This window comes from Halomonas sp. YLB-10, assembly GCF_003856855.1.
GTDB classification, from domain to species: domain Bacteria; phylum Pseudomonadota; class Gammaproteobacteria; order Pseudomonadales; family Halomonadaceae; genus Halomonas; species Halomonas litopenaei.
Window position 1 is genome coordinate 173,015 of sequence record NZ_RRCU01000006.1, and the last position, 55,855, is coordinate 228,869.

The window sequence follows — 55,855 nt, forward strand, 5'->3', positions numbered from 1 at the left end:
GGCTGCTCGCCGGGGAGGTCAGTAATGGATGTGGCCGAACTCGATGAGCTGTGGGTCTATCTGTCCGGCAATCCGCTGTTGTCGCTGCTGGTCACGCTGTTGGCGTTCGCCCTGGCGGTGCGCATCAACAAGTGGCTGGGCGGCACGCCGCTGCTTCACGCGGTGACCCTGAGTATTGCCCTGATCATCTCCTTCCTGCTGGTCACCGGGATCGACTACGCCACCTACTTCGAGGGCGCCCAGTTCATCCACTTTTTGCTGGGGCCAGCCACGGTGGCGCTGGCCATCCCGCTGTATGACCATCGCGAGCGGGTGCGTCAGCTACTGCTGCCGCTGTTGGTAGCTTGTGGCGCGGGTATCGTGACCGCGGTGGCCTCGACCCTTGGTATTGCCCTGTTGTTCGGGGCGGCGCCAGAAACCGTGCTGTCGTTGGCGCCGCGCTCGGTAACGTCGCCCATCGCCATGGGGGTGGCGGAGAAGATAGGCGGTATTCCGTCGCTGGCGGCGGGGCTTGTGTTGATTACCGGCTCCATCGGCTGTGCGCTGGGGCCGTTCATCTTTCGTCTACTCGGCATCAAGGACCCGGTGATCCAGGGCTTTACCATGGGACTCTCCGCCCACGGCTTTGGTACGGCCCAGGCGTTCGCCAAGCTGGGGGCCATGGCCGGCGCCTTCTCTGGTCTTGCCATGGGTCTGACGGGCTTGATCACCGCCTTTTTGCTGCCGCTGATTGTGGCGATATTCGGACTCTGACCTTCGTCTAATGCGCAACGCAAATTGTCTCCGGCTGAACTATGGTCAAGCGAAGGGATTGGGCCGGAGGTCAAGATGTGGAAGACCATCAAGTCGGTACTCGCCGCGTTTTTCGGCGTGCAACGCGAGTCCCGGCGTCAGGAAGACTTCACCACCGGCAAGGCGTCCAGCTTTATCGTCGTAGGCATCCTCATGGGGGTGCTGTTTGTCGTGATTCTGATCGTGATCGCCACCCTGGCGGCGGGTTGAGTGACCCGTTGGCAGGGTGGCGTCTTGCGTTGACGGCTCGGCCCGCTACACGCGGGGCAGTGACCAGGCTCTTCTATACTCGAGCCATTGGCGAGCGAACAAGATAACAACGAGCTCCAGGAGGCATCGATGCGCATGCGGCATGTGTGGATGACTGCGGGAACGCTGTTCGCAGGACTCGGAGGGCACCTCCAGGCGTCCGACTGGAACATGCCGGTCGGGGTGACGGACGTCAGTCGTGAGGTGTATTCGCTGCACATGACGATCTTCTGGATCTGCGTGATCATTGGCGTGGTAGTCTTCGGCGCCATGTTCTACTCGCTGTTCCGCTATCGTCACTCCCAGGGCGCAAAGGCCGCCAAGTTCCATGAGCACACCACCGTCGAGGTGATCTGGACGGCCCTGCCGTTGCTCATTCTGGTCGGCATGGCAGTGCCGGCTACCGCCACGCTCAAGAAGATGTACGACGCCTCCGACGCCGACCTGGATGTGATGGTGACCGGCCAGCAATGGCGCTGGCACTACAGCTACCTGGGTGAAGATGTCGACTTTACCTCCAACCTTGCGACCCCCCGCGAGCAGATCTCCGGCGAGAGCGAGAAGGGGGAAAACTATCTACTCGAAGTCGATGAACCACTGGTGCTGCCGGTGGGCAAGAAGGTACGCCTGCTGCTGACCGCCGACGACGTCATCCACTCATGGTGGGTGCCCGAACTGGCGGTCAAGCAGGACGCGGTGCCAGGCTTCGTCAACGAAAACTGGGTGCGCATCAACGAGCCCGGCATCTATCGCGGCCAGTGCGCGGAACTCTGCGGCAAGGATCACGGTTTCATGCCAGTGGTGGTCGAGGCGGTCGAGCAGGAGCAGTTCGATACCTGGTTGGCCGAGCGCAAGGCCGCTGCTGCCCAGGAGGCCCAGGGGGTGGATCGCGAGTGGTCCATGGACGAACTGATGGAGCGTGGCGAGCAGGTCTACGGCTCCATCTGCGCCTCCTGTCACCAGGCCGATGGTAGTGGCCTGCCGCCTGCCTTCCCGGCGCTGGCGGGCAACCAGGCATTGCTGGACGAGCCGGAGCGCCATCTGGATACCGTCGTCAATGGTGTCTCGGGTACCGCCATGCCGGCCTTCCGCACCACCCTGAATCCGGTGGAGATCGCCGCCGTCATCACCTACGAACGCAACGCCTGGGGTAATGAGACAGGCGAGGTGACCCAGCCGGCCGATATCGCCGACATGCTGTCCGAGTAGCCGGACGAACGGCTGTCGGGATCGCGATTGGAGCAGCCGTTCAGGTGCCGGGAAATGCAAGCACAAGAGATGAACGAGCAAGGGAATAGCGAACAAGGGATGGTCGACGAACGACCAGTCCGAGCAACCGGGGGCTCTCAGGAGTCACGTTGAACGCACCATCGACGCCCGCCAAGAGTCAGGCAGGCGGCCAACAGGGGAGATCTTCGCCATGGCGTCACTGCCTCCCAAGCATCGACTCGAGTCGTCGGCCTCCGAGGCCAGCTCGGCGGGACACGACGAGCATCACTATCGCCCAGGCGGTCTGATGCGCTGGGTACTGACCACCAATCACAAGGAGATCGGTACCCTTTATCTGATCTTCTCCTTGACCATGTTTCTGATCGGTGGGGTCTTCGCGCTGGTGGTGCGGGCCGAATTGTTCCAGCCCGGTCTTCAGCTGGTGCAGCCCGAGTTCTTCAACCAGATGACCACCATGCATGGCCTGATCATGGTGTTCGGCGCGGTGATGCCGGCTTTTGTCGGGCTGGCCAACTGGATGGTACCGCTGCAGATCGGGGCGCCGGACATGGCGCTGCCGAGGCTCAACAACTTCAGCTTCTGGCTGCTGCCGATCGCCTTTACCCTGATGTTAAGTACGCTGTTCATGCCGGGCGGGGCACCGAATTTCGGCTGGACCTTCTATGCGCCGCTGTCCACCACCTACGCGCCGCCGTCCACCACCTTCTTTATATTATCGCTGCACATCGCCGGTATCAGCTCGATCCTGGGGGCGATCAATATCATCGCCACCATCCTGAACCTGCGCGCACCGGGCATGCGCCTGATGGACATGACCCTGTTCGTCTGGACCTGGTTGATCACCGCCTTCCTGCTGATCGCGGTAATGCCGGTGCTGGCCGGGGTGGTCACCATGATGCTGATGGACATCAACTTCGGCACCAGCTTCTTCAATGCCGGCGGCGGTGGTGATCCGGTGCTGTTCCAGCATCTGTTCTGGTTCTTCGGGCATCCCGAGGTCTACATCATGATCCTGCCGGCCTTCGGCATCGTTTCGGTGATCATTCCGACGTTCGCCCGCAAGCGGCTGTTCGGCTATGCCTCCATGGTTTACGCCACCGCTTCCATCGCCATCCTGTCGTTTTTGGTGTGGGCACACCACATGTTCGTGGTGGGGTTACCGTTGGTGGCGGAGCTGTTCTTCATGTACAGCACCATGCTGATCGCAGTGCCGACCGGGGTGAAGGTGTTCAACTGGATCACCACCCTGTTCCGGGGTTCGATCAGCTTCGAGCCGGCGATGCTGTTCGCCATCGCCTTTGTGGTGCTGTTTACCATCGGTGGCTTCTCGGGGCTGATGTTGGCGATCTCGCCGGCGGACTTCCAGTACCACGACACCTACTTCGTGGTGGCGCACTTCCACTACGTGCTGGTGCCCGGCGCGGTGTTCTCGATCATGGCGGGGGTCTACTACTGGCTGCCCAAGTGGACCGGCCACTACCCGCACCTGCGGCTGTCCCAGTGGCACTTCTGGCTGTCGATGATCGGGGTCAATCTGACCTTCTTCCCGATGCATTTTTCCGGGCTTGCCGGCATGCCGCGAAGAATTCCCGACTACTCGTTGCAGTTTGCCGACTTCAACATGCTCTCCAGTATCGGTGCCTTCATGTTCGGCTTCTCGCAACTGTTGTTCGTGATCATCGTGATCATGTGCGTGCGGGGCGGCAAGAAGGCGCCGGCCAAGGCCTGGGATGGCGCCGAGGATCTTGAATGGACGGTGCCGAGCCCGGCGCCTCTGCATACCTTCGAGCACCCGCCTCAGTATCGGCCGGTGGAGCACTGAGTCGGGAGTGTCGCCATGACGGACGTCGTCGAGGATCGCAGTCCCCAGGTTCGACGAACCGTGGTGAAGACTCTGGTGGTGCTGGCGGGGATGTTTGGCTTCGCGTTTGCCCTGGTCCCGCTGTATGACGTCTTCTGCCAGGTGACGGGACTCAACGGCAAGACCTCGACCAGCGCACAGACGCTGGTGCACGAAGAGGTCGATACCGAACGCACGGTGACGATGCAGTTCGTGACCCGTAGCAGTGCGGGATTGCCGTGGAAGCTGGAGGCCCACAGTCGCCAGGTTCGGGTTCACCCAGGGCAGAGCACGGAGGTGTATTTCACCTTTCGCAATCTGGGTGACCAGGCGCTGGTGGCAAGGGCGGTGCCCAGCGTGACCCCGTCTCCGGCGTCGTTACATCTGCGCAAGCTGGCCTGTTTCTGTTTCGACAATCAACGGCTGGCGCCGGGGGAGAGCTTCGAGGCGCCACTGGTGTTTCAACTGACCCGCGATCTCCCCGAAGAGATCAAGACCGTGACCCTGGTGTACACGCTCTACCCGCAGGACCAGGGACCGGACGTGGCGGTGGCGACGGTGGCCGACGGCGCACCGGGCAGTGACAAGGGACGCCGACCGGCGTCTGGCGAAGATCCAGGAGGTGAAGCATGAGTGGTGGCAGCTACTACGTACCCGCGACCAGCAAGTGGCCGATCCTCGGTTCCCTGGCCATGGGCGTGATGATGGTCGGCGGGGGCACCTGGCTGGTGCACGGGGCGGCGGGGTCGCCGATCATGCTGGCGGGGCTGGTGGGCATCCTGGCGGTGATGGTGCTGTGGTTCAGGGATGTCATCAAGGAGTCCATGTCAGGGCTCTATGACGCCCAGATGGATCGGTCCTTCCGCTGGGGCATGGGTTGGTTCATCTTCTCGGAAGTGATGTTCTTCGGCGCCTTCTTCGGTGCGCTGTTCTATGTGCGGACTTTGGCGCTGCCATGGCTCGATGGTGAAGGTGCCAAGGGCGTGTCGGCATTGCTGTGGCCCGACTTCACCGCCAGTTGGCCGCTGGAGAACCCACCGGACAGCGCCATCTCGGGGCCGACCGAGACCCTGAGCCCTTGGCAGCTGCCGCTGGTCAACACCCTGCTGCTGGTGTCCTCGAGCATTACCCTGACGGTCGCCCACGAAGCGTTGAAGATGGGGGAGCGTCGCGCTACCCACAACTGGTTGTTCGGTACGGTGCTGCTGGGCACCTTCTTCATCATCATCCAGGGGGTCGAGTACTACGAAGCCTACCATCACCTGGGCCTGACTCTGGAGGCGGGCATCTACGGCTCGACCTTCTTCATGCTGACGGGCTTCCATGGCCTTCACGTCATCATCGGCACCATCATCCTGGCCAGCATCCTGATGCGTATCCGCAAGGGCCATTTCAGTGGCGACAACCACTTCGGTTTCGAGGCGGCGGCCTGGTACTGGCACTTTGTCGACGTGGTCTGGCTGGGGCTGTTCATCTTTGTCTACGTGTTCTGAGGCAGGCGGCGTGGGGGCCGCTCAGCCGATCGTACCGGTGGCGAAGCCATAGGCCAGCAACGCCAGCAGCAGGGCGGCCAGGGCTACCCGGATCTTTAGCGAGACCAGCAGGCGGCGTGAGTGGCTGTCGTCCTTGAGCAGGAAGCCGACCCCGGCCGCGAGACTGGCCAGCATGGCCACGAACACGATCAGAATCAGGATCTTGAGCAGCATGGTGAGAGTCCGTTCGAGTGAGGGGAAAAGGCGTGGTCCGGGTCGGCTGGTGGCCTGGTGCCTGCTGTGTGCAGCGCTGATGGCGCTGGGTATCGGCCTTGGACTATGGCAGTGGGAGCGCGCCGCCGGCAAGCGCGACTATCTTGCAAACCTTGCCGAGGCACCGACCTTGAACATGCCAGGGACATTGCCGCCGGACGGCAGCCGCCTGTCGCTCGAAGGCGTCTTTCAGGCCGACGAAACCCTCTACCTGGACAATCGGATGCTCGGCAATCGACTCGGGGTGGCGGTGCTCACGCCCTTTGTCGACGTCGAGGGACAGCGGTGGCTGGTGGAGCGCGGCTTTCTCGAGACAGGGGTGTCGCGCCAGGCGCCCCACGCAGCGACGCCGAAGGGGCTGGTGTCGCTGAGCGGTGACTGGCAGGCGGATGGCCGGCGTACGCCGCGGTTCGGTGACAACCTCGAAGGCACGCGACTGCAGCGCATCGAACTCGGAGCCTGGGACGAGGAGTTCAGCTTTGCCGGTTGGCTGCATCAGCGCCAGGGTCCCGGGCATCTGGAGGACTGGTGGACGCCTAACGTCATGCCACCAGAGCGACATCTGGCCTATGCACTGCAGTGGTGGGGGCTTTCGCTGGTGGCGCTGCTGGCGCTGCTGTTTGGAGGTCGACGACTCTATCGCGATCTTTGCGCGGCGGGCGTCACGAGCGCTGAAAGGTCAATTGTTGATATGTCCGCCAGGCAAGAACGCTAAGGCCGAGAGATGGCGAGACTGCGAAAGAAAACCGCGGAAGACAACAACGCCGCGAAAGACAGGAAAGGGTCGAAAGACAAGCGACATCGGCGAGGGCAAGAGGCTAGCGCGAGAGCACGACACTAGCGCGAGAACGACAGATACCCGATAGCCCAGCGGACACGACAGGACCGAACGTGTCGACGCAAGGAGTGGAGGTGCGAGGATGACGACGATGGGGTGGCAGCGGCTGAAGCTGGTCGCACTGATCGCGATCTTTGTGATGCCCATGGCGCTTGCCTGGGGCATGGTCGAGTTCCGTATCGGCATTCCCGACAACCGTACCGCCCACGGGGCGCTTGATGCCGATGTGCCGCCGCTGTCCCGGTGGCCGGCTCTTGAGCGCACAGACATTGCCAGTCGCGATCGTGGAGGGGAGGTCGCGGCGCATGCCTGGACCCTGGCCTACGATTGCGGCGATAGCTGCGCCGAAGACGCGGATCGCTGGTGGCGCCTGCACCGAGCGCTGGGCAAGGACGCCCATCGTCTGAGTCGGTTGCGCGTAGGCGGAGACGCTGCCGCCTTGCCTGGCGAGTCGCTGATGACCTGGACCGAGTCGCCGGAGTGGGCCAGTCAGGGGCAGGCGTGGCTGCTTGACCCCCAGGGGTGGGTGGCGGTCGCCTATCCTGCCGGGGTGGAGACCCGGGCGGTGATGGACGACATCGAGCATCTGTTCAAGCGCAACCCCGAGCCACCGCTTGCTGTCCTGGGCGAAGATCCCGGTGAGGCCGAGGCTACGCAAGGTGCCACCGAACTGGTCAGTCTGCACGACAGCAAAGGTGCCAGCGAAGACGCCCGCCAGGAGGTGCGCCATGAATGATCGACGCCTGGCGACGCTGCGGCTCTTGAGTCTGGTGGGGGCCCTGTTCACCGCTCTGGTCATCATGGCCGGTGCCTTCACCCGGTTGCTGGATGCGGGGCTGGGTTGTCCCGACTGGCCGGGGTGCTATGGGGCGCTGGTCGTGCCCGATGCAAGCAGCGCTCTGCTGCATAGTCCGGATGCACCGCTGGAGGCATCCAAGGCCTGGATGGAAATGATTCATCGCTACCTGGCCGGATGTCTCGGGGTCATGGTGATGGCCCTGCTGGTGCTGGCCTGGCCCAGGCGGCGCAAGCCTGGGTTTCCCTGGCGTCTGATGCTGATGCTGTTCGCCGCCTTGATGGTGCAGGGGGCCTTCGGTGCCTACACCGTGACCCTCAAGCTGTGGCCCCAGGTGGTAACCCTTCACCTGCTGGGTGGACTCACGGTGATGACGCTGTTCATCTGGCTGCATCTGCGCCTGCGTCGTGTCGCCAGGGGCGAGGCGGCGCTCGCTGCCCGACCACTGGGGGCGCTGATGGGGGTGGCCACCATGCTGCTGGTGCTGCAACTGGCGTTGGGAGGCTGGACCTCCAGCAACTACGCGGGCATCGCCTGTCAGGGGTTTCCCACCTGCAATAGCCAGTGGGTGCCCGACACCGACTGGGGTGAGGGCTTTCACCTTACCCAGACGGTGGGGCCCAACTATCTGCACGGGGCCCTGCACGCCGAAGCACGCACGACGATCCATCTGGCCCATCGGCTGGGAGCGCTGGTGTTGACGCTGGCGCTGGCACTGGTGGTGATCCGTCGCTGGCATCGCCGTGAGATGCGGCCCTGGCTGCTGACGCTGGCCGGGGCGACGGCTTTGCAGGTCGCCCTGGGTATCGCCAATGTGCTGCTGTGGCTGCCGCTGGGCCTGGCGCTTCTGCATACTGCCGGCGCGGTACTGCTGGTCTTCAGTTTTACCCTGGTGGCGTGGAAGCAGCGCCATTCAAGACAGGCGGTGAAGGGACGTCAACGTCAGACCAGAGGAGGGTGGCTCCATGCGTGAAGCACAGGCCATGGGGGCAGCGACCCATCCGCTATGGCGTGACTTGCTGACGTTGTGCAAATGGCGAGTGGTCATGGTGATGCTGGTATGCGCCCTGGTGGGGATGTTGCTGGCGATTCCCGGTGCGATATCGCCAGCTGCGCTTAACGCCATGGTGTGCGGGCTTATCGGGATTGCACTGGCCGCCGCCGGGGCGGCGGCGATCAACCACGTGGTGGATCGCAAGCTGGATGCGCGGATGCATCGCACCTCGCGGCGCCCGCTGGCGTCCGGTCGCTTGTCGACGCCACTGGCGCTGGCCTGGGCGCTGTCATTGTCCACCTCGGGGGTGGCGCTGCTGGCGCTGACCGTCAATCCGTTGACCGCTTGGCTTACGCTGTTGTCGCTGGTCGGTTATGCGTTGATCTACACGGTGTTTTTGAAACGGGCCACGCCGCAGAATATCGTCATCGGTGGTGTCGCCGGTGCCGCGCCGCCACTGCTGGGCTGGACCAGCGTGACCGGGACAGTGGGAGCCGAGCCGCTGCTGCTCATGTTGATCATCTTTGCCTGGACGCCGCCGCACTTCTGGGCGCTGGCGATCTACAAACGCGATGAATACGCCGAGGCAGGGGTGCCGATGCTGCCGGTGACCCATGGCCTCGCCTTTGCCAGACTGCAGGTCTGGCTGTATGGCTGGTTGACAGTGGCGGCCACCTTGCTGCCGTTCACCATCGGCATGAGTGGGTGGCTCTATCTGGTCAGCGTCTGTGTGCTCAATCTACGCTTCATGCAGTGGAATCTCAGGGTCTGGCGTGGACACGACGAACAGGCGCCCTTGCAGGCCTTCTGGTTTTCCATTCGCTATCTGCTTGGCGTCTTTCTGGCCTTGTTGCTGGATCACTATCTGAGTATCGCCTTGAGTCCTGCATAGCCCCTGCCGTCATTCAACGGTTCGGTGTCACGGGAGTGTCATCGGCAGGTGGCAACAATGCAGACGGCAGTCACCGGTCTTTCTCGCGATGGATGGTTCAGCCTCTCTGGTAGATGTGTAGAATGCCCCCTTTGACCATCGCACAGGGGGCTGCATGTCCACGACGCTCGCTTATGCCTTGCTCGGGCTTGGCATTGTCATCATTGCCGCGTTGGCGTGGTACGCCTGGTCGTTGAAGAATGAGGTGCGGCGCCGAGAGGGAGTGATTCGGGACGAGGAACGTCGTGCCAGGGAAAATGGCCTGGAAAACCTCGGTCTGGTTGCGTCGGCGCTATTGCAGCGTCAGGTCGATGTGACCGAAGGCTGCTGGCGGTTGAAAGTATTGTTCGAGATCATCGATCCGGCACTGCTTGAGCGGCGCGAGTTCAGAGTCTTTGCCGAGGTCTACGAACAGACCCGTCATCTGCACACACATCAGGCGCGTCAAGAGCTTACGCCCAAGGAGCGGTTCGCTGAAGACAAGCAGCGACTGGCCGTGGAAGAAGCGAATCGCGACGATGTGCTGGCTGCGGCACAGGCTGCGCTGGATTTTCAAGCCCGTTACCCCGACTCTCTCAATTGAGCGATCTCGAACACTGTTCGATGAAGTGAATGACGGGCGGGTATCGCCTGTGCTAGTTTGATTGTACAGAAGCGATACGTCATGATATCGCCTGCAAGGGATTGGTCGTGCAGCAATTGTCTTGCACGATGGGCCGTTGGCAGAAGACGTTGAGATATTGGCGACTAATAGACTGGCTAGGCGCTGTATTTCATGCTTTTCTTGCCTATGAGGAAGTAGGGTACCTATCCTGTTTCTCGATCGGCACAACATTGGACCCGCTGAAGAACAGGGTTACCCGTATTCAGCATTGAGTGTCAGATAGAAGAAGGAGTCTTACATGAAAAAATCAACGACTGGCTTGCTGCTCGGTTCTGCACTGGTTGTCGGCCTCTCCGGCTGCGCCAGCTCCGCCTCTCAGTCCTCCTCCGGCATGAGCGCATCTGACGCCAAGCCGTGGTACCAGCACCCGATGGTGTGTGGTATCGCTGGTGGTCTGATCGGCGGTGGTATCGGCTACGGCACCACCAGCGATGACGACGAGGAAACCGGCGCTGCTGTCGGCGCGACCGTCGGCACCGTGGCTGGCGCTCTGCTGTGTGCCGAGCCGAACAAGGAGCCGATGAACGCTCCGAAGGATTCCGACGGTGACGGCGTCTACGACGCCAACGACCAGTGCCCGGGTACTCCGGCCGGTGTCGCCGTGGACGCAGTGGGTTGCCCGCTGGATTCCGACAACGATGGCGTGCCGGACTTCCAGGACCAGTGCCCGGGTACTCCGGCTGGCGTCGAGGTCAACTCCCTCGGTTGCGAAAAGGACCTGGTCCTGCGTGACGTGAACTTCGAGTTCGACTCCGCCCTCCTGACCGCTCAGGCTGAGCAGGTTCTGGCTGGTGTTGCCGAGCGTCTGCGCGCCAACCCGAACGTCGGCGTGCGCATCGAAGGTCACACCGACAGCGTCGGTTCCGACAGCTACAACAAGCAGCTGTCTCAGGAGCGTGCCGCTTCCGTTGCTCGCTTCCTGGCGAGCCAGGGTGTTCAGCCGAACCGCATGCGTGCCATCGGTTACGGTGAAGAGCAGCCCATCGCGACCAACGACACCGATGCAGGTCGTGCGGAAAACCGTCGTGTGGAACTGGGTGAGTGGCAGTAAGTCTGCCCTGACCGAGTCCGTCTCGATCGCCTGATCGAGCACGATGACATCAGCGAGGCGCCTTCGGGCGCCTCGCTGCGTTTCGGGTGGTGGTGGCCAGGCTTGCCATTCCGCTCGCTAAAGGTGTCGCGACGCCCTCCACAGGGGTAGAGCATGGCGCCGGCGGCGCCATTTCTGATATTCTATGTCGCTGTTTCACCCCTCGAATCCATTTTGGCGACACGTGATCCCTGGTATGGATCACCACTGCGCACAAGGACAGCTTGCATGCCCATCGTGACACTGCCTGACGGCAGTCAGAGAACCTTCGATTCCCCCCTTAGCGTCATGGAACTGGCCGAGAGCATCGGCCCGGGACTTGCCAAGGCCTGCGTGGCCGGCAAGATCGACGGCGTATTGGTGGACGCCGCGGACCTGATCGAGACGGACGCCGAGGTGGCGATCCTGACCGCACGTGACGAGGAAGGCCTGGAGATCATCCGGCATTCCTGTGCCCACCTGATCGGGCACGCGGTCAAGCAGCTCTATCCCGAGGCCAAGATGGCCATCGGCCCGGTGATCACCGACGGCTTCTATTACGACATCGATTTCGGCCAGTCGATCACCCCGGAAGACCTCGAGACCATCGAGAAGCGCATGAAGCAGCTGATCGATGAAGAGTACGACGTGGTCCGCGAGTACGTCGATCGCGATGCCGCGATGCTGGAATTCCTGCATCGCGATGAGCCCTACAAGCAGGAAATCGTGCGCGGGATTCCCGAAGGCGACACTATTCGCCTCTACCGCCACAAGGAATATACCGACATGTGTCGTGGGCCCCACGTGCCCAACACGCGTCACCTCAAGGCGTTCAAGCTGACCAAGCTGGCCGGTGCCTACTGGCGCGGCAATGCCGACAACGCCATGCTGACCCGCATCTACGGCACCGCCTGGGGCGACAAGAAGCAGCTCAAGGCCTACCTGCACCGCCTCGAGGAGGCCGAGAAGCGCGATCACCGCAAGCTGGCGCGTCGTCTCGACCTCTTCCACATGCAGGAAGAGGCGCCGGGCATGGTGTTCTGGCACCCCAACGGCTGGACCCTGTGGCAGCGCGTCGAGCAGTACATGCGCGGCGTCTACAAGGAGGGCGGCTATCAGGAGATTCGCTGTCCCCAGATCATGGACGTGTCGTTGTGGAAGAAGTCCGGCCATTGGGATAACTACGCCGACGGCATGTTCTTCACCGAGTCCGAGAAGCGTGAGTACGCGCTCAAGCCGATGAACTGCCCGGGCCACGTCCAGGTGTTTAACTCCGGCCTGCGCAGCTACCGTGAACTGCCGGTGCGCTTCGGCGAATTCGGCGGCTGTCACCGTAATGAGCCGTCCGGCGCGCTGCACGGCATCATGCGAGTGCGCGCCTTTACCCAGGACGACGGCCACATCTTCTGTACCGAAGAACAGGTGCAGCCTGAGGTGACGAGCTTCCATCGCCAGGCACTCAAGGTCTACAGCGACTTTGGCTTCGAGGATATCGCGATCAAGATCGCCCTGCGCCCGGAAAAGCGCATCGGCGACGACGACACCTGGGATCGTGCCGAGAACGCCCTGCGTGGCGCGCTGGAGGCCTGTGGGGTCGAGTGGCAGGAGCTGCCGGGCGAGGGCGCCTTCTATGGTCCCAAGATCGAGTATCACATGAAGGACTGCCTGGGCCGCGAGTGGCAGGTCGGCACCATGCAGGTCGACTTCATGATGCCCACGCGGCTGGGTGCCCAGTACGTGACCGAAGAGGGCGAGCGCAAGCCGCCGGTCATGCTGCACCGTGCCATCGTCGGTTCCATGGAGCGCTTTATCGGCATCCTGATCGAGCACTACGCCGGCGCCATGCCGCTGTGGCTCGCGCCGGAGCAGGCGGTGGTGATGATCATCACCGATGCCCAGAAGGAATACGCCGAAGCCTTGACCTCACGACTGCAAAAAATCGGTCTTCGCGTCAAGTCGGACTTGAGGAACGAGAAGATCGGCTTTAAAATTCGCGAGCATACGTTGCAGAAGGTACCCTATCTCCTGGTGGTCGGAGATAAGGAAGTAGAGGCCGACTCGGTGGCTGTGCGTACGCGCAGCGGCGAAAATCTGGGCACCATGACCGTGGACGCCTTTATTGAACGAGTTCAGGCCGAGCGGTACTAACGGGTAGGCGGCATGGGCCGCCCCCTCGTGTGAGGCTCTAGGCACGCACCTTCCCAGCTCTCGCACCTTCCAAAGCTACAGTGGAGACGGAACCATCAAGAGAAGCAACCCCAGAGGACGCCCCCAGGACAAGCGTCCGCCAATGAACGAGCGCATCACCGAAGATCAGGTCCGCCTGATCGCCAGCGACGGCGAACAGCTTGGCATCGTGGATACCCGCGACGCCCTTGAGCGTGCCGAAGCGGAAGGGATGGACCTCGTACAGATTTCCAATGCCGATCCGATCGTCTGCAAGATCATGGATTACGGCAAGTTCGTCTTCGAGCAGAAGAAGCAGAAAGCTGCTCAGAAGAAGAAGCAGAAGCAAATCCAGGTCAAGGAAGTCAAATTCCGTCCTGGCACCGACGAGGGTGACTATCAGGTCAAGATGAAGAACCTGATTCGATTCCTCGAAGGTGGCGACAAGGGCAAGGTCACCCTGCGTTTCCGCGGGCGTGAAATGGCGCACCAGGACATCGGCCGCAAGCTGATGGAACGGATCGCAGCGGATCTCGAGGAAATCGGGACCGTGGAATCCTTCCCCAAGATGGAAGGGCGCCAGATGATCATGATCATTGCCCCCAAGAAGAAGTGATCCGACGGCCGGTTCAACGATTGGTCAGCCTGTGAAGGCTGGCCATTGGCCCCGGATTTTCTAAAGAAACTCGAGCGGAGTTATTCTCATGCCGAAGATCAAGAGCAACAGCGGCGCTGCCAAGCGCTTCAAGAAGACTGCCAACGGCTTCAAGCACAAGCAGTCCTTCCGTAGTCACATTCTGACCAAGAAGTCCACCAAGCGTAAGCGTCAGCTGCGCGGCATGCAGCAGATCCACGACGCCGACAAGGCACTCGTGCGTCGCATGCTGCCGTACGTATAAACCCTTGGTGAACCCCCTTTAACGTCAGGAGAGTGCTATGACTCGTGTCAAGCGTGGTGTCGTCGCCCGTCGTCGTCACAAGAAGATCATGAAGCAGGCCAAGGGCTACTACGGTGCCCGTTCGCGCGTCTTTCGCGTTGCCAAGCAGGCCGTCATCAAGGCCGGCCAGTACGCGTACCGCGACCGTCGCCAGCGCAAGCGTCAGTTCCGTGCCCTGTGGATCCAGCGTATCAACGCCGGTGCCCGTCAGCACGGTCTGTCCTACAGCCGCTTCGTCGGTGGTCTGAAGAAGGCCGGTATCGAAATCGACCGCAAGGTCCTGGCTGACCTGGCCGTTCACGAGAAGGCAGCCTTTGCTGCCATCGTCGAGAAGGCCAAGGCTGCCCAGTAAGCGCGTTCGAATGATGAGCGAGCTCTCCCCATGGGGAGACGAGCGTTCATGATCGCCCCAGGGGAAGAGCAGCCGCTCTTCCCCTGTTTTTTTGGCGACCCCTTTTTCATCGCGATCTCTCTACTATTGCGCGACCACTCCACCACTGAACGATCAACGATATCGGAGCTCAACGTATGGACCACCTTCCCGACCTGGTTCAACAAGCTCGCGACGCCATCCAGTCAGCCGACTCCATGGCCGCACTCGACGAGATTCGCGTCAAGTACCTGGGCAAGAAGGGCGAACTGACCGCGCTGCTCAAGGGGCTCGGCAAGCTGCCCGCCGAGGAGCGCCCGGCGGCCGGTGAGCGCATCAACCAGGCCAAGCAGGAGCTGGCCAAGGAACTCGATACCCGGCGCGAGGCCCTGGCCAAGGCCGAACTCGACGCCAAGCTTGCCGCAGAACGCCTGGACGTGACCTTGCCGGGTCGTGGACAGCCCACCGGTGGCCTGCATCCGGTGACACGCACCCTGGAGCGTATCGAAGGCCTGTTCCGTCGCATCGGCTACGAGGTGGCGGTGGGGCCAGAGCTCGAAGACGATCACCACAACTTTGAAGCCCTGAACATCCCGGCCCACCATCCGGCGCGGGGCATGGCCGACACCTTCTATTTCGACGCCACCCGGCTGTTGCGCACCCACACCTCGCCGGTCCAGGTGCGCACCATGAAGGCCGAGGAGCCGCCGATTCGCATCGTCTGCCCGGGTCGGGTGTACCGCAGTGACTCGGATCTGACCCATACCCCGATGTTCCATCAGGTCGAGGGCCTGCTGATCGAGGAAGACGTCAGTTTCGCCGACCTCAAGGGCACCATCGAAGACTTTCTGCATGCCTTCTTCGAGCGCGATGACCTGTCGGTACGTTTCCGTCCGTCCTACTTCCCCTTTACCGAGCCCTCCGCCGAGGTCGATATCGCCTGCGTGATGTGTGCCGGTGAAGGTTGCCGTGTGTGCTCCCACACCGGCTGGCTCGAGGTGATGGGCTGCGGCATGGTCCACCCGGAAGTCTTCCGTCACGGCGGCATCGATCCCGAGCGCTATACCGGTTTCGCCTTCGGTATGGGTGCCGAGCGCCTGGCCATGCTGCGCTATGGCGTCAACGATCTGCGCCTGTTCTTTGAAAACGATCTGCGCTTTCTTCGTCAGTTTCACTGAGCGCTGCGGGCCAAAGGGCCCGATAAAGAACATCGAATGCAGGAACAGGACGTCAAGGAGTCCTCATGAAAGTATCCGAACAGTGGCTGCGTGAGTGGGTATCTCCGCAGCTTTCCACCCAGGGGCTTGCCGACCAGATCACCATGGCGGGGCTCGAGGTGGACGCCGTCGAACCCGTGGCGGCGGCCTTCAGCGAGGTGGTAGTGGCCAAGGTGGTCGACAAGGCCCAGCACCCTGATGCCGACAAGCTCAACGTCTGTCAGGTCGACGACGGAAGCGGCGAGACCGTGCAGGTGGTATGTGGCGCCCCCAATGTGGCCGCCGGCCAGCATATCCCGTTCGCCCGGGTGGGCGCGGTATTGCCGGGTGACTTCAAGATCAAGAAGGCCAAGCTCAGGGGCGTCGAGTCCCGCGGCATGATCTGCTCCGCCTCGGAGCTGGGCCTGGAGGAGGGCACCTCCGAGGGTATCCTGGTGTTGCCCGAGGACGCTCCGGTGGGCACCGCCCTGCGCGACTACCTGGGCCTGGATGACCACACCATCGAGGTCGATCTGACGCCGAACCGCGGCGACTGTCTGAGCGTCCAGGGCCTGGCCCGCGAGGTTGGCGTGCTCAACCGTCTTGGCCTGGACGAGCCGCAGATCTCCGAGGTTGCGGCCAGCCATGACGAAACCTTCCCGGTCAGGGTCGAGGACGCAGAGCGCTGCCCGCGCTATATCGGCCGTCTGATCAAGGGCGTCGATATCAGCCGTCCCACGCCGATGTGGATGGTGGAGCGTCTGCGCCGCAGCGGCGTACGCGCCATCGATCCGGCGGTGGACGTGACCAACTACGTGATGCTGGAACTGGGTCAGCCGCTGCACGCCTTCGATCGTGCCAACCTCGAGGGTGCCGTGATCGTGCGTCTGGCACGCCAGGGCGAGGAGCTCGTGCTGCTCGATGGCCAGACCGTCAGTCTCGACCCGAGCACCCTGATCATCGCCGACGAGAAGGGACCGCTGGCCCTGGCCGGAGTGATGGGCGGCGAACACTCCGGTGTCGGCGAGGCCACCCGCGATATCTTCCTGGAAGGCGCCTTCTTCACCCCCTTGGCGGTGGCCGGACAAGCGCGCTCCTACGGGCTTCACACCGATGCCTCGCATCGCTTCGAGCGCGGCGTCGATCCCGAGCTGACGCGCCGTGCCATCGAGCGGGCGACCGAGCTTCTGATCGCCATCTGCGGCGGCGAAGCCGGGCCGCTCAATGAGCAGGCATCCGACGCTCACCTGCCGGCTCAGCGTGAGGTGACCCTGCGCACGGAGCGGCTGGCCAAGGCGCTGTCCAAGCGCCTGGACGACGCCGAGGTCGGCGAGATCCTCGAGCGCCTGGGCATGGCGGTGGAAAGCATCGACGCTGGCTTCCGGGTCAAGGTGCCGAGCTGGCGTTTCGACGTCACCATCGAGGAAGACCTGATCGAGGAAGTGGCGCGGATTCACGGCTATAACCGTTTGCCGGTGCGTCGACCCGCCGTGCGCCTGGCGCTCAAGGCGGACCACGAGGCCAGAAGCCCGTTGTCGCGTCTGCGCCGTCAGATGACCGCACGGGGCTATCAGGAAGCGATCACCTACAGTTTCGTCGCCCCGGAGCTGCAGCGTGTGCTGCTGCCCGAAGCGGTGTCGCCGGTGCTGGCCAACCCGATTTCTGCGGATCTGTCGGTGATGCGGGCGAGCCTGTTCCCGGGCCTGGTCAGGGCGCTTGAGCACAATCTCAATCGCCAGCAGACCCGCGTGCGCCTGTTCGAGAGCGGCCTCGTTTTCCGCGGTGAGCTCGATGAACTGGAGCAGGTGCCGATGCTCGGCGCCATCGTCTGCGGCTCGCGCCTTCCCGAAGGCTGGGCCGGCGGTCGCGACAAGGTCGACTTCTTCGATCTCAAGGGTGACCTCGAGAGTCTGTTCGAAGTGACCGGCAGCGCCGACGCCTGGCGTTTCGAGCCGGGCGAGCACCCGTCACTGCATCCCGGACAGTGCGCGCGCATCCTCCATCGCGGCGAAGAAGCCGGCTGGATCGGCACCCTGCACCCGGCGGTCAAGGCCAAGCTCGGTCTCAAGACCGACGCCGTGCTGTTCGAGGTGCGCCTCGACGCGCTCAGCCAGGGCAGCATCCCTGCCTTTGCGCCGCTGTCGCGGTATCCCGAGGTGCGTCGCGACCTGGCCTTTGTGGTGGATGAAGACCAGCCGGTGCAGGCGCTGCTCGACCGCGTGCGTGCCGAAGCCGGTGAATGGCTCACCGAACTGGGGCTTTTCGACGTCTATCAGGGCAAAGGCGTAGCCGAAGGTCGTAAGAGTGTGGCCTTGGGCTTGACCTGGCAGCATCCTTCGCGCACGCTAAATGACGAAGAAATCAATCAGTTGGTCGATGCCATCGTGGCAACGGCTCGGCAGGGACTCGATGCCGAGCTGCGTGCCTGACGCTTTCCCCTGACGGGCGCGGACGGTTGGCGTGACCATCACCATGAGGATAAGAACATGGGAGCGTTGACCAAGGCAGAACTGGCCGAGCATCTGCATACCGAGCTCGGCCTGTCCAAGCGGGAGGCGAAGACCATGGTGGAAGCCTTCTTCGAGGAAATTCGCGCCTGTCTGCGGGAAAACGAGCAGGTCAAGCTGTCGGGATTCGGCAATTTCGATCTGCGCGACAAGCGTGAAAGGCCTGGGCGAAACCCCAAGACGGGAGAAGAGATTCCGATCTCGGCTCGGCGTGTGGTGACCTTCCGGCCCGGGCAGAAATTGAAAAGCCAGGTGGGGCATCCCGAGGAAGCCTAGAGGTGTGAAGCCTTGGCTTTGCTGGCCTCGCCCGATCGCCAAGCGTTGCTCCACGACGGTGTCGTCTTGCATCGTCTTGAAAGGTCCCGGCCCGTAAAGGCGTCACCTTGAAGAAGTGCCGTAACCGAAGGTCGTGACGCAAAGTGTCATCGTAAAAAGCGCCGCCCCAAAAGGGCGGCGCTTTTTTTGTGACGGGACTGGAGTGGAGCCTTGCAGCAGAGCCTTTGCAGCTGTGGCTGATATCAAGGTCATAGGCGCGCCGGGCGTCAGCCTTCCTCGGTGCTCTGGCGATCGAGATTCGTCTGTCGGGCTTCTTCCTCCCTTTCCTGAGCCTCCTGGGCCAGTGTCTTGCGCGGCAACAGCAGGTTCAACAGGAAGGCGCTGATCGCGGCGATCACGATGGGTGCACCTGTGACCACGTCCTTGACCGTTTCCGGGAACTGTTCGATCGCCGACGGCACCGAGGTGATGCCCAGGCTAAGGGCGAGAGACAGCCCGACGATGGTCATGTTGCGGGCGGTCATCTCGTCCTTGATCAGCAGTTGGATGCCGGTCACCGTGATCATCCCGAACACGGTGATGGTGGCGCCACCGATGACCGGATAGGGGATGGTCGTCATCAGCGCGCCGAACTTGGGGCTGAGGCCGGCCAGCAGCACGATGACACCCGCCAGCATGAAGACGCTTCGACTGATGACCTTGGTGATCGCCACGATGCCGACGTTCTGGCTGTAGGTGGAGGTCGGCAGGGCACCGAAGAAGGTGCTCAGGGTGGTCGTCAGGCCATTGCCGAGCAGGCCGCCGGTGAGTTCCTTTGTCGCCAGTTCCCGGTTCATCCCCGCCACGCTGGTCGCGGAGAGATCGCCAATCGTCTGGACCGAATTGATCACGCAGATCACCACCATGGAAATGATGGCCGCGGAGTGAAACTCCATCTCGAACGGCATCAACTCCGGCACCGCCAGCCATGGGGCGTTGTTCACCGGGGAAAAGTCGATCATGCCCAGCGGTATGGCGACCAGATAGCCCACCAGCATGCCGATGATGATGGCCGACAGCTTGACCACGCCGCGCCCGAACTGGGACGCCACCAGGACGGTGACCAGCGTCAGAACGCCCAGGCCCCAGTTGACGAGATCACCGAAGCCTTCGGCGTTGACGTTGCCACTGCCAGCCATGTAGCGGATGGCGATGTCATAGAGCGATAGTCCGATCACCAGCACCACGGTGCCCGCCACCACCGGGGGAAAGAGGTGGCGGATGAACTGGATGAAGTAGCCCACCACCATCATGGTGATGCCACCGATCAATTGGGCGCCCAGGATGCCCTCGATGCCGTACTGGGCGCCGACGGCGATCAGCGTTGGCACATAGGCGAAGCCGACACCGAAGATGGCCGGCAGGCGGGCGCCGAACTTCCAGGCGCCGTAGAGGTGGAAGAGGGTGCACACGCCGGAGGCAAGCACCGCTACCTGAATCAGCTGGAGCTTTTCCGCCGGGGTGGCGCCGACCACGCCGGCGACGATAAGCGGCGGCGTGATGACACCGGCGATCATCGCCAGCACGTGTTGAAGCGAGATGGGCAGCGCCCGGGCTATGCCGGGCCGGCCGTGGAAGTCGAACAGCGTCGTGGGGGGTGTCTGCATGATCCTGGCCATTGTGGTTGTTGTCAGGGCGTCTGTAGTCGCTGAATACACTATGCAACGTTAGTGTATCCAATGTAGGACGACGAACTGTATACAACAATGGTTCGATACCTGATATCGGCGGTACGAACAAAACGGCAGAATCGGTAAGACAACGACGACATGGACAATGGCGATATCGACCTGGAGGCCGAGGCTCTGGTGGAATAGTCGACGAGTGCAAGTGTCGCCAGGAGCGGTGCTAGACCCCCTTGCCTTCCAGATACCAGGTAATGACGACCTTTGCCACGTAGCCCAGCATGCCGGCGCCAAGCACGATGAACAGCATCAGGGTGCCGAAGCGGCCAGCCTTCGACTGCTTCGCCAGGTCCCAGATGATAAAGCACATGAACAGGATCAGGCCGCCGATCATGATGGGGGTGATCCAGGCCTCGAAGGTCTCGCGCATGGGGCTCTCGCTTGTGTGGTGGCGGTGGGCGGGGGAGTGTGAACTGGCCTGCCATGGTATCCGGTCCAGACACGGCTTGCAGCGCCCGAGGGATGCGCAGGCGCCAGCCTACGTGCTAGAATCCGACCAAAATTCTCAGGTAATTCCATCACATGCCTACTCTCAAGATACTGGTTGGCACCATGTACGGTGGTGCTCTCGACGTAGCCGAACAGGTCAAGCCGTTATTCGAGGACGCGGGCTACGAGGTTTCGGTGCTCGAAAACCCGACCCTGGCCGACGTCACCGACGACGCACCCGATCTGGCGCTGTTCTGCGTGTCTACCACCGGCAGCGGCGACTTTCCGGGAAATTTCGTCAGCTTCGTGCGCGAGTTGCAGGACAAGAGCCCCGGCCTTGGGCAACTTCGCTATGGCCTGATCGCCCTGGGCGACAGCTCCTACGGAGAAACCTTCTGCGGCGCCGGGCGCCGCCTGGACCAGCTGCTCGAGGAACAGGGCGCAACACGCCTCGACGACCGGCTCGAGATCGACGCCATGGAGACCTTCATGGCCGATGACGAGGCGCTGCCCTGGGTCGAGGGCTGGATTGCCCGTCAGAACCTGAAGGTGGCCTGATGGCCAGGGCGATCGCGAGCCCAGCTCGCCTGAGCCTGATGGTCGGCCTGATGCTGGTGCTGGCGCTGACCTTGCCGCGGTACCAGATGGCCGGTCTCGATACCCGCGAGACGCTGGGCTATATCGTGCTCGGTGTACTGGCCCTGGCCAGCCTGTTTCAGTGGCGGTTGCTCGATGGCGCGGGACGCTCGCGCTTTCTACGCATGCTGTTCACCCTGTTGGGCTGCATGGTCGTAGGCCTGGTGGTAATGGCGATCTACAGCACCCTGGTCGATGGCATGGCGCTTGGCCTGGCGGTGCTTTCCCAGGGCGCGACCGCGGGGCTGTTGCTGCACGCCGTGGTGCTGGTGTTCTCGAAGCGGGATTGATTAAAGGTCTCAATGCACATCGCCCCGAGCCTTGCGGCTCGGGGCGATGTGTTTTTATGGTGCTGCGGGTACGGATGAGGCCGATCAGGCGACAGCGCCGCCCAGGGTATAGCAGGGAACATAGTCACCCGCGAGTTTCATGCGACCCTGGGCGACGAAGGACGTCAGCAGGGCGTCGAGCTTCTCCATCAGGTCGGCGTCGGCGTGCAGGCGGAAGGGGCCGTGGGCCTCGATGGCGCGAATGCCCTGTTCCTTGACGTTGCCGGCGACGATGCCGGAAAAGGCGCGGCGCAGATTGGCGGCCAGTTCGTGCTTGGGCAGTTCACGGTTCAGCGCCAGCGACGCCATGGCTTCGTGGGTCGGCACGAAGGGCTCCTGGAAGTTACGCGCGATGGTCAGGCGCCAGTTGTAGTAGAAGGCATCCTGGCGGGCGCGCCGATACTCGGTGACCTTGTCGATGTTGGCGCGCATGGTGCGGGCCACCTCGGTCGGGTCATCGATGATGATCTGATAGAGCTCGCGCACCGATTCGCCGAGGGTGTAGACCAGGAATTCGTCGATTCGCTGGAAGTACGCGGCGGCGCTGGCGGGGCCGGTGAACACCACCGGGAACTCCATGTCGGCGTTGTCCGGGTGCAGCAGGATGCCGAGCAGGTAGAGGATTTCCTCGGCGGTGCCGACCCCGCCGGGGAAGACGATGATACCGTGGCCCAGGCGCACGAAGGCTTCCAGGCGCTTCTCGATATCCGGCATCACCACCAGTTCGTTGACGATGGGATTCGGCGCCTCGGCGGCGATGATGCCGGGCTCCGACACCCCCAGGTAACGGCCGGGGTAGCGGCGCTGCTTGGCGTGGGCGACGTTGGCGCCCTTCATCGGTCCCTTCATGGCGCCAGGGCCGCAGCCGGTGCAGATGTCGAGATCGCGAAGCCCCAGGTGGTAGCCCACGTCCTTGGTGTACTCGTACTCCTCACGGGAGATCGAGTGGCCACCCCAGCACACCACGAGGCTGGGATCCCGGCTAGGCTTGAGCGTGCCGGCCTTGCGCAGGATATGGAACACCGCGTTGGTGGTGCCCTCGCCGGTGGCCAGGTCGAAGCGCGACTGGTTCTGGATCTCATTGTAGACGTAGACGATGTCGCGCAACACGCTGGAGATATGCTCGCGGATGCCGCGAATCATGCGGCCGTCGACGAAGGCCTCGGCGGGGGCATCGGTCAGCTTCAGACGTACCCCGCGGTCCTGCTGCAATAGCTCGATATCGAAGTTGGGGTAGGTCTCCAGCAGGGCCAGGCCGTCATCCATGGGGTTGCCGGAATTGAGCACCGCCAGCGTACAGCGGCGCAGCATCTCGTGCAGGCCGGTCTGGGAGCTGTCGCGCAGACGATTGACCTCGTGCTGGGACAGAATCTCGAGGCTGCCCTCGGGGGAGATCGTGGTGGAAATGGTCTCGGGCATAAAAGGCTTCCTTGTCTGGGCGGGTGTCAGGGCGCAGGGGCCTTGGCACACGCCTGATTGAAGAGGGCGCGCACGGCGCTCTGATCCGCGTCGCTCATGCCGTCCTGGGCAAAGGCGCCGTCCAGCCATTCATGGAAGACGGCGTCGAAATCGTCACTGGTGACTTCGCTCGGGTCGTAGTCCAGCTGGTCCACCACCAGGGGGATCTGGGGAATCAGATAGCCCAGCGGAAACAGCTCCTCGGCGCTGGCGTCACGCTCCATGTCGATCAGGGCATCATGGATGGCGTCGGCACGGGCGGCGATGGGGTCATGCATGGTGGTGAACTCTTGGTCGAAGGTGGTGTGAAATGAACGCTCGATCATGGCTCGATGCTACCACGGCCGGGCGTCAGGGCGCACCGCTGCGGGCTTCGTGCTGAAGTGGTAGACTATGCCGACCCAAGGAAAGGGCCTCGTGCACTGCGTGGGCACTTCCTCAATTGGCCTTGGTTTGCAGCAGCCATGACCTGGCTTGTCGCTGGCCTGCAAACCGGACGGATCACCCTGGCGTCACTCCATGTTCAATGCCCTGTACTTCCGCACCTTCATCACCCTGGTAGAGACCGGCAGCTTCACCCGTACCGCTCAGCGTCTCGAGATGACCCAGCCGGGGGTGAGCCAGCACGTGCGCAAGCTCGAGCGTTATCTGGACAAGACCCTGCTGGAGCGCCAGGGGCGCCGCTTCCGGCTGACCGAGGCCGGTCGCCGAGCTTACGACTACGCGGTAAAGCTGTTTTCCGAGCACGAACAGTTTCGTCACTCTCTGGACGACGAGAGTCTCGACAGCGGCGAGTGTCGGTTGGCGTCACCCGGCAGCATCGGGCTCATGCTCTATCCGTTTATCCTGGGCCAGCAGCAGCGGCATCCAGGGCTGACCGTATCCTATTGCTTCGCCTTCCATCAGGAGATCCTGGCCGACGTGCTGGCCGGTCGGCACGATCTCGGCATCGTCACCGAGGTCACCCGTCACCCGGATCTCGAGTGTGAGGCGTGGCACGACGAACCCTTGAGCCTGGTAGTGCCGGCGGACTTTACCGGCACCAGCCTCAATGACCTGCTGGGGCTCGGCTTCATTAGCTATACCGATGGTCTGGACAAGGCTGGTAGCCTGCTGCGAGCCAATTTTCCCGACGACTTCAGCTCCATGAGCCACTTCCCGCGCCAGGGCTTCACCAACGAGGTGGGCATGGTGCTCGACGCCGTGGCCCGTGGCCTCGGCTTCAGCGTGGTCTCGCGCCTGGTGCTCGAGACCTCGCCCTGGCAACGTCAGGTGCGCGAGATGACCCTGACCCACCCCATGGACGAGACGCTCTACCTCGTCAGTCGACGCGGGGCGCGGGTCCCCAGTCGCTACCACCACCTGCTCGAGGCCTTTCGCGAGCAGCGTCACCTGGAGCGCTTCGGCCACCCTGAGGGTCGCCAGGCCGAGGGCTGAGGCGTCAGTCCTTCCTCCTTGTATCAACCGCCAGTTTTCCGTCAGTGCCCTGTGACGCAAGCGCCGGGGCGCTGAGCGCCAAGCCTTTTCTCTTGTGACCTTTCAGTCTGGGAGTGCCGTGATCCGCGCTGGGCAAGTTGCCCGCCGACGCCCGACAGGCGTCTGACGTGCACTAGCTCGCTGCGTTCCGATCCGGATGCCGACAACAACAAGAGGAAATCACCATGGCTAGTCCCCCCATCACTGAACACCGCCCGAGCGAGGCGCAGGAAGACGCTGACCGGATGTCCCGCTCCAGCCTGATGATGGCCTGGTGGGCCGTGCTCAGCGCCATCTTCTATCTGGTCGTGGCGGCGGCCATGGCAAGAAGCTATGGCACCGCCAATGCGCTGATCGGGATCGTCATGAGCATCCTGGTCTACAGCGCCATCAACGCGGTACTGAGCCGTTTCGCCCAGCGCACTGGTCTCACCGTTGCCGAGTTTTCCCGTACGCTTTTCGGTCGCCTGGGAGCCCTGGTGGCGACCCTGATCTACTTTGCCACGGCGCTTTACTACGCCGTCTTCGAAGGCTACGTGATGGCCCTGGCGCTGAGCCACCAGAGTGGCTGGCCGATGGCGCTGACCACCCTGGTCGTGGTGATCGTCGGCATCGCCCTGATCGGCGCCGGCGTCCAGCGCTTCCTGGACCGTTTCAACGCCTGGCTGTTGCCGGTCTATCTGCTGGGCATGCTGGCGGCAGTGTGGCTGGCCATCGATGGATACGGCTATCCCGAGGGCTGGCTGACCCGGGTGCCTGAAGGTGGCGCCCCGGCCTTCGGCTGGTGGCACACCTTCACCTACTACATGGGTATCTGGGTGCTGATGATGTTTACCTTCGACTACGCCCGTTTCGGCAAGGACCGCGATCGTCGCTTCCACGCTCGCATCACCTTCGGCCTGCCGTTCTACGCGCTGGCCTTTGGCTTCAGCGCCGTGGTGGGCATCCTGCTGGACGCCACCCTGCCCACCGCAGGGCTCTCCGAGGCGGCCATCGTCATGGGCCTGCTGGAGCTGATGGGGCTGGCGGGTCTTGTGCTTGTGTGGGTGACCCAGAGCCGCATCAATACCGCCAATTACTTTTTGGCGACCTCCAACCTCGCCAGCCTGCTGGGACAGTGGCGCCCTGGAAAGGCGTGCTATGGACTGGCCATGGCACTGGTGGCGGCCCTGGCCTGGGCGCTGATGTCGGCCGATGTGTTCGGCTATCTGCTCACGGCCTTGGCCTATCAAGGCATCTTTGTGGTCGCCTGGGTCGGGGTCGCGCTGAGTCATATCCTGTCCCGCGCCGCTCGTGAAACTGCACCCGCGAGTGTCGAGGAAGACGAGTCGGTCTACCGGTTGGCGGGGCTCGGCGCCTGGGCCGGCGCCTGCCTGGTCGGGGTGGTGCTGATGCACCAGCCGACCCTCGCCAGCTTCTCGGCACCGGCCACCTTCCTGCTGGCCTTCACCCTGTCACGCATGCTGCCAGGCGGTTCCATCAACGTCGCTGGATTGTCGCCGTCCCGGGATTGACCTGCACAAGGGCCCCCGGTGGCCAGGCGACGAGGGTCCGCGCCCGGAGTTTCCCTCCGCAGGCGCGGACCCTGTGCATTTGCCGCCAGCCCACCCTCCAGTGCACTCAGCGTCAACTCCTGTCTCCTTCAACGCCAATCCCTGGATGGCTGTCGGCGAGAAGATGACGATGAGGAGCGGCGCACCGCTTCGACTCCAACAACCACAAGAGCGCGGAGTGACCATGACAACTGTGGATCCCATTACCCTGGCGGTCGTTCGGGGAGCGCTGGAGACGGCGCAGCGCGAGATGACCCTGACGCTGGAAAAGACTGGACGATCCAGCGTCTTCAATCTGGCCCATGACTATTCCAACGCCCTGTTCGATGCCATGCCCGAAATGATCCTGCAGGGCCAGGACATCCCGATACACCTGGGCTCACTGATTCCCGCGATGAAGGCGGTGGCCGGCTTCTACGGCGAGGACATCGCGCCCGGGGACGTCGTCTACCATAACGACCCGGCCTACAAGGGCAGTCATATCATCGACTGCTGCATGTACAAGCCGGTGTTCTTCGAGGGCGAGCTGGTGTTCTGGACGGTGTGCAAGGGCCACTTGACGGATATCGGTGGCCCGGTCCCGGCGGGCTACAACCCCGACGCCAAGGAAATCTATGCCGAGGGCCTGAGGATTCCCCCGGTCAAGTTGTGGGAAAAGGGGCGCCGTCGCGAAGACGTGATCAACCTGCTGTTGACCAATATGCGTGCCCGTGAACATCAGGAAGGCGACCTCAATGCTCAGTACGGAGCCTGCGGCGTCGGCGAGCGTCACCTGCTGCGTCTGCTCGAGCGCTACGGTATCGACACCGTCAAGGCGGCGATCGCAGAGCTCAAGGCGATGGCGGACCGCCAGATGCGCAGTTTGATCGCCGAGGTGGCCGACGGCGAGTACAGCGGCACCGCCGTGCTGGAGGATTCCGGCCATGGCCTGGGGGATCTCGAGATCACCGCCCATGTGAAGATTCAGGGCGACGAGGTGGCCATTCGTATCGACAGCCCCCCTCAGGTGCCTTACTTCATCAATTCCTACGAGGGCAACTCGATGTCCGGCGTGCTGCTGGGGCTGATGATGTTTGCCCAGCTGCCGCCACCCTACAACGAGGGGCTCTATCGTTGCCTGAGCGTCGATATGGGCCCGCCCGGGACCCTGTGCAACGCCAGCGAGCCGGCACCCCACGCCAACTGCACCACCACGCCCATGGAGACCTTGACCGATGCGGTACGCCTGGCCTTCGAGCAGGCGGCGCCCGAGCGGGTCAGCGCGTCCTGGGGACACGCCAGCGGCATCAATATCGCCGGTTTCGACCCACGTCATGGCAACGAGCAGTACGTGACCATGGTGCTGGCGTCGATCATCTCCGGCGCCGGTGCCACCCGGACCATGGACGGCTGGCACTCACGGGGTCCGCTGTGTTGCTTCGGTGCGCTGATGTCCGGTGACATCGAGCTGCTCGAGACCTCCTATCCGATCCTGATCCATCGCTATGGTCTGGTGACCGACAGTTGCGGTGCGGGAGAGCGGCGCGGCGGTTCCGGGACCTGGCTGGAAATCGAGCCGCTGGACCACGCCATGACGGCGGTAGCCTTCGGCGAGGGACGACAGTACGCCACTGCTGGCGCAGGCGGTGCGCGCAATGCCCTGGTCGAGCCCAAGCTCGGGCGGCTGGTGCATCGCCACGCAGACGGCAGCGAGACGGTCTATGACCTTAATGCGCTGTTGACCATCGAACCCGGCGAGCGGGTCATCAACGTCAATCCTGGTGGCGGTGGCTTCGGTGATCCCTGGACGCGACCGCCGCAGGAGGTTGCCGGCGACGTCCGTGATGGTCTGGTGTCCCGTGAGGGCGCCCGCCAGGACTACAGGGTAGTGGTCGATGACCAGCTGCACCTGGATGAGTCCGCCACCCGTCAACTGCGCCAGACACGCTAGGAGATTCCCATGACCGCAATCTATCGACTCGGCATCGACGCCGGCGGCACCTTTACCGACTTCATCCTGGCAGAGCGGGGCAAGGGCGTCAGCCTGTTCAAGAGCCCCTCCACCCCTGAGGACGGCACCCAGGCGATCCGCGCAGGCCTTGCCCAGATCGCCGATGCGCTGGGACGCCCCGCCAGTGAGGTGGTGGCCAATGCCGATCTCTGCATCAACGGCACCACGGTGGCGCTCAACGCCCTGATCGAGCGTCAGGGCGCCAAGGTTGGCCTGCTGTGCACCGAGGGCCATGAAGACAGCCTGGAAATCCGCCTCGGCCACAAGGAAGACGGCTATCGCTATGATCCGGAGTATCCCCCGGCGCATATGCTGGTGCCGCGCTATCTTCGCCGGCCGATCGGCGGCCGCATGCTGGCCGACGGCAGCGAGCGTCAGCCGCTGGACGAGGAGGCGATTCGTGACGCCGTGGCGCTGTTCAAGCGTGAAGGGGTGGACGCGGTGGCGATCTCGTTTATGTGGTCGGTGGCTAACACAGACCACGAGCAGCGCGCCCTGGCCATCGTGCGAGAGCTGATGCCCGACACCTTCGTCTGCTGCGGCAGTGAGGTCTATCCCCAGGTGCGCGAGTACACCCGTACCTCGACCACCGTGGTCAACGCCTATCTGAGCCCGGTGATGCAGCGCTATGTCTCGCGCATCGACGCCCTGTTCGAGGAACTGGGGGCTCGCCAGCCGGTACAGTATTTCCAGTCCAACGGCGGACTGGCGCTGGGCAAGGTGATGCGCGAGAAGGCCGTGGCGGCGATCAACTCGGGCCCGGCCTCGGCGCCCCAGGCCGGGCTGTACATGGCCGGGCCGCTGGGTGTCGACAACGTCATCACCGTGGACATGGGCGGCACCTCCTTCGACATCACCCTGACCCGGGGTGGCCAGACCAACTACAGCAAGGATGTGGACTTCCTGCGCCAGCGCATCGGGGTGCCGATGATCCAGGTCGAGACCCTGGGGGCCGGCGGTGGCTCCATCGCCCACCTCAACGAGCAGGGCATGCTGCAGGTGGGGCCGCGCAGCGCCGGCGCCTCGCCGGGGCCGGTGTGCTACGGCAAGGGCGGGCGCGAACCCACCGTCACCGACGCCAATCTGGTGCTTGGGTACCTCGATCCCGAAGCGGTGCTCGGCGGTACCGTGCGCCTCGACCGCGAGGCGGCGGTGGCGGCGATCCACGAAAGGATCGCCGAGCCGCTGGGCATCAGCGTCGAGCGTGCGGCCTTCGCATTTGCACCCTGGTCAACCTGAACATGGTCAATGGCATTCGCCGGGTATCGGTGGAGCAGGGTTATGATCCCCGTGACTTCACCCTGATCGGCGCCGGTGGCGCAGCCGGCATGCATCTGGTGCGCCTGGCCGAGGAGATCGGCGTGCGCCAGGTGCTGGTACCCAAGGTGGCCTCAGGACTCTGCGCCTTCGGCCAGATCATTTCCAATGTTCAGCATGAGCGGCTGACCTCCCTGGTGCTGCCGTTGGATGACGACCCGGAGCACCGCGTGCGGGTCAACCGGCGCCTTGCCGAGTTGCGCGATGAAGGCGTGGCCGAGCTCAAGCGGGACGGTTTCGAGGATAACGCCATTGCCTGCCGTTATCGCTTCGAGATCCGCTATCGCGGCCAGATCCACGAGTGTACGGTCGAGAGCGAGCGCGGAGAGTTCGATGAGGCCGGCTGGTGCGAGCTGCGCGACGCCTTCCACGCTCGCCATGAGGCGCTCTATTCCTACTGCGAGCCGGACAGCGAGGTGGAGCTGGTCAACCTGGAGTGCTCGGTGATCGGTGAGGTGGAACCGCCGACCATGCCGACCCTGGAGGCCCGAGGGGGGGAGCTCGAGGCGGCGCTGCTGGGTCGCCGTGATATGCTGTTCGACGGTGAAGGCGAACCCGTGCCCACGCCGGTCTACGACGGCGAGGCACTGGACCCCCGGCATGAGGTGACAGGGCCAGCGGTCATCCAGGAGGCCACCACCAATATCGTGCTGCCACCCGGCTGGAAGGCGACCCTGTCGAGCACTGCAAGCTATGTGCTCAGCCCGATCGACGGCTGAGGCGACGGTTTCCCGGGATCGGCAGGATCGATCTCGGGTTCTGCGCCACGAGACAGCCACACCAGACCGCAACAACAATAACGAGAGGCACGAGTGCCGAGGAGGTTGGCATGAGTGACATGGTCACGACACAGGATACCAGGGCGCGCTGGTCGCGCTGGATCTCCGATACCTACTTTCCCCTGAGCCTGAGCTACCGCGACGAAAACGCGCCGTTTCGCGGCGATCTCAAGGTGTGGAAGACCGACGATCAGGACTTCTCGCTGTCACGCCTGACTTCCGACGGGCTAGTGTATTCCCGCGACCAGGCGCAGATCGCCGCCGATCCCGAGAGTTCTTTCCTGGTGACCATCCCCCAACGTGCCGAGGTGTTCTTCGAGCAGGGCGGACGTTCGCTGCGTTGCGAGCCGGGGCAGTTTCTGGTCGAGCGGGGGGGATCTTCCCTATCGCTTCGGCTACGAGCAGGCCAATGCCATGTGGGTGTTCAAGGTGCCGGATGCATCGATGAAGCATCGGGTGCGCGGTGTCGAGCGCTACGCTCAGCACTGCTTCGAGGCGAACACTGGCATGGGGCGGGCCTTCGTCGAGTTTCTGGCGATCTGTGCCAGTCGCTTCGATGAGTGTTCCCGCGATGAGCGTCAGCGCCTGTTCGAGCAGGCGCTATCGATGCTGTCGCTGGTGCTGGAGAAGGATGACCGGGTGTTGGTCAGCGACCAGTCCCAGTTGAAAAGCGCCCACCTGATGCGGATCGAGCGATTTATCTCTGCCCGCCTTGGCGACCCGGAACTGGGGCCGTCAATGGTGGCGGAGGGATGTGGCATTTCGCTGCGCTATCTGCACAAGTTGCTGTCCGAGACCGGCCACTCGGTCAACGACTGGATTCGCATGCAGCGGCTCGAGGCCGCGCGTCGGGACCTGTGCGATCTGGCGGAAGGGGTGAGCATCGGTGAGATCGCCTACCGCTGGGGGTTCAGCGACCAGGCGCAGTTCTGCCGTGCCTTTCGACGCCGTTTCGACTGCTCGGCCAGCGAGATGCGACATCGTCATCGGGATGGCCAGGGGGCCGGCTGAAGCCCGCCTTCGACAAGCTCCGAAACAAGGAGATACAGCAAACGCAACGACGCGGCCCAAGGGCCGCGTCGTTGTTTGTCACCGCAGGAGCGTTGTGGGCGCTCAGTCGCGGTATTCGTCGATGCTCGGGCAGGAGCAGATCAGCTGGCGATCGCCCAGCACGTTGTCGACCCGGTTGACCGCCGGCCAGTACTTGGCACCCTTGACCGCCTCGGAGGGGAAGGCGCCGATCTCGCGGGAGTAGCCCCGGTTCCAGTCCGCGTCCATCAGGTCGGCCATGGTGTGCGGGGCCTTCACCAGAGGGTTGTCCTCCAGGCTCCACTCGCCGCTCTCGACCCGGGCGATCTCCTCGCGGATGCCGATCATGGCGTCACAGAAGCGGTCCAGCTCATAGAGTGACTCCGACTCGGTGGGCTCGATCATCAGGGTGCCGGCCACCGGGAAGGACATGGTGGGGGCGTGGAAGCCGTAGTCCATCAGGCGCTTGGCGATGTCTTCCTCGCTGATGCCGGAAGCCGCCTTGAGCGGACGGATGTCGATGATGCACTCGTGGGCCACGGTGCCGTTCTGGCCCTTGTAGAGCACCGGATAGTGCGCTTCCAGGCGAGTGGCGATGTAGTTGGCGCCGAGGATGGCAAGCTCGGTGGCCTCGCGCAGGCCGCGTGCTCCCATCATCTTGATGTAGGCCCAGGAGATCGGCAGGATCGAGGCCGAGCCGAAGGCCGCCGCGGACACCGCGCCGGAGTCCTCTTCGACACCGTCGATCGGGGTCACGCTGTGGTTGGCCACGTGGGGCGCCAGGTGCGCCTTGACACCGATCGGGCCCATGCCGGGGCCACCACCGCCGTGGGGGATACAGAAGGTCTTGTGCAGGTTGAGGTGGCTGACGTCGCCGCCGAAGTCACCCGGACGTGCCACGCCGACCTGAGCATTCATGTTGGCGCCGTCGATATACACCTGGCCACCGTTGGCGTGGACGATGTCGCAGGCCTCGCGCACGCCTTCCTCGAACACCCCGTGGGTGGACGGGTAGGTGAGCATGATCGCGGACAGCGCCTGTGAGTGCTGCTCGGCCTTGGCCTTGAGGTCGGCCAGGTCGATGTTGCCATCCTCGTCGCACTCCACCACCACCACGCGCATGCTGCACATGGCAGCAGAGGCCGGGTTGGTACCGTGGGCGGAGCTGGGAATCAGGCAGACGTCACGGTGGCCCTCGCCCTGGGCCGCCTGGTAGCGACGGATCGCCAGCAGACCGGCGTATTCGCCCTGGGCGCCGGAGTTGGGCTGCATCGAGATGTGGTCGTAGCCGGTGATCTCCACCAGGAAGGCCGCCAGTTCGTCGATCATCTGGCGATAGCCGGCGACCTGATCCTTCGGCGCGAAGGGATGGATGCGGGCGAACTCCGGCCAGGTGATCGGCATCATCTCGGTAGTGGCGTTGAGCTTCATGGTGCAGGAGCCCAGTGGAATCATCGCGTGGGCCAGCGACAGGTCCTTGTTCTCCAGGCGCTTGAGGTAGCGCAGCATCTCGGTTTCGCTGCGATAGCGCTGGAAGGTCGGGTGCTCAAGGAAGTCGCTCTCGCGTCGGCAGGCGGCGGGAATGCCGCTGGCCTGGGACTCGAGGATGCCGTCGTCGAGTTCGCGCACGCCAAGGCCGTGCTCCTCGCCCAGCAGCACGTCGAACAGCGCGTCCAGATCGTGGGCGGTGGTGGTCTCGTCGAGGCTGACACCCACGTCGCCGTTGTCGAAGTAGCGCAGGTTGATCTCGTGGGTCATGGCTCGACCGTGGATCTTGCCGCGATCGACCCCGGTCAGACGCAGGGTGTCGAAGTAGCTGTCGTTGGCCAGGCTGACGCCTCTCTGGGCCAGGCCGGTGGCCAGGATGGTGGTCAGCCGATGGATGCGCCCGGCGATGGTGCGCAGGCCCTCGGCGCCGTGATACACCGCGTAGAAGCCGGCGATGTTGGCCAGCAGCGCCTGGGCGGTGCAGATGTTGGAGGTGGCCTTCTCGCGACGGATGTGCTGCTCGCGGGTCTGCATGGCCATGCGCAGGGCGGTGTTGCCGCGGGCATCCTTCGACACCCCGATGATACGGCCGGGGATCGAGCGCTTGAGCTTGTCGGTGGTGGCGAAGAAGGCAGCGTGGGGGCCACCGAAGCCCATCGGCACGCCGAAACGCTGGCTCGAGCCGACCACGATATCGGCGCCCATGGCGCCGGGCTCCTTGAGCAGTACCAGGGCCATCAGGTCGGTGGCAACGCAGGTCATCACGCCACGCTTCTTGGCCTCGGCGATCAGCGGTGCCAGGTCGTGGACGCGGCCGTCATTGCCGGGGTACTGCAGCAGTGCGCCGAAGACGTCATGGCTTGCGAGTTCTTCCGCCGGGGCGATGACGATCTCGTAGCCGAACCAGGAGGCGCGGGTCTTGAGTACGTCCAGGGTCTGGGGGAATACATCGTCGGCAACGAAGAAGGCATTGGTCTTGGCCTTCTTGTTGGAGCGTCGGCACAGCGCCATGGCCTCGGCGGCGGCGGTGGCTTCATCCAGCAGCGAGGCGTTGGCCAATTCCATCCCGGTCAGGTCCATCACCATCTGCTGGAAGTTCAGCAGGCCTTCCAGGCGGCCCTGGGAGATCTCGGGCTGATAGGGGGTGTAGGCGGTGTACCAGCCCGGGTTTTCCAGCACGTTGCGCTGAATGACCGCCGGCAGGTGGGTGTCGTAGTAGCCCTGGCCAATGTAGCTGCGGGCGACCTTGTTCTGGCGGGCCAGACGATACAGGTAGTCCAGCGCCTCGGCTTCGGCCTTGGGGGGATCCAGATCGAGCTCACGGCCCAGGCGGATGTTGGCGGGCACCGTCTTGTCGATCAAGGACTCCACGCCTTCGACACCCAGGGCCGACAGCATCTTGGCCCTGTCGTCCCCATCGGGACCATTGTGACGACGGAGAAAGGCATCGTGATCGGCCAGTTCGGCCAGGCGACGTGTATCGAAAGCCATGGAACACCTTGAGTGTGACGGACCCCGAAGATCCGGATGAATAACGGGTTGCCTCGCGTGGTGGCGGGCGCGTTGGCCGGGGCCACATGGCCCCGGCGAGGGGAGGGAGTGGCTCCCCCTTGTGGCGCGGGTCGCAGAGGCCCGGCTCAGCCTTCGGCGTCGACCACCGCCTGATAGGCGTCGGCGTCGAGCAGGTCGTCGAGGGCGCTCTGGTCGTCGAGGCGCACCTTCATGATCCAGCCATCCTCGTAAGGCGCTTCGTTGACGGTCTCCGGAGCGTCCTCGAGGGACTCGTTGACCTCGACGATCTCGCCGTCCACCGGCGCATAGAGGTCAGAGGCGGCCTTGACCGACTCGATAACGCCGAATTCGTCGCCCTTGGCGAGGCTGGTGCCGACCTCGGGCAGGTCGACGAAGACCACGTCACCCAGGGCTTCCTGAGCGTGATCGGTGATGCCGATGGTGACGGTTCCGTCGCCGTTGTCCTGAATCCATTCGTGGCTGTCGACATAGCGCAGGTTGGCGGGGATTGAGCTCATCTCGATTTCCTATACGAAAAAGGTTTTCCGGTTTCGCGCATGCTAACGCCATTCTCGGCGTTTGGCGAGTCCATGATGAGAGAAAAACGGGGTGGTCGCCGCACTCTCAAGACATAGGGTGGAACGACTCGCGGTTGGCGTCCAGTCCACGCCCGTGGCTGAAGCCACGGTGAGGTGAAGGGGATGGGCGGATGGCACGTGATGGACGCGTTGGTGGCGAGACCCGGCATGATTCGACGTTGGCGACTATGCTACAGACGTCGAAGAGGCGCGGGGGCCTTCAGCGACCAAAGGGGGATTTGCCAAGACCAACCGCCTTGGCTAAGGTGGCAAAAGTTTCCAATAGGAAACACGGTTGACGTTCATGCAAACAACGGCTGGCGAAGCGGCGTTAGCGTGGACAAGCGTTGCTGGTGCCCTTGCGACAATATCCGCTATCGTAGGCGGGTCCGTGCTGTCGATTCGTCTGATATGCCTGTTATTCCGATAACAATTCACGGTAAACAGGCTTTCTGCTGGTCGACAGCGCATAACAACAAGTGCCGAGTCAAAAGGGAGACTTCCGTGGAAGCACTCAACAATATCTTCTCCGCCATCAATGGGGTGGTGTGGGGACCGATCATGCTGATCCTGTTGCTGGGGGTGGGTATCTACCTCCAGTTGGGTCTCAAGCTCATGCCCATCCGCAAGCTGGGGATGGGGTTCAAGCTGATGTGGGGCGGGCGTGACAGCAAGTCCGAAAGCAAGGATGAAGGCGAGATCTCGCCGTTCAACGCCTTGATGACGGCGCTGTCGGCGACCATTGGTACCGGTAACATCGCCGGTGTGGCCACGGCGATTGCCCTGGGTGGCCCCGGTGCGGTGTTCTGGATGTGGATCACCGCCCTGGTGGGCATGGCCACCAAGTTTGCCGAGGCAGTGCTGGCGGTGCGCTATCGCGAGACCGATGACACCGGTTTCCATATCGGTGGGCCGATGTACTACATCAAGAACGGACTCGGCCGCAAGTGGCTGTGGCTGGGCGGTGCCTTCGCCTTCTTCGGCGCCGTGGCCGCCTTCGGTATCGGTAACACCGTGCAGTCCAACTCGGTGGCCGACGCCCTCGAGTCGAGCTTCGGCATCGAGCCCTGGATTACCGGTGTGGTGATCATGGTGCTGGCCGGTGCGGTGATCCTCGGCGGCATCAAGCGCATCGCCAAGGTGGCCGGCAAGCTGGTGCCGATCATGGGTATCGCCTACATCATCGCCGGTGTCAGTGCCCTGGCGGTCAACGCCGACCAGATCGGTGGCGCCCTGAGCAACATCTTCTACTACGCCTTCAATCCCCACGCCGCCATGGGTGGTTTCGCCGGCGCAGCGGTGATGGCGGCCATCCGTTTCGGTGTCGCTCGGGGTATCTTCTCCAACGAGGCCGGCCTTGGCAGCGCGCCGATCGCCCACGCCGCGGCCCAGACCAAGAACCCGGTTCGCCAGGGGCTGATCGCCATGCTCGGTACCTTCATCGATACCATCATGGTGTGCACCATCACCGCCCTGGTGATCCTGACCGCGCCGATCTGGGAGACCGGTGAGGCCGGCGCCTCGCTGACCGCGCTGTCGTTCGACAATGCCCTGCCCAATGGCTGGGGTGAGGCCATCGTGTCGATCGCCCTGGCGATCTTCGCCTTCACCACCATCCTTGGCTGGTCCTTCTATGGCGAGAAGTGCTTCCAGTTCCTGTTCGGTACCCGCTCCATCATGATCTACCGGGTACTGTTCGTGCTGGCCATTCCGGTGGGTGCGCTGGCCCAGCTTGGCTTCATCTGGCTGATGGCCGACACCTTCAACGCCATGATGGCGATTCCCAACCTGATCGCCCTGGCGCTGCTGTCGCCGGTGGTGTTCAAGCTGACCAAGGACTACTTCGACGGCAAGGACATCCTGCCGGGCGAGGCCCTTGATCACGACAAGTCCTGAGCCTGAGCCGACCACGGGAGGTGCCCTCAGGGGCACCTCCTGTCGTTGCAAGGGTTCTTTCACGAACCACGAGACGAAACGCCATGAGTGAACTCAAGACGACACCGCTGAATGCCCTGCATCGAGAGCTGGGGGCCAAGATGGTCCCGTTCGCGGGCTATGACATGCCCGTTCAGTATCCGCTGGGGGTCAAGAAAGAGCACGAGCACACCCGCGCGGCCTGCGGCCTGTTCGACGTCTCGCACATGGCGCAGATCCTGATTCGTGGCGAGAACGCGCTGGCCGCGCTGGAGACCCTGGTGCCGGCGGATCTGGTCGGCCTGCCCGAAGGCATGCAGCGCTATGGCCTGTTTACCAGCGAAGACGGCGGGATCCTCGATGACCTGATGACGGTCAACGCCGGTGACCACCTTTACCTGGTGGTCAACGCGGCCTGTCGTGATCAGGACATCGCCCATCTGCGTCGCGGGCTGCCCGACCACGAAGTCGAGGTAGTCGATCGCGGCCTGCTGGCGCTGCAGGGGCCGAAGACCGCCGATGTCATGGCGCGCCTGTGTCCGGCAGCCTGCGAGATGGTGTTCATGCAGCATGGTCGCTTCGACATCGACGGTATCCCGGTGTGGATCAGCCGCAGCGGCTATACCGGCGAGGATGGCTTCGAGATCTCGGTGCCGGCGGATCAGACCGACGCCCTGGCGCGCAAGCTGCTGGCCGAGGAAGAGGTCGAGGCCATCGGCCTGGGGGCGCGTGATTCCCTGCGCCTGGAGGCCGGGCTCTGTCTCTACGGCCACGATATCGATACCACCACCACGCCGGTGGAGGCGGGGCTGATCTGGGCCATTGGCAAGCCACGTCGTCGTGGCGGCGAGCGCGCCGGTGGATTCCCGGGGGCTGATCTGGTGCTGCACCAGGTCGAAGTCAAGGACCACCAGCGCAAGCGCGTCGGCCTGCTGGGCGAGGGGCGTGCTCCGGTGCGCGAAGGTGCCGAGCTCTACAGCGAGGACGATCGTCTGCTCGGGCAGGTGACCTCCGGTGGCTTTGGCCCCAGCGTCGGCAAGCCGGTGGCCATGGGCTACGTCAGCCTCGATCACGCCGAGATCGGCACCACCGTGTACGCCGAGGTGCGTGGCAAGCGTTTGCCGATGACGGTGACGCGCATGCCGGTCATCACACCGGGTTACTATCGCGGCTGACAACGCGGCTGACAACGCGGCTGACAACGCGGCTGACATCTCGATAGATAACGCGTTATACCGTTATCTTGTGTGGCGGAAAGTGCCATCGGATGAACGATCAACGGCGCCCACAGGGCGCCGTTTTTATGTCCTGGAGAAAGAGACGGCTCGGGTCTGGCGCCGGCATTGCAGGTCAGACGACAAGTCGACGAAAGGTCAGGTTGATTCGCTCACCCGGAATCTTGCGTGGCAGCAGGGCGTGTTCGAGCTGTTCCTGGCAGCCGGGCCCCATCCATAGCAGGCTGCCGCTTTCGAGCCAGACGTTGAAGGCCGCGGACGAGCGGTCCTTCCAGCGAAAGCGCATGGGACGGGTCGCCCCCAGGCTGATGGAGGCGATGGTAGGGCAATCGCCAAGTTCCGCTTCGTTATCGCAGTGCCAGCCCATGCGGTCCTCGCCGTTGCGATAGCGGTTGATCAGTACGCTATTGAAGGCGCTGGTCGGTGTGCTCTTTTCGACGGCCGAAAACCGTTCGAGCAGGCCATTGAGACGATCACGCAGGGCCGCCACCGACGGATGCCAGGGGCAGGGCGCGAAGTCCCTGCCGGAGTAGCGATAGGCGTGATCGCCCATCCATACCTGCTGGCGGGGAATGGGATGACTGCGCCCGTAAAGGGTCAGTTCGGGCTGCTGCCAGTCGAGTTCCTGGCGCAGCCTATCCTGCAGGTCGCTTGCATCGGGCTCGCTTATGAGCCCGGGCAGGTAGTAAAGCGGTGGGGTCTCGACCAGGGTTTGGGATGGCGCTTCGTGTAGCAATTTGAACAGCGCTTTGGGGTCATGTGGTGGCATTCAAGCAGGATGCCAGTGAAGGCTGGCTGGCGCCACCGATCAGGAGCGGTGGCGCTTTTTCTGGAGATGCGGGCGAGATGCGGGCGAGCGGCAGTGATGCCCCCGAGGCGGCGTCAGTGGGACGCCGCGATCAGCAGAGTGGTCGAGGAAAGCCCGAGGCTAGCCAGGGCCATGCCATAGCCAAGCGCCGCGCCGGCAAGGACGTCACTGTAGTAGTGCAGTCCCAGGCCCACCCGCGAGATGGCGATCAAGCCCGCCAGGGGCAGCAGCCAGGGCAGCAATGCGGGGCTGTGTACTGCGACCAGGGTGCAGAACATCACCGCGTGCATGGTGTGGCCGCTGGGGAAGCTGTAGCGGTCCCTGGCCGGTTCGTTGCACTGGATGCTGCCGCCAAAGGTGATGAAGGGCCGTTCTCGACACAGACGGGTCTTCAGCAGCTTGTACACCGCGATCGCCACCACGGCGGTGACGGTGTATTCGAGCATCAGGCGCAGACCGATATCGCGGCCGTGGATCGCCGGCAACGCCACGATCAGCGCCACCCAGATCGGCCAGTCGCCCAGCTTGCTGGAGATCTTCAAGGTGGATAGCCAGGGGCGGTGAATGCTGAGGCCGGCGGTGCGCTGGCACAGTTGCCACTCGAGCATATCCAGGCGGTCGAACATCTGCGGGATTTTAGTGGGCATGTCACATCTCCCTGGCGGTAAGTCGTCTTCTAGCGTCTTTTGTCGTCATGTGTCGTCATGTGTCGTGCTAGGGCCCGCTTCCTGTGGCCTCCACGCCGCCGCTCGGGCCGGCGGCGGGGTGTTCAACGAGCGATCTAGGCCTTGGCGGGGTCCGACAGGCCGGTTCCCGACGTCAGGGCTTGGTGATGGGCGTCGAGGAAGGTCTGGGCGATGGATGGCCAGCGGTAGGCCAGGGCGCGTTCCCGGGCGGCGCGGCCCAGGCGGGCGTAGCGTGCCTGCTGCTGGCATAGCGCTGTCGCCTGCTGACGGAATTCGGCGTTGTCACCGGCGGCGACGCTGACCCCATCCTTGTCGGTGGTGATCAACTCGGCGCCGGCCGCGTGGCGGAAGGCTACGACCGCCAGGCCGCTGGCCATGGCTTCGAGAATGACGTTGCCCCAGGTCTCCGACAGCGAGGGAAAGACGAAGATGTCGGCGCTGGCGTAGTGGATTTGCATCTCGGCGGAATCGATGAAGCCGGTAAAGATGGCGTCCGGCAGGGCCTTTTCCAGCGATGCCCGCCCGGGGCCGTCGCCCACCACCACCAGGCGCATGTCGGGGCGCGCCTCGAGCATGTCGAGAAAGGTGTCGCGCAACAGCTCCAGGTTCTTCTCTGGCGCCAGTCGGCCCACGTAGAGCGCCACCGGCTGGTGCTGGCCGACACCCCAGCTGTCGCGCAGTTGCTGACTACGCTTGGCGGGGGTGAAACGATCGCCTTCGATGCCGCGTGCCATGACGCTGACGCGCTCGAAGCCTCTTTGCGCAAGCTCCCGGGCTTGCTGATGGGTCGGTACCAGGGTCGCCGCACAGCGATTGTGAAAATGACGCAGGCGATTGCGTACCAGTGGCGCCAGCCACGGCAGACCATAGTCCTGGCAGTAGTGATCGAAGTTGGTGTGCCAGCCGCTGACCACGGGAATGTCCAGCTTTTCTGCCGCGCGCAGCGCTGACCAGCCCAAGGGGCCTTCGGTCGCTACATAGATGGCGTCGGGACGATTGTCGCGCCATAGCCTGCGCAAACGACTGGCGGAGGCCCAGCCGATACGCACTTCCTTGTAGCGCGGCATCGACATGCCGCGTACACGAAGTTCGTGGGCCATCCCGGTGGCGGGTTCGGTGGAGCCGTCGACGGGGGCCGGCCGGACCAGCTGCAGCGTCACGCCAAGAGCACGCAGTTCCTGGCTGATGCGCCCCAGCGTATGGGCGACCCCATTGATATCAGGAGACCAGGTTTCGCTGACCAGACAGATGCGCATGGAATTCCTCGTACCGGTCGGGCCCCGTATGGCCCGCTCCCGAGACAGAGTGATGCTCCAGCATGACATCTCTAGGTCAGCGATATGAACAGGCTGTTACGGTGTCGATGGGGCCGGGCGACGGACAAGCGCATTGCGCTTGCGTCGACTCGGCCCGCAGCGCTCAGCGAAGGATGGTGTCCGGGTCGATGGGCTTGCCGCCATGGCGCATGTCGAACAGCAGATCGTGGCGGCCGGTCGAGGCATGCTTGCCGACCACGCATAGTGGGGTGCCGCGGCTGACCTGTTCTCCCTGCTTGACCAGCAGGTCGTCACATAGCGCGTAGACACTCTGCAGGTTATCGGCGTGGTGCACGATCACCACCTGGCCCAGTTGCCGCATGCCGTCGGCGAACCGCACCTGGCCATCGGCAACGGCCTTGGCCCGGGCGCCCTCGTCGGTGGCCAGCAGCATCGGCTGCAGGCTGCCGCGGCTGTCCTTGCCGTAACGGCGCACCACCCGATAGTCGTCCAGCGGCCAGGGCCAGCCACGAGCGTTTGAGGCGACCGGACCGGGATCCGGCAACGAAGCGGAGCGAGAGGGGCTGGACGTGCCTGAGCTGCTGGACGTGCCTGAGCTGCTGGCGACCGATCGGCTGGCCAGCGGCACCTGGATCACCTGGCCGACCTTGAGGTCGGTGGCGCGGACGCCAGGATTGGCACTCTGGATGCGCTGAGCGGTGGTGCCGAAGCGCCTGGCAACGGCGCTATAGGTGTCGCCGGGGCGGATCTGATAGCGATAGGGGCCGCCGGACGGCGCCCGCTCCTGATGAGAGGGCACCAGCAGGCGCTGACCCACGGCCAGGTGGCGGGCGTCGACACCCGGATTGAAGCGCTGCAGCCGCAATAGCGGTACGCCGGCGCGGCGGGCGATGGAGCCGAGGGTGTCGCCGCGCTGCACGCTGATCCAGTCGCCGGCAATGCTGCTGCCGGCGACGCTGGCGCTGCGTTGCGATGACGTCGGGGATGCCCCCTGACCGGCGCAGCCGGCCAGCAGCAGGGCGATCACCAGCGGTGCGAGTCGAGTGAGGCGTCCTTGTTCTGCCACAGGGCGTTGAGCCATGAGTGGAAGCGTTCCTTGTAGTGCGGGTCGTCGTGATAGCGCCCCTCCAGCATCCACGGCGCCACGTCGAGGCGGCGTGCATCAAGGCGAATGGCCTTCTCCTGGCCGCACAGGAAGCGCCAGAAGCTGGGTTGGCTCGACTGGTAGTCGATGGTGAGGTCGATGATGGCGTCGAGACGATCGCCGAGCAGGTTCAGTACCTGGGCGATGCCGCCGGCCTTGGGGCGCAACAGATGGCGAAAGGGGCTTTGCCTGGCCTCGCGCTTGGCCGGGGTGAAACGGGTCCCTTCGACAAAGTTGATGATGGCAATGGGAACGTCGCGGGCACGCTTGCACATGCGCTCGGTGGCCTTGCGATCGCGTTCGGCCAGGCGTGGGTTGGCGGCCAGGCGCTCCTTGCTGTAGCGGCGCATGAAGGGAAACTCCAGTGCCCACCAGGCCATCCCTACTACCGGGATCCAGATAAGCTGCTGCTTGAGAAAGAAGCGTGGCATCGGGATCTTGCGATGAAACGCCATCATCAGCAGGAAGATGTCGGTCCAGCTCCGATGGTTGGACAGCACCAGGTACCAGGCGTCCGGGCTCAGCCCCTCGGGCACCGACATGCGAAGGTCGGGCTTGATCCAGTGACGCATCCACCACAGGTTGAAACCGATCCAGTTGAGGGCGATGGCGTTGAGCCCGGCCAGCACGCGCCGCTGCCAGCGTCGCCCGGGGGTGACCACCTTGAGCAGGGTCAGGATCACCAACGGGATGGTCCAGAATAGCGTGTTGCCAACCAGCAGCAGAACGCTGATCAGGCCCTTGAGGGTCGACATTCCTTGGATAACCTCGCAACAGCAGATAGAGCGGGTGTCGCCTGGCCGTGACAGTGGGCGAGGCAGGCCCGCCAATCCTAATGGATCCGGTGCCGGCTGCCCAGTGCGAGGGTCCACGGCCATGTCAGCGTCATGCTTCTGAGAGGGTCGGTGTCTCGATATTGTCGACCAGTACCTGGAGCATGGCGCGGGCGGCCACCGACAGCTCGTGGGGGTTCCAGGTGACCACCCCCACGGCGCGCTCGATGACGGGATCCTTGAGTGGGCGGCAGACCGCGCCGGCCTCCTGCATCTGACGCAGGCACAGCGAGGGCACGGCGCTGACGCCCAGGCCATTGGCCACCATGCGTCCGACGCTGGCGAGCTGATGGGTCTCGAAGGCTACCTTGAGGGCCCCGTGTCGGGCACCGAGCTGCTGCTCCAGCAGGCGGCGTACCATGGAAGGCCGCTGCAGCGCCACGAAGTCCCAGCTCATCAGGCTTTCCCAGTCGAGGCTTGAATGCTGTACCAGAGGCGAGCGTGGGGGCAGCACGGCCACGAAGCGGTCGTGAAACAGCGGAGTGAAGTGCAGGCTGCCGGTGGCCTCCGGCTCGAAGGCGATGCCCATCTCCACCTGGCGCTGGCGCACCATGTCGATCACCTGCTCGTTGACCACGTCATGTACGGTGACGTTGATACGCGGGTGCTGGCGGTGAAACACCCCCAGCGCCGGGGCCAGCAGATTGCCGGCAAAGGCCGGCATGGCGGCCAGGGAGAGCCGTCCAAGTTGCAGGGTGAAGCGTTGGCGCAGGGCGTCCTCGGTGTTGTCCCATTCCACCAGCAAGCGTTTGGCCAGCGGCACCAGGGACTCACCTTCGGGGGTCAGGCGGACGCTTCGGGTCGTGCGGATCAGCAGTCTACCGCCTAGGCTGTCCTCGAGACCCTTGATCGCCAGGCTCAGCGCCGGCTGGGAGAGGTGGAGCTGTTCACAGGCCTGGGTGAAGCTCAGGGTTCTGGCCACCGCCAGAAAGGCACGCAGTTGCTTGACGGTCACGACATGCTACCAAGGTCAAATTTATTTAAAGATATAAATAATCAATAAAGAAAACAAACTTAACAAATATATGGGGGCGAGCAACACTGCCTTCAGTGCTACCTTGAGGCAGGGCGGGGCACCGGAACGGTGCCGGTTCGCCACCTCTCCTTTCACTTTCATCGACAGACGAGGCGCCCCACATGGCCGGATTCGACAAGCGCGTGTATTCCTATGAAGAGGCGATGGACGGCATCGAGAGCGGTATGACGGTGCTGGCCGGAGGCTTCGGTCTCTGCGGCATTCCGGAGAACCTGATCGCCGAGATCAAGCGTCGCGGGGTCAAGGACCTCACGGTGGTCTCCAACAACTGTGGCGTCGATGGCTTTGGCCTCGGGGTGCTGCTGGAGGATCGTCAGATCAGCAAGATCCTGGCCTCCTACGTGGGCGAGAACGCCCTGTTCGAGCGTCAGATGCTCGACGGTGAGATCGATGTGCAGCTGACCCCGCAGGGGACCCTGGCCGAAAAGATGCGCGCCGGCGGTGCCGGTATTCCCGCCTTCTACACGGCAACCGGCTATGGGACCCCCATCGGTGAGGGCAAGGAAGTGCGCGAATTCAACGGTCGCCACTATATCCTCGAAGAGGCCATCGTCGGTGACTTCGCCATCGTCAAGGGCTGGAAGGCCGATCGCTACGGCAATGTGGTCTATCGCAAGACCGCCCAGAACTTCAATCCCATGGTCGCCACCGCCGGCAAGATCACGGTGGTCGAGGTCGAAGAGATCGTCGAGCCGGGCGAGCTGGATCCGGCCGAGATCCACACGCCCGGTATCTACGTCGACCGCCTGATCCAGGGCACCTTCGAGAAGCGTATCGAGAAGCGCACCGTACACCAGGGCTGATCAGGCGCATCGCCCTGACGCAACGACTTCTCCAAAGAACAGCAAAGAGGCATCAAGATGGCACTCACTCGTGAACAGATGGCGCAGCGTGTCGCGCGCGAACTCGAAGACGGCTTCTACGTGAACCTGGGCATCGGCATTCCGACCCTGGTGGCAAACTATATTCCGGAAGGCATGGACGTGATGCTGCAGTCCGAGAACGGTCTGCTCGGCATGGGGCGTTACCCCACCGAGGAAGAGGTCGATCCGGACATGATCAACGCAGGCAAGCAGACCGTCACCGCGCGTCCGGGGTCGGCGATCTTTTCCTCGGCGGAGTCCTTCGCGATGATTCGCGGTGGTCACGTCGACCTGACGGTGCTGGGCGCCTTCGAGGTCGACCAGAACGGCAACATCGCTTCCTGGATGATCCCGGGCAAGCTGATCAAGGGCATGGGCGGAGCCATGGACCTGGTGGCGGGTGCCGAAAACATCATCTGCACCATGACCCACGCCTCCAAGGACGGCACTTCCAAGCTGCTGGAGTCCTGCAGCCTGCCGCTGACCGGTGCCGGCTGCATCAATCGTGTGCTGACCGATCTGGCCTATCTGGAGATCGATAACGGCGCCTTTATCCTCAAGGAGCGGGCACCGGGCGTCAGTGTCGAGGAGATCAAGGAAAAGACCGCCGGCAAGCTGATCGTGCCGGATGACGTCCCGGAAATGGTCTTCGACTGACCAAAACGCCCTTTGACCAGCGTCACCCTTGCCGAGCCAGCATGTTCTGCTGGCTGATACCTTGAGCGAGAACAAGGTTTTGGCACCCTCGCAGCGGCCCGGCTTACGCCGGGCCGCTGGCGTTTGCGAGACCCTGTCGCGGTTGCCGAATTTATGACCATCTTGAGTCCGGTGCCGCAGTGATCGGGCTTTTGGACGGTTCAAACGCCTTGATGCACAGCTTTATCCACAGAATCTGTGGATGAACCTCGTGGGAGGGATGGAGACTCGAGCCCTGGCAGGTACAATGCGGCGCCCAGGTCACTGGTCGAGACGGGCTCTCGGCCGGCCATTCGCCATCGCCACGGAGGTCTGTGTTGCGCGCACTCCCTGCCACTCTCCCGGTTCTGTTCCTGTGTGAGATCAGCTTCCTGCTGGGTCACGGTCTGATCATGACCCTGCTCGGGGTCCGCATGTCGCTGGAGGGCTTCCCCTCCCAGATGGCGGGGCTTCTGATGTCGAGCTTCTCGCTGGGGTTCGTGGCCGGAAGCTACTGGCTCGAGAAGCGCATTCGCAGCGTCGGCCATATTCGCGTGTTCGCCGCCTGTGCGGCGTCGCTGGCGGTTACCGCCATGCTTCATGGACTGTGGATCAATCCCTGGGCCTGGCTGGTCTGGCGGCTGATCGGGGGTGGTGCCACGGCGGGCCTGTTGATGGTCATGGAGTCCTGGGTGTCGGGGGAGTCCAGCAACGATAATCGCGGTCGCGTTCTGGGCTGGTACATGGTGATTTCGACCACCTCGCTGGCCGGCGGCCAGTGGATGCTCAATCTGGCCGACCCGGGCGGCCCGGTACTGTTCTCGGTGGTGGGGATGCTGTTTGCGCTGTCGCTGGTCCCGTTGTCGATTCATCGTATCCAGGGGCCCAGTCGTCACCACGACGTGACGCCGCGCAAGATTCGTCTGTCGACCCTGTATCGGCGGGCGCCGGTGGGCCTGGTCGGTGCCTTTACCGGCGGCCTGATGGTGCAGGCGTTCTTCGCCATGACTCCGTACTACGGTCAGGAGATCGGCCTGACCACTGCCCAGACCGCCAAGTTCATGGCGGTTACCACCCTGGTGGCGCTGGTCGCCCAGTGGGGGCTGGGACGGGTTTCGGATCGACTCGACCGGCGTCGCGTCATTCTGTGGATGGCGATCGTAATGACCGTCACCGGTGCTCTGATCTCGGCGGCGGCCGGTGCCAGCTTCTGGCTGCTGCTGGCGATCGCCTGCGGCCACACTGCCATGCTGCACACCCTGTATTCGCTCAGTCTGGCCCATACCAATGACTGGCTCGAACCCGAGGAGGTGGTCGCTGCCAATGCCAAGCTGATGATCTGGTACGGCATCGGCTCGGTCATCGGGCCTTTCAGTGCCTCGCTGGTGATGCAGGCGGCGGGTCCCGACGGGCTATGGCTGTTTCTCGGCATGGCGGCCTTTGCCCTGGCCATGTTCGTGATGGTCAGGCTCCACGGTGAGCGGGGCAAGTCGGTCGAGCAGGAGCCCTTCGTCGCTCAGCCGGTGATGGAGACTCCGCACTTCGCCGAGATCGATCCCCGCTACGAGCCCCAGCAGCTTGAGCTGGACCTGGAGGGTGAAGAAGAGCACACAGCCGACGCCGTCGGCTGACGCCCGGCGTCAGGTGATTTCGCAGCGGCTGTGGGGTGGCAGCATCACGTCGGCGGTGCGTTGCTGGCCCGCACTGGCCTGTTTTTCCAAGAGCAGCAGGCCGCCGAGCTGCACCCGATGTTCATCTCCCAGGGCGAACGCCAGACGCCGAGAACAGGTCGGGTAGAAGCGGTGTTCGACCATCGCCGACAGGGGGAGCGCCAGATCCTCGTTCTGTCCGGCGTGCAGGCCATGTTGCTGGAGTGCCTGGTCCAGCTCGACCAGGCTTCTGTCGAGTCTGCGGCAATCGAAGGCGACGTGATGCACCCGGGGGCCCATGACCGCCAGCCAGCCGGCCAGTGGATGGGCGCGATGAAGCTGCTGGTAGCTGTCCCAGTCAGGCATCGACCAGGGGCGGTTGGCGCCAAGCAATGGGGTTCGTTCTGCGTTGCCGGTGGCGACCAGCTTCAGCAGAGTATCGCGAGGCTGGCGCGACAGACGGGTGGTCTGCAGCTCGACGATGTTCAGTCTCGGCCCTTCTTCACGGCCGGCGAACAGGCAGGCGAGCAGGCCTCGGTCGGGCAGGGCGTAACGATATAGAGGGCGGTAGCCGTGCTGTTCAAGAGCCGGCAACAGGGAGGCCAGGCTCCAGGGGGACTGGCTCACGGTGACCAGCGTGAAGCACTCGACCGGCGCATCCACCGGCCACAGGCGCAGCGCACCGATGTCAGGGTGCTGATGGACGTAGTCCAGCCACAATTGCTGAACGAAGCGCTGCTGCTCTGTCATTGCCGATCCTTGCCTGCCAGGAAGCCTGTTCTGTGAGTATAGGCAGGAAGGAGGGACGATCTTTCAACGACGGGCGAACGTTCAACGGTTTCGGCGGCCAGACGGGTGAGGGCAAGCTCTGTTGGCCAGGATGGGCAGGGCAGGTGGCATGACCAGGCGCACGTTTCGTGGGGTCTTCAGCAAAAAAACGGGAAGCCCATGTGGGCTTCCCGTCTTGTTACCGGCTGTGCCGTCGGTTCAGGCAGGCATCAGCTCATTGTCGCGAACGTACTGGTCGAATTCGGTGAAGCCGCCCACGTGGGTCTGGTCGACGAAGATCTGCGGCACGGTGGTGACCGGCTTGCCGATGGTCTTTTCCATATCGGCCTTGGTGATGCCTTCTTCGTGAATGTCCACGTAGCGGTAGCCCTCGATGCGACCGGCGTCGCTCAGAGAGTTGGCGAGCTCCTTGGCGCGTACGCAGAAGGGGCAGCCGGGGCGACCGAAGATGACAACAATCATGAAAGCTCCTCGCATCGTTGATGCAGTGGGTAGTGTTGAATCAGCGACCTGTCCGACGCCATGCGGCGGGACGGTCAATGAGTAAGTGGATGGCGCGCATTGTGACGGATTGCGTCGCGGAAGGCCAATAGCGTTGCTGAATGCCGTTCGATCGAACACGGCTATCGGCATGGCGAAAAGTCGACGCTCAACCGATACCGATATCGCGCAATTCCCCTGCGTCGGCCTGGCGCAGCAGCTCTCCGAGTTCGTCGAAGATCGCCGGGGCGCTGACCAGCAGGTTCTCGCCGTAAAGGTCCTCGGGCAGGCCCTCCGGGCAGGGATACAGGTGCCCGGTGCGGGCGCCGGCCTCTCGGGCGATCAGCCAGCCTGCGGCGAAATCCCAGGGAGAGACGGTTTCGTAGTAGGCGTCCAGGCGACCACAGGCGACATCGCACAGATCCAGGGCGGCGGCGCCGTTGCGACGCACATCGCGACAGTGGTGAAGCACCGCGCCAAGGCGTCGCATCAGGGGCAGACGGCTATCACGCCGGTACGGAAAGCCGGTACCGACCAGGCTCTGCTCGAGGGACTCGCTCTGGCTTGCGCTGATCGACTGTCCATTGCGCCAGGCGCCCTTGTCGCGTATTGCGGTGAAGGTCTCGCCGAGGAAGGGGGCATGGACCACGCCCAATTGGGTGACCCCATCCTTGACGTAGGCGATGGACACCGCCACATGGAAGAGTCCGTGGGCAAAATTGACGGTACCATCGATGGGATCGACCACCCACAGGGCGCCATCTTCTTCCACGGCATCCTTGTCGGGGGCCAGCTCCTCGCTGAGGCGGTCCTCGCCGGGGAAGGCCGATTCCAGGCGTTCGGTGATCATGGTGTCCACCGCCACGTCGGTATCGGTGACCAGCTCCTGGCCTTCCTTGAAGTGATGCTTGAGGTCGTCACCTTCGCGGGCATCGCGGATCATCTTGCCAGCCGCCGTGGCGATGTCGATGGTGGCTTCCAGACGTTCCTCGAGGGTCATGGGCGACTCCTTGCAGGGGGAGGGATTTTGGCTGAAGTCTAACATTCCCGTTCGGCGCGTGCCTGTGGGTGTCGAGGACAGTAACGGGGAATCAAGGGTTCAACAGTGACAGGAAGGTGTGATGTCGGCGTTATCGATGGAGCAGTACCGGCGGCTGGAACGTCTTGCCAGGGAATTCAGTGATCGTCACCTGCAGGCGTTCAAGGCGCGCCCGGAGTTTCACCCCCGGCTTGCGGTGGATGCCTTGTGTTTTGCGCCCTGTCCTGGCCGTCCTGGATGGCTGGTTGGCGCCTGGCTGACGCCCTGCGACCTGTCGCTGGCGCTGGTGCGGGAATCCGCCGAGGCGTGCGATACGGGCACGGCCGGGCCTCAGGTGCTGGAGCTGCCAAGGGGGGAATTCGAGCTGGAGCCGGAAATCATGGCCGGGGACATATTGTGGCGCTGCCTGCTGTTGAACGACCTTGGCGATGTCGACGACATGGGCGAGGCCTGTCGCCTGGCACAGCGGCTGATGGACAAGGTGATGACGGCCCCCGAGTGAGTCGACATGATAGCAGTCACTGTCCGGGGGCATGGCTGTGGGTGGCTTTGTTACATTATTGATAAAAGTGCTGTCTTGGTCGTGACTTTATATCGTTTTTATCAGTGAATTCCTGGTAATGGTTGATTGATATATTTTTATTTATTGGCTCAATGTACAGCTTACTACAATAAATATTGAAATAGAGACTATGAGGAGATAGCCTGATGCAAGGCTGTGACATCGCGATGGTGTGCCTTGTTCGCTTGTTGGACGCTTGTAGAGTTCGACCAAGAGCTGTGCAAAGAGGGCCCCGATACTGGTCAGGGAAATCATGAAAAAACCAAGCTGGAATTCGTCTATACCAAGCTGGTCGGTCAAGGGATAGACTAGCGGTGTCAAGATGATCAGTGCAGCGACGGCTCTTGTCAAACAGGCTGTCACCACCACCGCAGTAGCAACGATAAGTAGTGTGGAGTAGGTGGTGCTGTCAAGGGAAAGCGCTGTTTCGATAATGCGGTCCGAAATTCCAGAGTGCTGAAGACTCGCGTTGAGTAATCCGGAAAATCCAATTGTTACTATTATCACAGATGAGGTTATTGATGATTGAATCAAGATTCTGCGTATGTCGCGTAGCGCTAAGGTTCTATGGATAAATAATGCTCCGAGTAAAGCATGGATGACAGCCAGCATCGCTGCTTCCGAAAAACGGAATATGTAGGAGCTTACCCCACCAATCACAATCAAGGGTATCGCTAGATCCCATATGGCAGAAAATACTGAAAACAGAAAAGAGGGCGAACGGAGGTTTCCATCATGGTATGAGCGTGAATGAGTGTTCTGATATGTACAGATGATGGTCAGAATAGCGGATAGCACGAGTATTGCTGGAACCAGCTTTGGATACACGTCACTGGCTAGCATGTAAGAGACTGATATAAAAACGGCAGCAAGAACCGATAGCGCTGTAAATGCACTCACAATTGTCGGGATAGCTCTATTGGTTCGGTATTGCGGTGCGTGGCCAAGGTTGTTTGACGTGCCTGATAACAATTGCGTGACAGGCCCATGACTACTTGCAGTGTCTGGTTCGGATGCCGTGTCTGAAACCGTCTGCGACAGAGGGGTAGCGTCTTTCACGATGCCGAAGACGCCAAAGGTGAGACTCTTCAAGCTGGCACTGACTCTTCCATGAGTGATGAGATCTCCGGTTACGATGAGTAAAGGGATGGCTTCCAACTGCAGACTCTGCATATTGTGCAAGAACTGAAAAGTGACTAGTCCATAAGTCAGGTCTTGCGTCTCGATTAGACCAACGCCCACTACCCCTATCACGAAGATGACGGGAACTCCAAGTACTAGAAGTTCTGCCAGGACAGCAAACACCAGACTCAAGGGGGTCATTGAGTGATCGCCTCAGTTGGTGGTGTCGTAAACCATGCTCGTGAAAATGCAATCAAGGAGGTGTAGCTCATCATCATAAACATGATAGGTAGCATTGTCTGGCCCAAGGCGCGAAGATTTTCCTCATAAAATATGTGTTCTATGTTTGCAAGCAGGAGATTTTCATGGAAAAGGTAGGTTAGTATGATCATGATCTTCATTGTCGCTAATTGAGCGAGAATCATGATCTTGTTCCTTGCACTATCGGGGAGCGTGTTCGCGATGTATGTAAGGGCGAAATAGCACCCCCGTCGATGAGCCATTGTTGCTCCTGGAAGCACGATGCAGATTGTGAGCAAATCAACGAGTCCAAATGGATAGTTGATTGTATTGAGGAAAAGTCGGTAAACTGCTCCAAAAGCGATCAGCAGGAATAGGCTGATCATTGCAATAAGAATCAGGTATCCAGTCATTCTATCGATTTCCTGATCTATTTTTTGCATCGCTATCAACATGGCGAATGTGTTCTCGTCTGGTTGGATGGAATTGATGATTTCCTTGGACAGCGTTGGAAAGTGTTGTTTGATAAAAGGTTTGTGTTGTCGGTAGGGTCAGAATATTTAATGGAAGGGGTGTGGCGTAAATACATTCTGTCCATATCCCGCTCCCTGTTTATGATTTACGCGCAAATTTTATACTCTTGAAAGACAACTTCCCTGCCGTGGAAATAAAAGAGGTATCTCCTGCGTGCGACAAGGGTCGTGGGGGGATCGTGTTATCCCGATGTTGTCAGGTCAACAAATACTTATGCTTTGATATGATGTGGATCAATAGCAGCGCACGGCTGCATATATGTTGTGCTCAGCTAAATATACATATTGAGTTTCAGGCCGGTCTGCAGACGATGTACTGTCGTCTGCCTGTGGCCAGGAATCCTGTCGCTTGGCACAGCGGCTGATGGACAAGGTGATGACGGCCCCCGAGTGAGCGATCGAGACCTTTGTCCGGCTGGCGCTGCAATGCAGCACTAGCATATGCTGGGATGCTGATGTAGGCGTTGGCAGGAATCACCATCAGAAAGACGCCACCCGTTCGACGGGTGATGTGTTGCAGACCCAGAGGAGAGCAATAGTGAGCGATCATTCCACTCCCAGAGTTGCCCTGGTGACCGGCACCAGCAGCGGCATCGGTGCGGCGGTCGTCGCCCATCTGCGTGCTCAGGGGCATCAAGTCCTGGCGGTCGACTTCAACCCGGCCGGACGGGAGGTGGCCGAGGCCGAGGGTGCGGTCTTCCACGAGGCCGATCTGACCCAGGCCGAGGCCTGTTGCGGCGCCGTCGATGAAGCCCTGAGGCGTTTCGGGCGGCTGGATATTCTGGTCAACAACGCCGGCATCCAGCACGTCGCTCCCATCGAGGAGTTCCCCCAGGAAAAATGGCGTCAGATCATCGATCTGATGCTGACCGCGCCCTTCCTGCTGACCCAGGCGGCCTGGCCGTCGATGCGCGAGAATGGTTGGGGGCGCATCGTCAATATCGCCTCGGTCCATGCCCAGGTGGCCTCGCCCGGCAAGGCCGCCTACATCAGCGCCAAGCATGGCATGATCGGGCTGACCAAGACGGCTGCGCTGGAAGGCGGCGCCCAGGGCATCACCGCCAACGCCCTGTGTCCGGCCTACGTCAAGACGCCACTGGTGGACAATCAGATCGCCGACCAGGCCAGACTCCATGGGATGGAGGAGCAGGAGGTGATCGAGCAGATCATGCTCAAGAATGCCGCCGTGAAGCGCTTGATCGACCCCTCCGAGGTGGCGAGCCTGGTCGGGTATCTTGCCTCGGATGCGGCCGGTGCAGTCACCGGCGCCAGCTGGAATATCGATCTGGGCTGGACCGCCCAGTAGAGCACGCTGTTGCAGAGCCTCCGTTGCAGAGCCTCTGTTGCAGACCCCCTGGCGCTTGGCCCTTCGTGTTGAGAGTCTGGGCGTAAAATGCACGGGCGCAAAGACCTCTGATCTAGAGGCGCCTGGCGCAATGAAGGACGGTAGGGAAGGCCGGTAGAGAGAAGGACGGTAGAGAAGGACGGAGAGACACCCGACGTCGGGCATGCACTAGCGTGCTGAGCTCAAACAAGAGACGCAGCCCTTGGGCTGCGTCTCTTTTGTATCGGGTGTCCGCTGTATCGGGCGTCTGCTTTAGCGCGGGGCTACTGTCTCGAGAGCTATCACCAGCGGCGTACGAAGGTTTCATCAACGCCGGACAGGGCGCTTCTGCAACTTTCGCTGCAGGGTGCGACGGTGCATGCCGAGCGCCCTGGCGGTGGCCGAGATGTTGCCGTCGTGTTCCTGCAGCACCTTCTGGATATGCTCCCAGGTCAGGCGGTTGATCGACGGCGGGTTGTCTGCCACCTCGGTCTCGGGATTGCCCTCACGCTGTTCCAGGGCGCTGAGTACCTCGTCAGCGTCCACTGGCTTGCACAGGTAGTTGACCGCCCCGAGCTTGATCGCCTCCACCGCTGTGGCGATGCTGGAGTAGCCGGTCAGCACCACGATGCGGCAGTCGGGAACCACCTCCAGCAGTTCGGGCAACAGCTTCAACCCCGAGTCCTGGTCGAGCTTGAGGTCCAGGGTGGCGACCTCAGGCTGGTGGCGACGCGCCAGTTCCAGCGCCTGGGTGGCGTCATGGGCCACCTCGACCTCGTGGCCGCGGCGCTGCATGGCACGTTCGAGTACGTGGCAAAAGACCTCATCGTCATCGATGATCAGTAGCCGGTGTGCGGTGTCTTGCATGATGTCCTCGTGAATGGAGACTCAGCCGACGCGGGGCAGGGTGACCTCGGTCAGGGTGCCGCCGTCGTGATGATTATACAGACTGACGCCCCCACCGAAGCGATTGATGGTGGCGTGGGTCAGGAACAGACCGATCCCCAGTCCCTTGCTCTTGGTCGACACGAAGGTCTCGCCGAGCTGGTCGGCGATCGACATGGGGATACCTGGTCCATGATCGCGGATATCGATGATCACCTTGTCGGCGGTCCAGTCGAGCTGGATCTCGATATCGTCTGGCTGGGCGTCGGCGGCGTTGTTCAGCAGGTTGGTCAGCGCCTGGTCCAGGGTGGTATCCACCGCGATCGATGGCTGGCCGCGTCTGCGTGCGACCTCAAGGCGATGGGTAACGTCCGGGCGCAGCACCAGCCAGCGGTCGATCACGCCGTCGAGCCAGCTCTGGGCGTCGCGGGTCTCTGGCTCGTCCTTGCGCCGGAGGTCGGCGCTTTCGACCAGGTTGCGCAGGCGCGCCTTGCAGGTGTCAACCTGCTGGCGCAAGAGGTCGATATCTTCCACCAGCCTGGGGTCGTCGTGGTGTTCGTTCTTGAGTTCGGACAGCACTACCGCCATGGTCGACAGCGGCGTGCCGAGTTCGTGGGCGGTGCCGGCGGCCTGGGTCGCCACCGCCAGCACCTGTTCCGAGCGCAGCGCCGCCTCGCGAGTCCGAGCCAGGGTCTGGTCGCGATGGCGCAGGGCGTGGGCCATCTTGTAGATGAAGAAGGTTACCAGGCCTGCCGACAGGAAGAAGTTGAGCCACATGCCGAGCACGTGAAGGTTGACGCTGGAGGCATAATGGGAGCCCAGCTGTGGCACCGGATGGTAGACCACCATCAGGGCGCTGTAGGCGGCCATGGCGGTGAGTGCCAGGATCCAGGCGTGACGCCAGGGCAGGGTGGCGGCGGCGATGGTCACCGGCACCAGATAGTAGGTGATGAAGGGGTTGGTCGCACCGCCGGTAAAGTAGAACAGCAGGGTCAGCCCGGCCACGTCCAGCAGCAGGTGAATCAGGTACTCGTGATGGCTGACATCCCTGGGCCGGCCCAGGCGCCACCAGGTGGCGATATTGATCAGGCCCATGGCGACGATCACCGCGATCACCGCAGGAACGTCGAGGGCGAAGTCCAGGAGCTCGATGCCGACGATGATGGCGACCAGGAAGCCGGTCCAGGTGATGCCGCGTACAAAGGTCAGGCGGATCAGATTGCGGTTGGGCGTCGACAGTGGCAATGGAAGGGCGGCAGGCATGATCTCTCCCTCGATGAGTGGCGGCATGATAGCGCATCGCAGGGCCGCCCGTCGTGGCGTGCGCGCAACAGGCCTGGCGCCCGAATCGGCGGGTTCGGCCTGGGGTCATGCGCACCAGGGATAAAGTCGTTGGCGGCGAGCGATTGCGTCGTGCCCTCGGCTGGGCAACAGTGGCAGGAGCCTGTGCAGCGAAGACGCCAGGTGGTGTCTTCGACGTGACTGTCGGCTTGAGCACACTACCAAGTGGCTTTATCGGCATGCGTTGACACAGCGCTTCAACTGCAAAGGGCGCGGTCTGAACAAGGGAATGGATGGAATGCTGAAGCGACTGCTACCGATCGTGGTTCTGGCGATTGGCGTGGGTGGGTTCTGGCTGTTGAAGGTGACGCGGCCGGCGCCGCCTCCGGTAACGGTGGAAGAACGCGAGTGGCCGGTCGCCGCCATGACGCTGTCGCTGGGCCGCCACGCACCGACCCTGGCGCTCTACGGCGAGGTGCTGGCGCCGGATCGCCTGAGGCTGGTGGCGTCGCTGGATGGCCACGTCGGGCAGCGCCCGGTACGTGATGGTGACCGGGTCGAAGAGGGCGACCTGCTGGTAG

General features: G+C 62.9%; 55 protein-coding genes and 2 pseudogenes (2 of these 57 cut by a window edge). 37 read left to right on the forward strand and 20 right to left on the reverse strand.

What is annotated here, in order from left to right; translation table 11 throughout:
- The 7 genes from EBB56_RS14730 to EBB56_RS14760 form a co-directional block, all read left to right on the forward strand.
- Positions 1-25, forward strand: the 3' end of a protein-coding gene (locus tag EBB56_RS14730) for a CidA/LrgA family protein (protein WP_045991507.1). It extends 329 nt beyond the left edge of the window; the window shows 25 of its 354 coding nt (coding positions 330-354); its start codon lies beyond the left edge, outside the window; its stop codon occupies positions 23-25.
- The gene (locus EBB56_RS14735) at positions 25-753 is read left to right on the forward strand and encodes an LrgB family protein (RefSeq protein WP_045991506.1); all 729 of its coding nucleotides are present in this window, start codon (positions 25-27) and stop codon (positions 751-753) included. The genes EBB56_RS14730 and EBB56_RS14735 overlap by 1 nt, the downstream gene beginning before the upstream one ends.
- A 75-nt stretch (positions 754-828) precedes the next feature.
- On the forward strand, positions 829-1,002 hold the full coding sequence (locus EBB56_RS14740; RefSeq protein WP_083970217.1) for a DUF2970 domain-containing protein: 174 nt from the start codon (positions 829-831) through the stop codon (positions 1,000-1,002).
- Between the two features lie 129 nt (positions 1,003-1,131).
- Positions 1,132-2,250: a cytochrome c oxidase subunit II gene (coxB, locus tag EBB56_RS14745; RefSeq protein WP_124804713.1), complete on the forward strand. Its 1,119-nt coding sequence runs from the start codon at positions 1,132-1,134 to the stop codon at positions 2,248-2,250.
- Between the two features lie 211 nt (positions 2,251-2,461).
- Positions 2,462-4,093: a cytochrome c oxidase subunit I gene (gene ctaD / locus EBB56_RS14750; protein WP_221621195.1), complete on the forward strand. Its 1,632-nt coding sequence runs from the start codon at positions 2,462-2,464 to the stop codon at positions 4,091-4,093.
- 15 nt (positions 4,094-4,108) lie between these two features.
- Positions 4,109-4,744, forward strand: coding sequence for a cytochrome c oxidase assembly protein (locus EBB56_RS14755; protein WP_124804714.1), 636 nt, complete (start codon positions 4,109-4,111; stop codon positions 4,742-4,744).
- The gene (locus EBB56_RS14760) at positions 4,741-5,604 is read left to right on the forward strand and encodes a cytochrome c oxidase subunit 3 (RefSeq protein WP_045991504.1); all 864 of its coding nucleotides are present in this window, start codon (positions 4,741-4,743) and stop codon (positions 5,602-5,604) included. The genes EBB56_RS14755 and EBB56_RS14760 overlap by 4 nt, the downstream gene beginning before the upstream one ends.
- Positions 5,605-5,625: 21 nt before the next feature.
- On the opposite strand, the gene EBB56_RS14765 is transcribed toward EBB56_RS14760, so the two are convergent.
- A complete protein-coding gene (locus EBB56_RS14765) occupies positions 5,626-5,817 on the reverse strand; it encodes a DUF2909 family protein (protein WP_045991503.1) in 192 nt (63 codons plus the stop codon).
- Between EBB56_RS14765 and EBB56_RS14770 the strand changes: the two genes are divergently transcribed.
- The 13 genes from EBB56_RS14770 (at position 5,816) to ihfA (ending at position 18,601) form a co-directional block, all read left to right on the forward strand.
- Complete coding sequence (locus tag EBB56_RS14770) at positions 5,816-6,571, forward strand: SURF1 family protein (RefSeq protein ID WP_124804715.1); 756 nt, start codon at positions 5,816-5,818, stop codon at positions 6,569-6,571. The genes EBB56_RS14765 and EBB56_RS14770 overlap by 2 nt on opposite strands.
- Positions 6,572-6,776: 205 nt before the next feature.
- Entirely contained in the window at positions 6,777-7,430 is a 654-nt protein-coding gene (locus EBB56_RS14775) for a hypothetical protein (RefSeq protein ID WP_185696454.1), read from the forward strand.
- The gene (locus EBB56_RS14780; RefSeq protein WP_124804716.1) at positions 7,423-8,463 is read left to right on the forward strand and encodes a heme A synthase; all 1,041 of its coding nucleotides are present in this window, start codon (positions 7,423-7,425) and stop codon (positions 8,461-8,463) included. The genes EBB56_RS14775 and EBB56_RS14780 overlap by 8 nt, the downstream gene beginning before the upstream one ends.
- On the forward strand, positions 8,456-9,376 hold the full coding sequence (cyoE, locus tag EBB56_RS14785) for a heme o synthase (protein WP_124804717.1): 921 nt from the start codon (positions 8,456-8,458) through the stop codon (positions 9,374-9,376). Before EBB56_RS14780 ends, cyoE begins: the two co-directional genes overlap by 8 nt.
- Positions 9,377-9,530: 154 nt before the next feature.
- Positions 9,531-9,998: a DUF2489 domain-containing protein gene (locus EBB56_RS14790; RefSeq protein WP_045991499.1), complete on the forward strand. Its 468-nt coding sequence runs from the start codon at positions 9,531-9,533 to the stop codon at positions 9,996-9,998.
- A 319-nt stretch (positions 9,999-10,317) separates the two neighbouring features.
- Positions 10,318-11,130 carry an OmpA family protein gene (locus EBB56_RS14795; RefSeq protein ID WP_124804718.1) on the forward strand — a complete coding sequence of 271 codons (813 nt, stop codon included), beginning with the start codon at positions 10,318-10,320 and terminating at the stop codon, positions 11,128-11,130.
- A 267-nt stretch (positions 11,131-11,397) separates the two neighbouring features.
- Entirely contained in the window at positions 11,398-13,296 is a 1,899-nt protein-coding gene (gene thrS / locus EBB56_RS14800; protein WP_045991497.1) for a threonine--tRNA ligase, read from the forward strand.
- A 94-nt stretch (positions 13,297-13,390) separates the two neighbouring features.
- Positions 13,391-13,930, forward strand: coding sequence for a translation initiation factor IF-3 (gene infC / locus EBB56_RS14805; RefSeq protein ID WP_083970214.1), 540 nt, complete (start codon positions 13,391-13,393; stop codon positions 13,928-13,930).
- 88 nt (positions 13,931-14,018) lie between these two features.
- Positions 14,019-14,213, forward strand: coding sequence for a 50S ribosomal protein L35 (rpmI, locus tag EBB56_RS14810; protein WP_045991495.1), 195 nt, complete (start codon positions 14,019-14,021; stop codon positions 14,211-14,213).
- A gap of 37 nt (positions 14,214-14,250) precedes the next feature.
- Positions 14,251-14,604 (forward strand): 50S ribosomal protein L20, encoded by a 354-nt coding sequence (gene rplT, locus EBB56_RS14815; protein ID WP_045991494.1) that lies wholly within the window; start codon positions 14,251-14,253, stop codon positions 14,602-14,604.
- Between the two features lie 176 nt (positions 14,605-14,780).
- Positions 14,781-15,800, forward strand: coding sequence for a phenylalanine--tRNA ligase subunit alpha (gene pheS, locus EBB56_RS14820; protein ID WP_045991493.1), 1,020 nt, complete (start codon positions 14,781-14,783; stop codon positions 15,798-15,800).
- 65 nt (positions 15,801-15,865) lie between these two features.
- The gene (pheT, locus tag EBB56_RS14825; RefSeq protein WP_045991492.1) at positions 15,866-18,247 is read left to right on the forward strand and encodes a phenylalanine--tRNA ligase subunit beta; all 2,382 of its coding nucleotides are present in this window, start codon (positions 15,866-15,868) and stop codon (positions 18,245-18,247) included.
- Positions 18,248-18,304: 57 nt separating this feature from the next.
- Entirely contained in the window at positions 18,305-18,601 is a 297-nt protein-coding gene (ihfA, locus tag EBB56_RS14830; RefSeq protein WP_045991491.1) for an integration host factor subunit alpha, read from the forward strand.
- A 266-nt stretch (positions 18,602-18,867) separates the two neighbouring features.
- Here ihfA and EBB56_RS14835 read toward each other — a convergent pair whose 3' ends face one another.
- Both EBB56_RS14835 and EBB56_RS14840 read right to left on the reverse strand, forming a co-directional pair.
- Positions 18,868-20,247: a uracil-xanthine permease family protein gene (locus tag EBB56_RS14835; RefSeq protein ID WP_045991490.1), complete on the reverse strand. Its 1,380-nt coding sequence runs from the start codon at positions 20,245-20,247 to the stop codon at positions 18,868-18,870.
- A gap of 241 nt (positions 20,248-20,488) precedes the next feature.
- Positions 20,489-20,695: a DUF2788 domain-containing protein gene (locus tag EBB56_RS14840; RefSeq protein ID WP_045991489.1), complete on the reverse strand. Its 207-nt coding sequence runs from the start codon at positions 20,693-20,695 to the stop codon at positions 20,489-20,491.
- 152 nt (positions 20,696-20,847) lie between these two features.
- On the opposite strand from EBB56_RS14840, the gene EBB56_RS14845 reads away from it, so the two are divergent.
- Complete coding sequence (locus EBB56_RS14845) at positions 20,848-21,312, forward strand: flavodoxin domain-containing protein (protein ID WP_045991488.1); 465 nt, start codon at positions 20,848-20,850, stop codon at positions 21,310-21,312.
- On the forward strand, positions 21,312-21,680 hold the full coding sequence (locus EBB56_RS14850; protein ID WP_045991487.1) for a hypothetical protein: 369 nt from the start codon (positions 21,312-21,314) through the stop codon (positions 21,678-21,680). Before EBB56_RS14845 ends, EBB56_RS14850 begins: the two co-directional genes overlap by 1 nt.
- Positions 21,681-21,764: 84 nt before the next feature.
- On the opposite strand, the gene ppnN is transcribed toward EBB56_RS14850, so the two are convergent.
- On the reverse strand, positions 21,765-23,138 hold the full coding sequence (gene ppnN, locus EBB56_RS14855) for a nucleotide 5'-monophosphate nucleosidase PpnN (RefSeq protein WP_124804719.1): 1,374 nt from the start codon (positions 23,136-23,138) through the stop codon (positions 21,765-21,767).
- A gap of 26 nt (positions 23,139-23,164) precedes the next feature.
- Positions 23,165-23,503, reverse strand: a complete 339-nt coding sequence (locus tag EBB56_RS14860) for a YfcL family protein (protein WP_108447898.1) — start codon at positions 23,501-23,503, stop codon at positions 23,165-23,167.
- Positions 23,504-23,696: 193 nt separating this feature from the next.
- Between EBB56_RS14860 and EBB56_RS14865 the strand changes: the two genes are divergently transcribed.
- The 7 genes and pseudogenes from EBB56_RS14865 (at position 23,697) to EBB56_RS22410 (ending at position 31,303) form a co-directional block, all read left to right on the forward strand.
- Complete coding sequence (locus EBB56_RS14865; RefSeq protein WP_045991484.1) at positions 23,697-24,614, forward strand: LysR family transcriptional regulator; 918 nt, start codon at positions 23,697-23,699, stop codon at positions 24,612-24,614.
- Between the two features lie 224 nt (positions 24,615-24,838).
- Positions 24,839-26,167 carry a cytosine permease gene (locus tag EBB56_RS14870; RefSeq protein WP_124804720.1) on the forward strand — a complete coding sequence of 443 codons (1,329 nt, stop codon included), beginning with the start codon at positions 24,839-24,841 and terminating at the stop codon, positions 26,165-26,167.
- Between the two features lie 223 nt (positions 26,168-26,390).
- Positions 26,391-28,136, forward strand: a complete 1,746-nt coding sequence (locus EBB56_RS14875; protein ID WP_124804721.1) for a hydantoinase B/oxoprolinase family protein — start codon at positions 26,391-26,393, stop codon at positions 28,134-28,136.
- A 9-nt stretch (positions 28,137-28,145) separates the two neighbouring features.
- Positions 28,146-29,575: pseudogene (locus EBB56_RS22050) on the forward strand (hydantoinase/oxoprolinase family protein); the annotation flags it as partial.
- Positions 29,576-29,683: 108 nt separating this feature from the next.
- Positions 29,684-30,232 carry a hypothetical protein gene (locus tag EBB56_RS22055; RefSeq protein WP_260425380.1) on the forward strand — a complete coding sequence of 183 codons (549 nt, stop codon included), beginning with the start codon at positions 29,684-29,686 and terminating at the stop codon, positions 30,230-30,232.
- A gap of 119 nt (positions 30,233-30,351) precedes the next feature.
- Positions 30,352-30,603, forward strand: a pseudogene (locus EBB56_RS22405) (hypothetical protein); the annotation flags it as partial.
- Positions 30,593-31,303 (forward strand): helix-turn-helix domain-containing protein, encoded by a 711-nt coding sequence (locus EBB56_RS22410; protein WP_409360214.1) that lies wholly within the window; start codon positions 30,593-30,595, stop codon positions 31,301-31,303. The pseudogene EBB56_RS22405 and the gene EBB56_RS22410, both read left to right, overlap by 11 nt.
- Before the next feature lie 102 nt (positions 31,304-31,405).
- Here EBB56_RS22410 and gcvP read toward each other — a convergent pair whose 3' ends face one another.
- Complete coding sequence (gene gcvP / locus EBB56_RS14890) at positions 31,406-34,300, reverse strand: aminomethyl-transferring glycine dehydrogenase (RefSeq protein WP_124804722.1); 2,895 nt, start codon at positions 34,298-34,300, stop codon at positions 31,406-31,408.
- Between the two features lie 146 nt (positions 34,301-34,446).
- On the reverse strand, positions 34,447-34,839 hold the full coding sequence (gene gcvH, locus EBB56_RS14895; RefSeq protein WP_045991479.1) for a glycine cleavage system protein GcvH: 393 nt from the start codon (positions 34,837-34,839) through the stop codon (positions 34,447-34,449).
- Between the two features lie 564 nt (positions 34,840-35,403).
- Here gcvH and EBB56_RS14900 point away from each other — a divergent pair.
- Positions 35,404-36,795 carry a sodium:alanine symporter family protein gene (locus EBB56_RS14900; protein WP_045991478.1) on the forward strand — a complete coding sequence of 464 codons (1,392 nt, stop codon included), beginning with the start codon at positions 35,404-35,406 and terminating at the stop codon, positions 36,793-36,795.
- 83 nt (positions 36,796-36,878) lie between these two features.
- A complete protein-coding gene (gene gcvT, locus EBB56_RS14905; protein ID WP_045991477.1) occupies positions 36,879-37,988 on the forward strand; it encodes a glycine cleavage system aminomethyltransferase GcvT in 1,110 nt (369 codons plus the stop codon).
- A 175-nt stretch (positions 37,989-38,163) separates the two neighbouring features.
- On the opposite strand, the gene EBB56_RS14910 is transcribed toward gcvT, so the two are convergent.
- The 6 genes from EBB56_RS14910 to EBB56_RS14935 form a co-directional block, all read right to left on the reverse strand.
- A complete protein-coding gene (locus EBB56_RS14910; protein ID WP_260425375.1) occupies positions 38,164-38,784 on the reverse strand; it encodes an alpha-ketoglutarate-dependent dioxygenase AlkB in 621 nt (206 codons plus the stop codon).
- 146 nt (positions 38,785-38,930) lie between these two features.
- Positions 38,931-39,503: a phosphatase PAP2 family protein gene (locus EBB56_RS14915; protein WP_045991476.1), complete on the reverse strand. Its 573-nt coding sequence runs from the start codon at positions 39,501-39,503 to the stop codon at positions 38,931-38,933.
- Positions 39,504-39,637: 134 nt separating this feature from the next.
- Positions 39,638-40,798, reverse strand: a complete 1,161-nt coding sequence (locus EBB56_RS14920) for a glycosyltransferase family 1 protein (RefSeq protein WP_045991475.1) — start codon at positions 40,796-40,798, stop codon at positions 39,638-39,640.
- Positions 40,799-40,961: 163 nt separating this feature from the next.
- A complete protein-coding gene (locus tag EBB56_RS14925) occupies positions 40,962-41,900 on the reverse strand; it encodes a LysM peptidoglycan-binding domain-containing protein (RefSeq protein ID WP_083970213.1) in 939 nt (312 codons plus the stop codon).
- Positions 41,843-42,718, reverse strand: a complete 876-nt coding sequence (locus EBB56_RS14930; RefSeq protein ID WP_045991474.1) for an acyltransferase — start codon at positions 42,716-42,718, stop codon at positions 41,843-41,845. The genes EBB56_RS14925 and EBB56_RS14930 overlap by 58 nt, the downstream gene beginning before the upstream one ends.
- 130 nt (positions 42,719-42,848) lie before the next feature.
- Positions 42,849-43,751, reverse strand: coding sequence for a LysR family transcriptional regulator (locus tag EBB56_RS14935; protein ID WP_045991473.1), 903 nt, complete (start codon positions 43,749-43,751; stop codon positions 42,849-42,851).
- 182 nt (positions 43,752-43,933) lie between these two features.
- Between EBB56_RS14935 and EBB56_RS14940 the strand changes: the two genes are divergently transcribed.
- The 3 genes from EBB56_RS14940 (at position 43,934) to EBB56_RS14950 (ending at position 47,001) form a co-directional block, all read left to right on the forward strand.
- On the forward strand, positions 43,934-44,635 hold the full coding sequence (locus EBB56_RS14940; RefSeq protein WP_045991472.1) for a CoA transferase subunit A: 702 nt from the start codon (positions 43,934-43,936) through the stop codon (positions 44,633-44,635).
- 57 nt (positions 44,636-44,692) lie between these two features.
- Complete coding sequence (locus tag EBB56_RS14945; RefSeq protein WP_045991471.1) at positions 44,693-45,352, forward strand: CoA transferase subunit B; 660 nt, start codon at positions 44,693-44,695, stop codon at positions 45,350-45,352.
- 356 nt (positions 45,353-45,708) lie between these two features.
- Positions 45,709-47,001, forward strand: a complete 1,293-nt coding sequence (locus EBB56_RS14950; protein ID WP_045991470.1) for an MFS transporter — start codon at positions 45,709-45,711, stop codon at positions 46,999-47,001.
- Positions 47,002-47,010: 9 nt separating this feature from the next.
- Here the strand turns inward: EBB56_RS14950 and EBB56_RS14955 are convergent, their stop codons facing one another.
- The 3 genes from EBB56_RS14955 to EBB56_RS14965 form a co-directional block, all read right to left on the reverse strand.
- A complete protein-coding gene (locus EBB56_RS14955; RefSeq protein ID WP_045991469.1) occupies positions 47,011-47,769 on the reverse strand; it encodes a DUF1338 family protein in 759 nt (252 codons plus the stop codon).
- 237 nt (positions 47,770-48,006) lie between these two features.
- Entirely contained in the window at positions 48,007-48,270 is a 264-nt protein-coding gene (locus tag EBB56_RS14960; protein WP_045991468.1) for a GrxA family glutaredoxin, read from the reverse strand.
- Between the two features lie 187 nt (positions 48,271-48,457).
- Complete coding sequence (locus EBB56_RS14965) at positions 48,458-49,288, reverse strand: inositol monophosphatase family protein (protein ID WP_045991467.1); 831 nt, start codon at positions 49,286-49,288, stop codon at positions 48,458-48,460.
- 121 nt (positions 49,289-49,409) lie between these two features.
- Between EBB56_RS14965 and hybE the strand changes: the two genes are divergently transcribed.
- Positions 49,410-49,829 (forward strand): [NiFe]-hydrogenase assembly chaperone HybE, encoded by a 420-nt coding sequence (hybE, locus tag EBB56_RS14970; protein ID WP_045991466.1) that lies wholly within the window; start codon positions 49,410-49,412, stop codon positions 49,827-49,829.
- Between the two features lie 141 nt (positions 49,830-49,970).
- Here the strand turns inward: hybE and EBB56_RS14975 are convergent, their stop codons facing one another.
- Positions 49,971-51,212 (reverse strand): TRAP transporter large permease subunit, encoded by a 1,242-nt coding sequence (locus tag EBB56_RS14975; RefSeq protein ID WP_083970212.1) that lies wholly within the window; start codon positions 51,210-51,212, stop codon positions 49,971-49,973.
- Positions 51,209-51,664: a hypothetical protein gene (locus tag EBB56_RS14980; protein ID WP_124804723.1), complete on the reverse strand. Its 456-nt coding sequence runs from the start codon at positions 51,662-51,664 to the stop codon at positions 51,209-51,211. Before EBB56_RS14980 ends, EBB56_RS14975 begins: the two co-directional genes overlap by 4 nt.
- A gap of 658 nt (positions 51,665-52,322) precedes the next feature.
- Between EBB56_RS14980 and EBB56_RS14985 the strand changes: the two genes are divergently transcribed.
- The gene (locus EBB56_RS14985) at positions 52,323-53,090 is read left to right on the forward strand and encodes a 3-hydroxybutyrate dehydrogenase (RefSeq protein WP_371931868.1); all 768 of its coding nucleotides are present in this window, start codon (positions 52,323-52,325) and stop codon (positions 53,088-53,090) included.
- Between the two features lie 345 nt (positions 53,091-53,435).
- Here EBB56_RS14985 and EBB56_RS14990 read toward each other — a convergent pair whose 3' ends face one another.
- Both EBB56_RS14990 and EBB56_RS14995 read right to left on the reverse strand, forming a co-directional pair.
- The gene (locus tag EBB56_RS14990; protein WP_045991464.1) at positions 53,436-53,975 is read right to left on the reverse strand and encodes a response regulator transcription factor; all 540 of its coding nucleotides are present in this window, start codon (positions 53,973-53,975) and stop codon (positions 53,436-53,438) included.
- A 21-nt stretch (positions 53,976-53,996) separates the two neighbouring features.
- On the reverse strand, positions 53,997-55,256 hold the full coding sequence (locus EBB56_RS14995; RefSeq protein ID WP_045991463.1) for an ATP-binding protein: 1,260 nt from the start codon (positions 55,254-55,256) through the stop codon (positions 53,997-53,999).
- Positions 55,257-55,572: 316 nt separating this feature from the next.
- On the opposite strand from EBB56_RS14995, the gene EBB56_RS15000 reads away from it, so the two are divergent.
- Positions 55,573-55,855: the beginning of an efflux RND transporter periplasmic adaptor subunit gene (locus tag EBB56_RS15000; RefSeq protein WP_045991462.1), read on the forward strand. The gene runs 1,001 nt beyond the window's last position; the window shows 283 of its 1,284 coding nt (coding positions 1-283); its start codon is at positions 55,573-55,575; the stop codon falls past the right edge of the window.

What these genes read in the sequence shown, in the direction of transcription:
- EBB56_RS14735 (WP_045991506.1), top strand. Translation starts at nt 25, where the DNA reads ATGGATGTGGCCGAACTCGATGAGCTGTGGGTCTATCTGTCCGGCAAT.
- EBB56_RS14740 (WP_083970217.1), top strand. Translation starts at nt 829, where the DNA reads ATGTGGAAGACCATCAAGTCGGTACTCGCCGCGTTTTTCGGCGTGCAA.
- coxB (WP_124804713.1), top strand. Translation starts at nt 1,132, where the DNA reads ATGCGCATGCGGCATGTGTGGATGACTGCGGGAACGCTGTTCGCAGGA.
- ctaD (WP_221621195.1), top strand. Translation starts at nt 2,462, where the DNA reads ATGGCGTCACTGCCTCCCAAGCATCGACTCGAGTCGTCGGCCTCCGAG.
- EBB56_RS14755 (WP_124804714.1), top strand. Translation starts at nt 4,109, where the DNA reads ATGACGGACGTCGTCGAGGATCGCAGTCCCCAGGTTCGACGAACCGTG.
- EBB56_RS14760 (WP_045991504.1), top strand. Translation starts at nt 4,741, where the DNA reads ATGAGTGGTGGCAGCTACTACGTACCCGCGACCAGCAAGTGGCCGATC.
- EBB56_RS14770 (WP_124804715.1), top strand. Translation starts at nt 5,816, where the DNA reads ATGGTGAGAGTCCGTTCGAGTGAGGGGAAAAGGCGTGGTCCGGGTCGG.
- EBB56_RS14765 (WP_045991503.1), bottom strand. Translation starts at nt 5,817, where the DNA reads ATGCTGCTCAAGATCCTGATTCTGATCGTGTTCGTGGCCATGCTGGCC.
- EBB56_RS14775 (WP_185696454.1), top strand. Translation starts at nt 6,777, where the DNA reads ATGACGACGATGGGGTGGCAGCGGCTGAAGCTGGTCGCACTGATCGCG.
- EBB56_RS14780 (WP_124804716.1), top strand. Translation starts at nt 7,423, where the DNA reads ATGAATGATCGACGCCTGGCGACGCTGCGGCTCTTGAGTCTGGTGGGG.
- cyoE (WP_124804717.1), top strand. Translation starts at nt 8,456, where the DNA reads ATGCGTGAAGCACAGGCCATGGGGGCAGCGACCCATCCGCTATGGCGT.
- EBB56_RS14790 (WP_045991499.1), top strand. Translation starts at nt 9,531, where the DNA reads ATGTCCACGACGCTCGCTTATGCCTTGCTCGGGCTTGGCATTGTCATC.
- EBB56_RS14795 (WP_124804718.1), top strand. Translation starts at nt 10,318, where the DNA reads ATGAAAAAATCAACGACTGGCTTGCTGCTCGGTTCTGCACTGGTTGTC.
- thrS (WP_045991497.1), top strand. Translation starts at nt 11,398, where the DNA reads ATGCCCATCGTGACACTGCCTGACGGCAGTCAGAGAACCTTCGATTCC.
- rpmI (WP_045991495.1), top strand. Translation starts at nt 14,019, where the DNA reads ATGCCGAAGATCAAGAGCAACAGCGGCGCTGCCAAGCGCTTCAAGAAG.
- rplT (WP_045991494.1), top strand. Translation starts at nt 14,251, where the DNA reads ATGACTCGTGTCAAGCGTGGTGTCGTCGCCCGTCGTCGTCACAAGAAG.
- pheS (WP_045991493.1), top strand. Translation starts at nt 14,781, where the DNA reads ATGGACCACCTTCCCGACCTGGTTCAACAAGCTCGCGACGCCATCCAG.
- pheT (WP_045991492.1), top strand. Translation starts at nt 15,866, where the DNA reads ATGAAAGTATCCGAACAGTGGCTGCGTGAGTGGGTATCTCCGCAGCTT.
- ihfA (WP_045991491.1), top strand. Translation starts at nt 18,305, where the DNA reads ATGGGAGCGTTGACCAAGGCAGAACTGGCCGAGCATCTGCATACCGAG.
- EBB56_RS14835 (WP_045991490.1), bottom strand. Translation starts at nt 20,247, where the DNA reads ATGCAGACACCCCCCACGACGCTGTTCGACTTCCACGGCCGGCCCGGC.
- EBB56_RS14840 (WP_045991489.1), bottom strand. Translation starts at nt 20,695, where the DNA reads ATGCGCGAGACCTTCGAGGCCTGGATCACCCCCATCATGATCGGCGGC.
- EBB56_RS14845 (WP_045991488.1), top strand. Translation starts at nt 20,848, where the DNA reads ATGCCTACTCTCAAGATACTGGTTGGCACCATGTACGGTGGTGCTCTC.
- EBB56_RS14850 (WP_045991487.1), top strand. Translation starts at nt 21,312, where the DNA reads ATGGCCAGGGCGATCGCGAGCCCAGCTCGCCTGAGCCTGATGGTCGGC.
- ppnN (WP_124804719.1), bottom strand. Translation starts at nt 23,138, where the DNA reads ATGCCCGAGACCATTTCCACCACGATCTCCCCCGAGGGCAGCCTCGAG.
- EBB56_RS14860 (WP_108447898.1), bottom strand. Translation starts at nt 23,503, where the DNA reads ATGATCGAGCGTTCATTTCACACCACCTTCGACCAAGAGTTCACCACC.
- EBB56_RS14865 (WP_045991484.1), top strand. Translation starts at nt 23,697, where the DNA reads ATGTTCAATGCCCTGTACTTCCGCACCTTCATCACCCTGGTAGAGACC.
- EBB56_RS14870 (WP_124804720.1), top strand. Translation starts at nt 24,839, where the DNA reads ATGGCTAGTCCCCCCATCACTGAACACCGCCCGAGCGAGGCGCAGGAA.
- EBB56_RS14875 (WP_124804721.1), top strand. Translation starts at nt 26,391, where the DNA reads ATGACAACTGTGGATCCCATTACCCTGGCGGTCGTTCGGGGAGCGCTG.
- gcvP (WP_124804722.1), bottom strand. Translation starts at nt 34,300, where the DNA reads ATGGCTTTCGATACACGTCGCCTGGCCGAACTGGCCGATCACGATGCC.
- gcvH (WP_045991479.1), bottom strand. Translation starts at nt 34,839, where the DNA reads ATGAGCTCAATCCCCGCCAACCTGCGCTATGTCGACAGCCACGAATGG.
- gcvT (WP_045991477.1), top strand. Translation starts at nt 36,879, where the DNA reads ATGAGTGAACTCAAGACGACACCGCTGAATGCCCTGCATCGAGAGCTG.
- EBB56_RS14915 (WP_045991476.1), bottom strand. Translation starts at nt 39,503, where the DNA reads ATGCCCACTAAAATCCCGCAGATGTTCGACCGCCTGGATATGCTCGAG.
- EBB56_RS14920 (WP_045991475.1), bottom strand. Translation starts at nt 40,798, where the DNA reads ATGCGCATCTGTCTGGTCAGCGAAACCTGGTCTCCTGATATCAATGGG.
- EBB56_RS14925 (WP_083970213.1), bottom strand. Translation starts at nt 41,900, where the DNA reads ATGGCTCAACGCCCTGTGGCAGAACAAGGACGCCTCACTCGACTCGCA.
- EBB56_RS14930 (WP_045991474.1), bottom strand. Translation starts at nt 42,718, where the DNA reads ATGTCGACCCTCAAGGGCCTGATCAGCGTTCTGCTGCTGGTTGGCAAC.
- EBB56_RS14940 (WP_045991472.1), top strand. Translation starts at nt 43,934, where the DNA reads ATGGCCGGATTCGACAAGCGCGTGTATTCCTATGAAGAGGCGATGGAC.
- EBB56_RS14945 (WP_045991471.1), top strand. Translation starts at nt 44,693, where the DNA reads ATGGCACTCACTCGTGAACAGATGGCGCAGCGTGTCGCGCGCGAACTC.
- EBB56_RS14955 (WP_045991469.1), bottom strand. Translation starts at nt 47,769, where the DNA reads ATGACAGAGCAGCAGCGCTTCGTTCAGCAATTGTGGCTGGACTACGTC.
- EBB56_RS14960 (WP_045991468.1), bottom strand. Translation starts at nt 48,270, where the DNA reads ATGATTGTTGTCATCTTCGGTCGCCCCGGCTGCCCCTTCTGCGTACGC.
- EBB56_RS14965 (WP_045991467.1), bottom strand. Translation starts at nt 49,288, where the DNA reads ATGACCCTCGAGGAACGTCTGGAAGCCACCATCGACATCGCCACGGCG.
- hybE (WP_045991466.1), top strand. Translation starts at nt 49,410, where the DNA reads ATGTCGGCGTTATCGATGGAGCAGTACCGGCGGCTGGAACGTCTTGCC.
- EBB56_RS14975 (WP_083970212.1), bottom strand. Translation starts at nt 51,212, where the DNA reads ATGACCCCCTTGAGTCTGGTGTTTGCTGTCCTGGCAGAACTTCTAGTA.
- EBB56_RS14980 (WP_124804723.1), bottom strand. Translation starts at nt 51,664, where the DNA reads ATGACTGGATACCTGATTCTTATTGCAATGATCAGCCTATTCCTGCTG.
- EBB56_RS14990 (WP_045991464.1), bottom strand. Translation starts at nt 53,975, where the DNA reads ATGCAAGACACCGCACACCGGCTACTGATCATCGATGACGATGAGGTC.
- EBB56_RS14995 (WP_045991463.1), bottom strand. Translation starts at nt 55,256, where the DNA reads ATGCCTGCCGCCCTTCCATTGCCACTGTCGACGCCCAACCGCAATCTG.